Source organism: Colwellia sp. (assembly GCF_013214175.1).
Lineage (GTDB): Bacteria > Pseudomonadota > Gammaproteobacteria > Enterobacterales > Alteromonadaceae > Colwellia.
Map to the genome: position 1 here is coordinate 230,686 of NZ_JABSPA010000003.1, position 57,671 is coordinate 288,356.

Genomic DNA, 57,671 nt, shown 5'->3' on the forward strand with positions numbered 1-57,671 from the left:
TCGTAATACATCACGTTTCCTATTATCTAACTTAACCGGTTTTGAGCCAGCTAATCACATGGTAGCGGTTGAAGATATGGTTGCGCTTGATCGCTGGGTTATCGATAAAGCAGCACGCCTACAAGAAGAAATCATTACCGCTTACGATGAGTATGAATTTCATGTAGTGGTGCATAAGTTAATGAACTTCTGTACCAACGAGCTTGGTGGCTTCTACTTAGATATTATCAAAGACAGACAATATACCGCTAAAAGTGATTCGAATGCCCGTCGTTCATGTCAAACAGCGATGTACTTAATTGCTGAAGCAATGACTGCTTGGATGGCACCAATCTTGTCATTTACTGCACAAGAAATTTGGCAAGCATTACCATTACCAGCAAGCGGTGAACGTGATGAGTTTGTCTTTACCGGCGTTTGGTTCGATGGCCTAACTAAACAAGCAGATAAGCAAACTGAGAGCAATGACTCAGTAGATGAGCTAGGTAACGAATACTGGACTGAATTACTGACTGTTCGTGGTGAAGTTAACCGCGCGTTAGAGCAAGCAAGAAAAGATAAGTCTGTTGGTAAAGCACTAGAAGCACAGGTTACCTTGTTTGCTACTGCTGACTTAGCGGCTAAGTTAGAGAAATTGGGTGATGAATTACGTTTTGTATTAATTACTTCAAAAGCGACAATCGAAACAGTAACAGCGGCACCAGAAAACGCCCTTGAAACTGAGATTGAAGGCTTATGGTTATCAGTAGCACCTGCAGAAGGTATTAAGTGTGAGCGTTGTTGGCATGTCACTACCGATATCAGCGAAAGTGAAAAGCACCCGACAATCTGTGGTCGTTGTATCACTAATATTGATGGTGCCGGTGAAACAAGACAGTTCGCTTAATTTTATCAATCTGATTGAATTAAAGTTAACAATGCTAACTTAACGAGTAAAGGTTAACTTAAATAAACGGGCTATTACCTACTTCTTGTTATCTATTAATAGGGAAGGGTAGTAGCTTATTTAGTTCTGACACGTGATTTATTTACATAAAAAATACACTTAATTGTGCAATATGAGATTAACTCCATTGAAAAAATTATTTAATGACACCGGGTTACGTTGGTTATGGCTAACCTTGTTGTGCTTGATTATTGACCAAGTCAGTAAGCAGTGGGTTGCCGGTACGTTTGACTATCGAGAAACCTTGTCTGTGTTACCCTTTTTCAACCTAACTTATGTCCATAACCCAGGGGCGGCATTCAGCTTTTTAGCAGACCAAGGCGGTTGGCAGCGCTGGTTTTTCACCGCTATTGCTGCAATTGCCAGTATTGTATTTCTTGTTTGGATGGCAAAAACACCAAAACAACAACGATTATTAAGTATTGCATTTGCTTTAATTTTAAGTGGCGCGGTTGGTAACTTAATCGATAGAGTCTTATTCGGCTATGTAATCGATTTTCTCGACTTTCATTGGGCTGGCTTTCATTTTGCCGCTTTTAATATTGCTGACTCAGTTATCTTTATTGGTGCAGCATTAATGATTTTTGAGTCCTTCACTAATAAAGAAGATAATCAAGAAGCTAACAAAGACGCTAATCTTAAGGCTAATATAGAAAGTCAGAATGAAAGTGATGACGAAGAACAGAAGAATAAAACAAATAAGGTAAAGAGTTAATAATGACCGATACAACGCAAGCACAAATTCAAAGCGACTCAAGCATTCTTGTTCATATTACCATGAAGCTAAGTGATGGCTCTGCTGCTGATAGTACCAAAGTTAATAATAAACCCGCTAAAATAATTATGGGTGATAACAGCATTTCACCAGCCTTTGAAGCAGAACTTATTGGCATGGCTAAAGGTGACTCAAGAGAGTTTACTCTGGTAGCAAAAGACGCTTTTGGTGAGAGTAATCCAGATAATATCCATTATATGGATGTTGATAAGTTTACAGCTGACGCACCGGCAAAAGTGGGTAATATTATTACTTTTTCTCAACCCGGTGGTGAGTTACCTGGCATGATTAAAGAAGTTAATGGCAGCTCTGTGACTATTGATTTTAATCACCCACTAGCAGGACAAACGGTAACGTTTGTCATTGACCTTGTAGACATCCTTTAAAGTGTCAATATCCGTTTAAATGCTTCCTACTCTTTGTTGCGAAGCACTTCACATATAAAAACTATGTATCAGTCCTCGCGCCGCGAGTAAGAAAGCATTTAATTCGGATAAATTATAAATATGAATGTTCAACAGACCTTAACGAAAAGGTTATTAAAAGGTGACTATTGTGAATTATTTGGCTCTTGATGCTTCAACAGAAGCATGTTCAGTAGCGTTGCAAGTAAACGGTAAAACATTCTCTCGATATGAGCTTTGCCCGCAGTCGCACAGTTTACATTTACTGCCGATGATAGATGCAGTACTTAATGAGGCAAATATTAAGCTAGCAGAGTTAGATGGTCTTATTTTTGGCCAAGGTCCAGGCAGTTTTACTGGAGTACGTATTGGTGTTGGCGTTGCTCAAGGGTTAGCATTTTCTGCTAATTTACCTGTTGTTGGCGTTTCTAGCTTACAGGCTATGGCGCAATTGGCTTATATCGAGCACGGTGAAAAGCAAGTCATTGCGGCAATAGATGCTCGTATGTCTGAAGTCTACAATGGTTATTATACCTTGGATGAACATGATGTTATGCAAGCACATCAAGCAGAGGCGGTAACGCCTCCTGAGAAGTTAGCTGAGCACCTTTCATCGGTAGTTACTACACCTTTCTATGCTGTTGGCACAGGTTGGGATGCGTACTCTGAAAAGTTAGCTGAGCAATTATTAGCGTTAAAAACTAATGAAGGCAGTCCAGAGATATTATTCCCGACTGCTGAAGCAATGTTAGCGATAGGTAAAGTGAAATTAGCACAAGGGCAGGGCGTATCAGCAGAAGAAGCGCAGCCAGTCTATGTTCGAGATACAGTTTCTTGGAAAAAGCTTCCGGGTAAATAACACTGGTAATGATGACAACCCACTATGGCAGTAAAATATGAGCAGTAACTCGCAAAATACTTCATCAGGCTCTTTACAAGCCTCATCACAAGCTAAGTCAGCCAGTTTTTGGCAAAAATATCAGCTATATTTCTTGCTTGTGGCTGCCATCATTATTAGGCAAATCCCGATAGTTTCTATTCCGTTGAACTGGCTGGAAACTTACTTCCATGAAATAAGTCATGGTATTGCCGCGTTACTAACTGGTGGCGAAATTATTCGCATTCAATTATTTCCTAATGGATCAGGCCTTTGTACTAGTCGAGGGGGGATTAATTTTATTATTAGCTTTTTTGGCTATGGTGGAGCAACCCTTTGGGGCTGGTTAATATTTAAGTTAGCAAATAGCCATCAACGCACAGCACAGGTTTTTTCAGGCTTAATGATAGTATTATTGCTTGCATCAATTATTTTTTGGGCTCGAGATCTGCTTACTATGGTGATCCTTGCCAGTTTAGCCGTTATGTTTGTTATGACCATAAAAATGCGTCGATTATATTATTTGCAGCTATTGTTAAAATTCTTTGGTTTGAGTATTTTATTAAACAGCTTGTTTAGCCCAACCTATTTATTTGATGGTCGTGATTTAGGTGATGGTGCGGCTTTGGCCTCAATGACTATGGTGCCTGAGTTGGTTTGGGTTTTAATATGGTGCGTGTTAGCCATGGCTGCGCTTTACTCCTTAATTAAAACCAATCAAAAGTCTTATGCTTAAATCAAGGGCCTAACCCTTATGGCTAACTTGTATGGCAGGTATGATGAAAATTGAAACGCTGAGTTTTCAACTTGAGGACTTAACATTAGCAGCACTCGCTTGTGGCAATAAAGAGCAGCAACCAGTGCTATGCTTACATGGTTACTTGGATAATGCCGCAAGCTTTTTACCTTTTATGCAACAAGTAATGCAGCAAACAGTGCAACAAGGTGATTTACTCGTGGGTCGACGTATTATTGCCTTAGATTGGCCTGGACATGGTCATTCAGACCATCGTAGTGTTGGTGCTCATTACCATTTCTTTGATTATGTTAGTGATTTAGTGGCTTTGTTTAACCTTAATAATTGGCCAGCCATTGATATTGTTGCCCACTCAATGGGCGCTATGATTGCAAGTGCATTTGCAGCGGCTTTTCCAGAAAAGGTAAAGTCACTGACCTTGATTGACTCATTTGGCTTTATTTGTGCACCAATAGATCAAACAACTAGCCAGTTACGAAAAGGCGTGTTGAGCCGAGTAAAGCCAGTTAAGTCTAACCGGGCTTTTTCCGAAGAAACGGCTATTAAAGCACGCATGCATGTTTCTGACTTAAAAAGAGAACATGCAAAATTGATTGTACAAAGATCATTGCTAGAGGTTAAACCTCAGCAAAGTAATCGTATAGCGGGAGACAATGCTAGTACTTTATATCGTTGGCGCTCAGATCCACGTTTACGGACAATTTCACCTTACCGATTAAGCCTAGCGCAAGGGCAACAGCTTTTTAGCGATATTAAATGCCCGCTGCAATTAATTTATGGTGATAAAGGCATGGACATGGTTGCCACAGGGGTAGAGCAGTTTTCTGCCAGTGTGGATAACCTGACAACTATCCGCTTGTCAGGTGGTCACCATGTCCATATGGAGCAAACGAAAGAATTATCACCTTTACTTAGTGATTTTTTCAGCAAAATTAAAACAAGCGTTTAAATTTGTGGCGTATCGAGCAAAAATTTGCTAAAACAGTGGTATTAAAATAAGAGTTGCTGTAAATAAAATAATTGTTATCAAAATAACAACGTAATAACCTATTGAGGAAAGCCATTGTGGAAAAAATTTGGTTAGAAAAAAGTTACCCTAGTGAAGTGCCATTCGAAATAGATGCCGATAAGTACCCATCCATTGTCGCCATGTTCACTAAATACTCTACTCAATATAGTGATAAAACTGCATTTATTAATATGGGCGCTTCAATATCCTATGAAGAGCTTTTAGTGCAAGCAACGGCTTTTGCTGCTTATTTACAACAAGACTTAGGCTTAGAAAAAGGCGATAAATTCGCCATCATGGTTCCTAACTGTTTACAGTATCCTATCGCATTATTTGGCGCTTTGTTAGCGGGCCTTACGGTTGTTAACGTAAACCCTTTGTATACCGCCCGTGAGCTTCAGCATCAATTAAAAGACTCTGATACTAAAGCTATGTTAATTATCGAGAACTTTGCTCAGACTCTTGAGAAAGTGATTGATAAAACGCCAGTAAAAAATGTCATTTTGACATCACTGGGTGATCGCTTAGGCTTAGTTAAAGGCACTGTAGTAAATTGTGTAGTTAAGTATGTTAAAAAGATGGTACCTGCGTTTAACCTACCCGGTGCCGTGCGCTTTAATAAAGCTTTAGCACAAGGTATGAAGCTTAAATTGGCACCTGTAGCATTGTGCGGTGATGATCTTGCCTTCTTGCAATATACCGGTGGTACTACAGGTCTTTCTAAAGGTGCAATGTTAACGCATCGTAATATGGTGGCAAACTTACAGCAAGCTAAAGCAGCTATCAGCCCATTACTGGAAGAGGGTAATGAGTTAGTCGTAACTGCTTTACCGCTTTATCATATCTTTGCCCTAACGGCGAATTGCTTAACTTTCTTTACTTTAGGTGGCACCAACTTACTAATCACCAACCCTAGAGATATGCCTAACTTTGTTAAAGAGTTATCAAAATATCCATTCACTGCGATAACTGGCGTTAACACTCTATTTAATGGTTTGTTGAATACCCCTGGTTTTGGTGACATAAACTTCAGTACCCTGAAAATGTCACTAGGTGGCGGCATGGCCGTGCAACGACCAGTAGCTGAACGTTGGCAACAAGTAACAGGTTCTAGGTTGTTAGAAGGGTATGGATTAACCGAATGTGCACCTATGGTTTCTATAAGTCCTTACAATCAAGCTGCTTATGATGGCACTATTGGTATTCCTGCACCTTCAACCGATGTTAAAATTATGCGTGAAGATGGCAGTGAAGCTGACATTGGTGAGTCTGGAGAAATGTGGGTTAAAGGTCCTCAGGTGATGTTAGGTTATTACAAATGCGTGGAAGCTACAGCCGAAGTATTAAAAGATGGCTGGTTTGCCACGGGCGATATTGCCATGATGGATGATAGAGGTTTTTTTACTATAGTCGACCGTAAAAAAGACATGATTATCGTTTCTGGCTTTAATGTCTACCCGAATGAAATTGAAGAAGTATTGGCCATGCATGATGGTGTACTCGAGTCTGCAGCAATTGGTGTGCCGCATGAAGTTTCCGGTGAGATTGTGAAAATATTTGTAGTCAGTAAGTCCGATGATTTAACGGAAGAATCGCTGATTAAGCATTGTCGTGAAAACCTTACTAACTATAAAGTACCTAAACTGGTTGAATTTCGTAAAGAGCTACCAAAAACCAATGTCGGTAAAATCTTAAGAAGAGAGCTTCGCTAATACAATACAGCAGTACAATGTATTGATTAAGCAAACAGCTAATCAAAATGACTCATAAAAAAGGCAAGCTATCATAGCTTGCCTTTTTTATTGGTAATGTCCCGTCCTAAATATGGTTTATCTTAGTCGCTTCACCTTCTTGGGCTTTTAAAGTCTGGCCATTTACTTCAACACTGTCATCAGACATCAAATAAACATATAAAGGCATAATATCTTCTGGGCTAGCAATAGCTGTTTTATCTTCAGCAGGGAATGAACACGAGCGCATGTTGGTATCGGTAGCGCCAGGGTTTATTGCATTAGTACGTAAACTGCTAGTGTCATATTCATCAGCAATAACTTGCATCATGCCTTCAGTAGCAAATTTTGACATGCTGTATGGTCCCCAGTAAGCGCGCCCTTGATTGCCAACACTTGATGAGGTAAAAATCAAAGAGGATTTTGGTGCTAACAATAATGTTGGTATTAATGCTTGGGCTAATAGATATTGCGCGGTGACATTCACTTTCATTACATCATTAAATACTTGCTCATGAATTTGAGTAAATGGGGTAAGCTCACCTAAAATCGAGGCATTAAGTAATGCACCATCTAGTCGACCAAATTGGCTGACAATTGTTGAACACATATCAATATAGTTTTGCTTCGTGGCGCCCTTTAAATCTAGAGGGATAATAGCGGGTTCAGCTTGGCCAAGGGCTACAATTTCATCATAAACAGCTTCAAGCTTACTAACCGTTTTACCAAGAAGAATTACTGTCGCGCCAAGTTTGGCATAAGTTAATGCAGCAGTGCGGCCAATACCAGCACCAGCACCGGTAACTAGAATGATTTTGTTGTTTAAACAAGCATCTTTTATTGAATAATTAAACATCTTAGGATCTTTTCGCTGTGTGTAAGAAAAATACCTGTCTATTCTACTCGTTGACATTTTCATTGACGAGAAAAAAGTTTATTAACATGAAAAACAACACAAACTAAGACAAAATAATACAAAAAAGTAAAAAACTACTAGCACCTTGTGACATCTTGGGGTAACTTTAACTGGTCTAACTAGTTATTCAAACGGTAGTTTGAACTTTAAAAGTAAAATAACTTTAACAAATATACATAATAAAAATTAAGGCATTGGGGAATATAACATGAAAAAGCTAGCTCTCAGTCTTGCTATTATTAGCGCACTTGGTTTAAGTGCCTGTGATAGCGAAACAATCGAAGATGTACAAAAAGAAGTGGCAGGAAATGGCTCAGCGGTAATGCCGTTAGCACGTATTGTTTTTGACCCTTCTAATGGCGTTTTATCAGTCCCTAATGATTTATTATTCTCGGGTTCTCCTGATGGTACCTTACATATGCCTATTAAAAGGGATAAAGAAGGCAATATAATTTCAGGTGAAAAGGATGAAGAGGGAAATGAGATTGAATCGCCTAATTATGCTGAACCATCTACTGCAATGGGAGCTATAGATGGTTGGTCAACGACTAATCCATTTGTACTTGCTATTGATTTCCCTGCGGGCACATCACTTGATGGCAGCTCTGTGGTAAATCCGGCCTCAGTAAAAATATTTGAAACCTTAATGGGTGGTGATCCTGGTTGTGAAGAAGTGCCTCGTGGTGCAGCTTGTACGGTTGTTGGTGAATTAACCTTTGGTGTTGACTTTGCAGCTCAAGCATCAGGCAATAGTATTGCAATTATTCCCTTAAAACCTCTGAAAGCAAAAACAACTTATATTCTAGCTTTAACCAATAACTTAAAAGACAGTAATGGTACAGCTGTTGCAGCTTCATTAACTTATGAAGCTGTTCGTCAAGATATTACTAATCACCCATTAGTGACTGATGATCAAAAGAGTTTGCAAGGTGTGATAAATAGTTATGAAAATGCGATTGTTGATGCCGGCGCTGATAAAGATAGCCTGATTTATACTTTTGCCATGACTACGCAATCAACTACTGATGTACTTGCTACCACAAAAGCATTGATGGCTAATAATGTACCTGCCATGGTTGAGAATGCCATGAACGGTATTCCAACAATTGGTATTCAAGATACCGGCATGTCTGTTGCTAATATTTTAGCTCCTTATCCTGACGGGCATCCTGATTTTGACAAAAACAAAATCCCACAATCACTAGTACCGTTATACTCTACAGCTAACTTTATGCAAGGTAGTATTACATTACCCTATTATCTAGGTGTACCGACCGCTGAAAATGGTATGGCTCCTGTGAATGATTGGTGGAAGTCGTTATGTGATTCGGGTGCTATATTGGCTGGTGTGGCAGCAAAAATTGCTGCAGGAGAGCTTCCAGCTGGAACTATTCCAGCTGAACCAGTGAGTGTTGATGATGGCACTTGTATGGCGATTTCGGCGGCAAAAGGTTTACCTGCTCCAGGTCTTAGATCCCTCGGTTTTGATACGAAGCGCCATTTAACCAAATTTAGTCCTGTGCCTAAAGTTAATGCTAATATGCCTGTTGTTGTGCAAATGACTACGCCGGATGTAAATGTAGCGAATGCTGTTCGTCCAAATTTAGGTTTATCTGCTGATTTAGTTGAACCAGATAATGGCTGGCCTGTTGTTATATTGCAACACGGTATAACATCGAAAAAAGAAGATATGTTAGCCATCACAGGTATTCTTTCAGCGTATGGCTTTGCCACAGTCGCAATTAATCATCCGTTACATGGAGATCCTGATGCCCTTGGTGGTTTATTTCCAGGTGGTAGCCGTGGTTTTGATATAACTGGCCCTGATGATGTTCCTGATGGAGTTGATGATATTAATGCTTCAACAGTTTCAGCGACTCATTATATGAACCTAGCGAGCCTGCTAACTACACGTGATAATTTACGTCAGTCAGCATCAGACTTAGTTGGTTTACGCTTAGGTTTGAACTTCTTAGGGGGCCTTCATACAGAAGGTAATCAAATAAAAGTTGATGGCGCCAATGTACACTTCTTAGGGCATTCATTAGGTGCTATTACAGGCATCAACTTTGTTGCTTTAACAAATACAGCGCTTGATCCGCAAGTAGACCCATTATTTGCAGTGAATACTAATACTTTAGCAATGCCGGGTGTGATGATTGCTAACCTATTGATGGAGTCAGGCTCTTTTGGTAACTTGATAAAAGCTAACTTAACCTACAGTGCCTCGCCTGAGTTTAAAGCAATGCTCGATGCAATATATCCGCTAGATGACAATGGTAAGTCTACTGCAACTGAAAAAGAGATCGTTGTAGCGTATTTAGCTTTTTATGCAGCATTAACTGCTGAACAACAAGCTGGTTTAAATGCTACTTTCACTCAATTTGTCTTTGCCGCGCAAACGGTAACTGATGCTGGAGACCCTGCAAACTATGCTGGTATCATTCAAGCGAATGGAACACCGACCCATTTAATTGAAGTGGTTGGTAATGGTGTCGATGCTAATGGTGGTGAATGTAAAGATATCTTAGTAACGGATAACTGCTCAGACCAAGTTATACCAAATACGGTAACTACTACACCATTTGGTGGCACTGAAGGTGCAATTGCTTTACTTGGTTTGCCAAGTGTCAGCACGACCACCGATGGCTCTGGTGCGGTACGCTTTCTTTATGGTCATCATAGCTCTATCTTAAGCCCGGCACCTAACAGTGTAGCTCCTGATGCAGAAAAAACTGCAGCTGCAACTCAAGAAATGCAAGGTCAAGTTGTCGGCTTCTTTTTCTCTATGGGGCAAAAGATTACAGTAACTAATCCTGTCGTAGTTAAATAATTTTTCTCATAAATCTTTAGCTAAAAAGTCCTCTTTTGAGGGCTTTTTTTTGCCTAGTGTTTATGCCGTTTTATCAATTGTTTGCAAGTGAATAAAATAGTGTAGAATTAGCGCAATTAGTTTTATCCCTTTTTACACTTAAATCCTCAGGAGTCCTCTTGGAATTTTTATACGAATACGGAATGTTTTTAGCCAAAACTGTTACTTTCGTTTTGGCGGTCATTGCCATTATCATCGCCATTGCTGGTGCCGCAATGAAACAGCAGCACAAAAAAGGTGAGCTTGAAATTACTGACTTGTCTGAGCAATTTATCGAGACAGAAGAAGATATTATTCATGCCTTATTAACCAAGGAAGAATATAAAGAAAAAGAAAAAGCAGATAAAAAACAAGCAAAAGAAAAAGCTAAGGCCGATAAAGCAAAAGTTAAAGCTGGCGAAGACGCTGAGCCAAGTAAAGCCCATGTTTTTGTTGTTGATTTTAATGGCAGTATCGATGCTAAAGAAGTTAGTTCGTTACGTGAAGAAGTGACAGCGATACTTTCTGTGGCCAAGCCAGAAGATGAAGTATTTATTCGTTTAGAAAGTGGCGGCGGTATGGTGCATGGCTATGGTTTAGCCTCTTCACAACTTGACCGTATTCGTCTGCATAATATTCCACTGACAGTATCAGTAGACAAAGTAGCGGCTAGTGGCGGTTATATGATGGCTTGTGTAGCTAACAATATTATCTCAGCTCCGTTTGCCATTCTTGGTTCGATTGGTGTTATTGCACAGGTACCAAACTTTAACAAATTACTGAAAAAACATGATATTGAATTTGAGCAATTTACTGCCGGTGAATTTAAACGCACAGTGACTATGTTTGGTGAAAACACAGAGAAAGGTAAAGAGAAGTTTATTGAAGAGTTGGAAGAAACCCATGTGTTATTTAAAAACTTTGTAAGTGAGCGTAGACCTAGCTTAGATATTGCGAAAGTAGCAACCGGTGAGCACTGGTTTGGTACTACCGCCTTAGAGCTAGGTTTAGTTGATAGCATCCAAACTAGTGATGACTATTTACAAGGAAAAAGTAAAAGTCATAAAGTAGTTGCGATAAAGTTTGAAGTGAAGAAAGGTTTAGCTGAGAAGTTTTCAAAAGCAGCTTCATTATCTGCAGAAAGCTTTATTGGCAAGTTGTTACAACGCAATAATATTTTTCCTAGTTAGATATGAGCTAGGTTTGAATTAGATATGAGTTAGACATGAAGCAGGCACCAGTTAGTCATTGCCTCGCTAGGTTTACTTTTATAGTAACTAATTCATAACCTCGTTCTGATATCAACAAAAAAGCCTTGCTGAGTTTACTCAACAAGGCTTTTTTAATCACTAATAGCCAGTTATAAGGCTAGCCTTTAGTTTTATTTTAGTTATCTTTTAAGTGCTTGAAGTCAATCTCTTCAATGTTATGACCGGCTTTTGGGTCTAAATACATATCTTCATCAAACTGATCTTCACTCTTAGCTATCACTACACTTACCATACTGTCGCCGGTAACATTAACTGCAGTACGAGTCATATCAAGTATACGGTCAACACCTATAATTAACGCAATACCTTCCACAGGTAAACCTACTTGATCTAATACCATGGCTAACATGATCAAACCAACACCTGGAACACCGGCCGTGCCAATAGAGGCGAGAGTCGCGGTAAGTACAACGGTTAAGTAGTCAGCCAAAGTTAAGTCTTGAGTAAATACTTGTGCGATAAATACGGTGGCGACACCTTGCATAATTGCTGTGCCATCCATATTAATGGTGGCACCCAGTGGCACAGTAAATGAAGCAATGGAGTTTTTAACGCCCATTTTCTTAGTGGCAGTTTCTAAAGTAACCGGAATGGTAGCGTTAGAGCTGGCAGTCGAGAAGGCAAAAATTGCAGCGTCGCGCATTTTCTTTAAAAAGATTAGCGGGTTTAAACCGGTTAACATTTTTAAGATAATAGGGTAAGTCACTAAAGCATGAATAACTAAGACAAAGAATACGACAAAGAAGTATTTTATTAAGTTGCCAAAGGTGTCTAGTGACACAGTGGTAAATAAGGTTGCTAATAATGCAAAAACGCCATAAGGGGCGATATTCATTAAAATGGTTACCAGGCGCATGATTACTTCACTTAAATCTTCAAATAATGAAGCTATGCGTTCACCGGCTTTTCCTGAAAGTGCAATGGCAATACCAAAGAGTAGTGCAAAAACAATTATCTGTAACATGTTGCCTTGGGCAAATGAAGCAAAAGGGTTAGTAGGGAACATTTGAATTATAACTTGCGCTAAAGACGGCGCTTCTCTACTGGTAAAGCTGCTATTCGATACCATATTTACTCCTTCTCCCGGAGCAATAAGTAGGGCGACAAAAATAGCAAAACTGATAGCAATGGCAGTGGTGGCAAGATATAAGCCAATAGCTTTACCACCGATTCGGCCAAGTTTACTGGTATCTTTCAACGAGCAAACGCCACAAACTAGTGAGACAAAAACTAGTGGTACAACGAGCATACGCAAACTGGCCATAAATATCTGCCCGATAACCTCTAGCACACCATCAACCAGTAAACCTCTCAGAGATAAATCAAAGAAATAAAGGTTGATAAGCTTGTCAGAGCCATTTGGCATTAACCACTGTAAGAAGGTGCCTAATAAAATACCGCTAACCATACCGATAACAATACGGCTAGTTAAACTGGTTTTTTTGAGGGCGGGGGAAGTTGTTTGTTCAATTGTCATAGTGTCTATGTTACTTCAGCTAGGTTGTAAGTTAAGTTGTAATTATTATACATATATTACACTTCCAATTTTCAGCGCTAAGGTTAGCAATAATTACCTAGATTAAAAACTACTTTATTACAGCTATTGATAAAGCTGCAATAAGTTAAAAACTGGTTAACTTATTAACTGAAGGTGATTTTTTTTTAATAACCAGTACCTTTTTGTTATTTATAAGTTAATATGGTTAAAGTATGTAAAATTAAAAATAAATTTAGGGAAGCTTTATGCAGTTACTTCGACGTTTAAGTTTTACCATGTTACTCATGTCGATGATGACTTTAGTAGCCTGTGGTGATGGAGATGGTGATCTTACAGGTGGTGATGATGGTGGCGGTTCATCAGGTGGCGCTATAGTTACCATAACAAAGTCAGATGGTGATTTATCAGCAGATAATGATATTACTATCTTTACATCTATATTATTAGAAAGTGATAATTCGCCTGTAGTTAATAAACTTGTTACTTTTACCTTAAATGACCCAGCAATGGCAACTTTTGATCCTGTTATAGGTACTGCAGTTACCGATGCTGCAGGTGTCGCTCAAATTACCGTTAAAGTAACTGATGTTGCTGGTGGTGTTGAAGTTATAGCGAGCGTGACCTCAACCACAACTTCAGACTCAGCTACCGTTTCAATCGGTTTTACTAGTCTAGGTGATGGTCAGGGAACTCCTCCTATAGGTGAACCTGTAGCAGCTTCTATAAAATTATTTACCAGTACACAGCAATTGGCTTCTAGTGGCGCACAGTCCATTGAACTTACTGCTATTGCTAAAGATGCCAGTAACAATTTAGTCGAAGGAGTAACAATTAACTTTGCCAGTGATACCGGTTCGTTAGAGAAAATTTTAGATGAAATTGGTAACAGTACAAATGTTACTGGTCCAGATGGCAAAGTGAGTATGATGCTCTCTACTCAGGCCGAGCCAAGTAATCGAGTGATCACAGTTACAATTATTAGTGGTGATGTTACAGACTCATTAACTATAGATGTGGTTGGAACAGCGTTAACTTTAACAGGCTCTGCTTCTCTAGCGCTAAACGATGAGGCTAACTATATTGTTAATGTTTTAGACTCTGATGGCAATGGTGTCCCTAAAGCCGTAGTAGATATTTCTTTATCTGGTGCGTCAACAGAAAGCCCTGCAGGCGCTGTTGCAGTAATTACTTTACCAGCAACGGTTACTACAGACGCTGAAGGACAAGCCATAGTTAAAGCTACGGGTACCAGTGGTGGCACTAATACTATTATAATTTCAGCTCTTGGTGCGTCAGCGACTCAAAATGTATCAGTGCAAGCAGACTCATTCTTGTTTACTAATTTTAGTAATGGCACTACTACAGTAAACCCATCTGTTACTCCTATTGTTCCCGATGTATCTTTGACACAAATGGCTTCTGTGACGCTTACTTGGAAAAGGGAACTTACTCCTGTAGTTGGGAAGGTCGTTACGTTTACAACCACGCGAGGTCTTTTGTTAGCAAATGATGGTGTAACTCCCATATCAGAAGGGACGACTAATACAGACGGTCAAGTTACTGTTAATTTAACTTCTACTGATGCAGGTAAAGCGATAGTTACCCTTGTCGGTTTTGATAATGTTGATGGTAAAGATATTGAATTAACTAACCAACTCGAGTTTGAATTTTTTGCTGACACTGCCGCGAGCATTAAAGCACAAGCTTCACCTAATTCCATAGGTCCTAATGAGCAAACCTCTACCATCTCTGTAGTGGTAAAAGATGCTAATGGCAATTTGGTTAAAAATAAACGAATTAAATTTGTTTTAGAAGATGTTAGTGGCGGTTCTATTTTCCCTGCTACAGCCGTTACAGATAGTAGTGGTAGTGCTTCAACAGTTTATACTTCTAATAGTACTTCTGCAAAAGATGCTGTTGTGGTGACTGCTAGTGTTGAAGAAGAGCCATCAATAAATGATATTGTGAACTTAACTGTTTCAGAGCGAGGATTGTTTATATCCTTGGGTACAGGAAGAACATTACTTGCCCCTGAGGGTGAAACAACTCTTTACATCAAAGAGTACTCCATTCTTGTTTCCGATACACTGTCTAAAGCCGTGCCTGATGTTGTACTTACTGTTTCAGCAGTACCAGAAAGCTATTATAAAGGTTTCTGGATGAGAACTTATGATGGTGACGACTTTAAGGGGTGGGCTGATGCAGGCTTTGGATCAATAGAAAAACCTACCTCATACATTGCCACGACTAAGTGCGCCAATGAAGATATTAACTTTAATGGTATTTTAGATGCGGGAGAAGACTTTAATGGTGATGGTGAATTGACTCCTGGAAATATCGTTACGTTTAGTACTGGAGATACTACAACCGCTAATTTTGTTACGGATGCCAGCGGGCATGCTTTAATCAAGGTATATTATCAGCAAAGTTACGCTCGATGGCTTGACATAAGGCTCATAGTCTCAGGTAAAGTCATAGGTAGTGAAGGCTCGACTCAGACAATATTTACCTTGCCGGTACTTGCTGAACATGTAAATTCTGAAGACGCCTCCCCTCCTCATCAAGGTCTTAATCATAGAGGGCCGTTTGGTTTATCAAATGTATGTAGTGATAATATAAGTCAAGATCCACCTTAATTACGGTGTATCTTGCTCCTAATGAAAGGCTCCTAAGGGAGCCTTTTTTGATCTGGCAGCTTAAAATTAAAGTTACTTCGCCATTTCCTCAAGTAAAAATGCCGAAATCTCAGCGCCAACTTTCAATGTTTTATCTCTGCCAACTTCACCTTGGCCTGAGCTATCAGTGAAAGGGGCAATCTCCATCATATCAGCGCCGGTAATGGGGTATTTTGCCGCTAAGGCACGCAATATATCCATAGCATCACTTGGCATTAATCCATCAGGCTCTGGTGTTCCTGTTGCACTAGCAAAGCTTTCATCAATGGCATCTATATCAAAGCTTACATAAAGCTCGTCAATATTTTCATCTTTAAGTTGGTTAAGAATATTCTCTATAGTTTGTTGGATACCATGGGCTTTCATATCTTTTGCCCAATGTTGTCTAACACCAAAGGTATCTTCCCAGTGACTTTGTGGTCTACCGCTAGAGCGAATGCCTATTTGAATTAAATGATGTTTTTCATGCAAGTCATCTAAAATATGGGTACACCAAGAGCCGAAACATAAATCAATGCCTAAACGTTCTACCAATAAATCGGTGTGAGCATCAAAATGAATTATTGCGGCGCGTTTTCCTTGTTGCTTTTTAGCTTGTAAGTAGGCTTTGGTTAATGGGTAACTAACACTGTGGTCACCGCCAATACCAAAAATACCTTTTTCAGGGAATTCAGCATAGAAGTCATGCAAAACATCTTCAGTGATAGTTAATGGGCTAATAGCATAACTACTATTCTCATCTTGATAAAGTGCCTTTCTGCAGTTGGCTATTGTCGCTTCATTTAAATATTTGTCTGCAAGTAAATGAGGAATAACACGAACATCGCCCATGTCAAAAGCGGTCAGTTCGGGATAGTTCTCTAGCAAATTAGCGCGTAAGAATAACGGTCCCCAGTTAGCACCACGTAAAATTCCTCCACCACAATCTGATGCTATACCTAAAATAACTGCTTTAGACGCCTCTGGAAGCTTATTTAACGATGCTTTCCATAAATCATCAACATCCACAGCTTGTCCGAAAATAGTTTTATGTAATTGCTCTTTACGCTCTTTAGCGGTATTAACGGTAAATACGCCGTTGCCTGGTGGACACAAACAATTGCTGAGTTTGTTATAAAATTCTGATGTAATAGTTGTCATTTGAAGTCTCTGTTTGATTATTTACTTGGATCATCAGTTGCGCTGGCTGACCCTTATAGATTCATAATTTGAATTTTTTAACAATATGCTCTTATGTTTTATCGCAAAGTCTATTATGATTGCCGCTAAAAATAGGCAAAGTGTCACTTAGCGCACAGTGTTATCAATAAATGCCTATTATAGCTAAAACCCCTATGTGGGTGAATAGCATTCCCTGAGAAGTAAAATAATTACTTGTCAGTTTGCATATTTATAGATATACCTATAGATAGTTATGCAGAGATTAATTTTAAATAACATGTTTTTTTTATCGCTAGCATGGTCATAACAAGTACGCTCGCACTTTGTTGATTAGATTAGCGTTTGAATAAAAAGGCAAAAAATAATTTGCCTTTATCGAAGGATTATAAATTTTTATGGCAAAATCACTGGTTATTGTCGAGTCGCCAGCCAAAGCGAAAACAATTAATAAATATTTAGGCAAAGACTTTATTGTAAAGTCGAGTGTTGGTCATATACGTGATCTTCCGCACAGCAGTACGGGTAAAAAAGTTGCTGCTAAGTCTCCGGCTGAGGTGCGTAAAATGGCGCCTGCAGCAAAAGCCAAATATAAAGCAAAGCGTGACAAGCAAGCGCTTGTCAATCGTATGGGCATTGATCCAGAAAATAACTGGGCAGCCAATTATCAAATACTGCCAGGTAAAGAAAAAGTTGTTAGTGAACTGCAAAAGCTGGCAGAAAAAGCTGACATTATCTATCTCGCAACCGATTTGGATCGCGAGGGAGAGGCGATTGCTTGGCATTTAAAAGAGATTATTGGTGGTGACGATGAAAAATTCCGCCGTGTTGTTTTTAATGAAATAACCGAAAGCTCTATTCAACAAGCATTTGCTACCCCAGGTGAATTGAGTATGCCTGGTGTTAATGCTCAGCAAGCGAGACGTTTTCTCGATCGCGTGGTTGGCTTTATGGTCAGCCCACTATTGTGGAAAAAAGTTGCACGTGGTTTATCAGCAGGACGAGTTCAATCTGTTGCAGTAAAATTAGTGGTCGAAAAAGAACGTGAAATTAAAGCGTTTGATCCAAAAGAGTTTTGGGACATCGCTGTTGATACCCATGCAACGACAGGTGAAGTACTAACCCTTGATGTTACCCATGAAAATGGCAAAGCATTTAAACCAACTACTGAAAAAGAAACTAATGCCGCTTTAGCAATACTAAATCCGGCTGATTATGCTGTCAGTAAACGTGAAGATAGACCGTCAAAAAGTACACCGTCGGCACCTTTCATTACTTCGACATTACAGCAAGCAGCCAGTACTAAATTAGGTTATGGCGTAAAACGTACTATGGGCTTAGCCCAACGTTTGTATGAAGCGGGTCATATAACTTATATGCGTACCGATTCAACCAATTTAAGTAAAGATGCGGTAGAAATGTGCCGTAAGTACATTACTGATAGCTTTGGTGAAAATTACTTACCTGAAAAGCCGAAAACATATGGCTCTAAAGCGGGTGCACAAGAGGCACATGAAGCAATACGCCCATCTAATGTTAAGCTTGAAGCTGCATTTCTTGAAGGTATTGAGCCTGATGCGAAAAAGCTTTATGAGCTGATTTGGCGCCAGTTTGTTGCCTGTCAAATGACTGCTGCTCGCTATACCGTAAGTACCTTAACAATTAGCGCTGCTAACTTTGATTTAAAAGCTAAAGGCCGAGTGATGCAGTTTGATGGTTGGACTAAAGTTCATCCACAGCTAAGCAAAGGTGATGATACCCACTTACCTGATTTAAAGGTTGGTGAAAAATTAACTTTAGATAATATTGAACCAAGCCAGCATTTTACTAAACCACCAGCTCGTTTTGGTGAAGCATCATTAGTAAAAGAGTTAGAAAAACGTTCCATAGGCAGACCGTCAACCTATGCGTCAATTATTTCAACGATTCAAGATCGTGGTTATGTCCGACTAGACAAAAAACGTTTCTACGCTGAAAAAATGGGTGAAATTGTTACTAACAGTTTATCTGGCAGCTTCGAAAAGTTAATGAGCTACGAGTTCACTTCAAATATGGAACAAGAGCTTGATGAAATAGCAGCCGGTAAGGCTGATTGGAAAGCTGTTTTAGACGAGTTTTATAAAAACTTTACCAAGCAATTATCAAAAGCTGATCAACCATCTGAAGAGGGTGGTATGCAAAATAATGAGCCAGTCTTAACAGATATTGATTGCCCGACCTGTAATCGTAAAATGGGCATTCGAACTGCTCAAACTGGTGTGTTTTTAGGTTGCTCTGGCTACGCTTTACCACCAAAAGAACGCTGTACTAAAACCATGAACTTAACCGCTGGTGCAGAAGCTGAAAGTGTTTTAGCTGAAGATGCTGAAACCGAAGCGCTTATGGCAATGCGTCGTTGTGATAAATGTGGCACCGCGATGGACAGCTACCTTATCGACGAAACACGTAAGTTACATGTTTGTGGTAATAACCCGGTATGTGATGGCATTGAAGTCGAAAAGGGTGAATTTAAGATTAAAGGTTACGACGGACCAATTTTAGATTGTGACCGTTGTGAAGCACCAATGGAGTTGAAATCTGGCCGTTTTGGTAAGTATTTTGATTGTACTAATGAAGAATGTAAAAACACTCGTAAATTGCTTGCTAGTGGTGAAGCTGCGCCGCCTAAAGAAGACCCGGTACAATTACCTGAGCTTGAATGTGAAAAATCTGACGCTCACTTTGTTCTTCGTGATGGCGCTGCCGGAATTTTCTTAGCTGCGCATACTTTTCCTCGCTCAAGAGAAACTAGAGCACCGAAAGTCGCTGAGTTACAACGATTTAGAGACAGGATTTCCGAAAAATTCTATTACTTAGCTGATGCACCCGCAGAAGATAATGAAGGGAATTTAGCGGTAGTACGTTACAGTCGTAAAACCAAAGAGCAGTACGTAATGACTGAGATTGCTACTGACGAAGGTAAGCCGAAAGCAACTGGCTGGACAGCCAAGTATATTGACGGTAAGTGGGTAGAAGATATACCTAAGAAAAAAGTAGCGAAAAAGAAAGCCGCTAAAAAGCCGGCAGCGAAAAAAACTGCAAGTAAAGCTAAAGCCGCTAAGAAAGTAGATACAAAATCATCCTAGAGAATTTATTCTAGTTTGAATACAAAAATAGATACCTTTGGGTATCTATTTTTTTGTCTAATTTTCGTCTTTTCTATCTAGTATGATATCAACATACAGTCCTAACCTAAGCCCTAATCTAAGTCCTCTAATTCATCTAGAACCTTTCTAGCTTGTGCTAAAGTACAATCAGTTAGTGCCATTAAGGCGGTGACGGTAAGATTATCAAGGCGAATAGCCAGTGCTAACAGGTTATCATGGTTTAAATGTTGATATTCTCTTTTAAGTAATTTGCCAAGCCATAGCCAACTTTCTTCTTGCTCTTGCTCGATAAGTTTAACTAGGGCTTGTATTTGACTAAAGTTAGCTTTGAGTTGCCAATTCCTAGAGCGGCCAATACGGTTTAAGTCACAGCCTAATTGCCTTATATGGGCTTTTAAAGCGTATGCCTTAATCGTTCGACGAACAAAGGCAGGCAAGTTGATGGTAAGGATTACTTCCACGGGGAACGGGTCTTAAATTGTTAAAATAAAGCCAGCAGTAAGCTGGCTTAGAGAAAAACTTACCACTTTTTCTTCGGTTGGAATAATAAGTCTAATTCATTTTCTTCACTTTTTGCTTTTTTCGCGGCATCTTTAGCATTCGTATGTTTCAATGCATCAGTAATATCTTCTAATTGTTGCGTTACCTCAGCATGCTTTGCCGCCACATAGTCAGTTTTAACGGTACTGTTTGCTAAACTTTGTAGAGCCTTCTCAAAGTATTGCCTGGCTGAACCAAGCATCTCTTTACTAAAGGCTTGAGTCCCGCGTTTAACTAAACTTTCAATATTGATTTTTAACTGCATGGTCGCTAATTTTTGATCTTCTGCGGTAAAGGTTTGCGCATCTAATGCACCTTTGCTTTGTTCTGATTTAAGTACGGCGCGTAATTTTTTAATACATTGTAAAATAGCAACAAGTTGTTGTTCGTTATCAGGCAGGACAAAATTATCGTCGACACCGGCTTGATTTTCAGCAAGATCTTCTGAGGCTTTTAAGCGAGACTTTAATTCTTGAGCTCTTTTTTTGATACCTTTAACTTCTGGCATAAGTTCTTGCATGTTTTTTGCTGCATTTAAGCTGCGGCGGTTTAATATTTTCACAATATTAGGATTACTTGGTAAATTTGCTAAATTAAAAATAAGCTCTTCACTTTCATCTATAATCGCTTTTTGCTTAGCTACCTTAACGCGCTTTTCAGCTTCTAACTTTTCTTTATGTTGTTGAATAGAGGTCACCACAACAACAATAACGATTAAGGCAATGATTAACCCAACAATAATAGCGATCATCTAAGATTCTCTTGAATAAATAAACTACTAGGCAGTCTACAAAAAATGCTTTGCTTAGCATAGGACTAGTTGCACATTTAATGCAAAAAATGGCTGAACAAAGGTATTTATAAATACAGTATAACGAAGGAAAAAAAACTTTATCGAATTTAGCTGAAGTGGTAAAGATTATTTACAAAAAGTAAAAAATTATTATGGTATAAATGTTCGATTAAGTATATTATTTTGGTATAAGAACGTTAAAAACCTCGTATTTATTAATGCCACTTGAGTATTCATATGAAATTACAGCAGCTGCGTTACATCGTTGAAGTATTAAATAATAATCTAAATGTTTCTGCCACGGCAGATAGTTTGTTTACCTCTCAGCCAGGTATCTCTAAACAAGTGAGAATGCTTGAAGATGAGCTAGGTATTCAAATATTCGGTCGAAGTGGCAAGCATCTAACGCATGTCACAGAAGCTGGTCAAGATGTCATTGATATTGCAACGAAAATCTTATCAAAAGTTGAAGCTATTAAAGCGGTTGCCCGTGAACATACTCAGCCTGATGAAGGTAAATTACGTATTGCTACCACACATACTCAAGCTCGTTACGCCTTACCCGATGTTATTAAGGGGTTTATTAAAAGGTATAGCAAAGTTTCGTTGCATATGTCTCAAGGCACACCGGCACAAATAAGTGACGCTGCCGCTAAAGGTGATGCTGATTTTGCTATCGCTACAGAGTCGCTACACTTGTACAACGATTTGGTCATGCTACCTTGCTACCATTGGAATCGAAGTATCATTGTTCGACCTGATCATGCTTTAGCCAAAAAACAAAATATCACCATAGCGGATATTGCGCAATATTCACTGGTGACTTATGTTTTTGGTTTTACTGGACGTTCTGAGCTCGATGCTGCTTTTGATGCCGCAGGTGAAAAACCGAAAATTGCTTTCACCGCGACAGATGCCGACGTAATTAAAACCTATGTACGTTTAGGCGTCGGTGTTGGCGTGATTGCTTCCATGGCAATTGACCAACGTATTGATAGTGATCTTGTAGTCATTGATGCCAGTCATTTATTTAAAGCAAGTACCACTAAAATTGGTTTTAGACGAGGTAGCTTCTTACGTGCGTACATGTACGACTTTATTGAGCGATTTGCTCCTCATTTAACAAAAGATATTGTCACCCGTGCTATGTTATTGAAAAATAATAATGAGGTTGATGAGTTTTTAAAAGATATAAAATTACCCACTCGCTAAAAATGATTTATCACTAGAGCAATAATTACTTATTGCTCTAGTTAGGCGTATTTTGAAAGCTAACTAGCCATATAATCTAAGAAACTTCGCCTGTAAATCATCTTTATTTTCGATATGTTCAGCATCTGGTTTTACACAATCGATGGGACAGACACTTACGCAAGTCGGCTTTTCATAGTGGCCGACACATTCAGTACATTTATCTGCATCTATTTCATAAACTTCAGCGCCAAGGGAAATCGCATCGTTCGGGCATTCCGGATCGCACATATCACAATTGATACATGAATCTAAAATTTTTAATGCCATATTGCTAATCCTATCCAGTTAATGCCCGGCTATTTATAGCCAGAATAGTCGCCATTATTATGTTCAAACCTTTATTTTAGCTACTAAGCTTGTTGGTTTTGTGCAAAAGGATGGCGCGTAGTGCCAACTTCTTCTAAATAGCGCATGATAATACCAAAAGATAGTTCTAGCTCTGTATCAAGTTCAATGGCTACTTTATGGCCAGAGCCTTTTGCATCACTAATACTTTCACCGTTTTTGCTATTAATCATCTTATGTAGGGTAAATGTTTGATTGCCATTAGGGGTCATCAACTCAAGCCTGTCTCCTGTTAGGAATTTATTTTTCACATCAATTTCAACAAGGCCTGTTTGTTCATTTCGTCCGAGTACCTCACCAACAAATTGCTGAGAATCACTTTTTGAATAGCCGTAATCATAGTTTTGTGTATCACCATGGCGGTGACGTTGTAAAAAACCTTCGGTATAGCCACGGTGTGCCAGGTGTTCTAACTCAGTATTAAGACTTGGATTAAATGGTTTTTCTGCTACGGCATCATTGATCGCTTTGCCATATACTTGCGCCGTTCTTGCGCAGTAATAATAAGATTTCGTTCGGCCTTCAATTTTCAATGAGTGCACACCAATCTTTACCAAGCGCTCAACGTGTTCGACCGCACGTAAATCTTTAGAGTTCATGATGTAGGTACCATGTTCATCTTCAAATGCTGGCATATATTCACCAGGGCGACCTTGCTCTTGTAGTAAAATGACATCATCAATAGGCTTTTGTGGGGCAGTGATAATATCTTGCTCGGGTAGATAAATATCAACAGATTTAGGTTTGACAGCAATAATGTCACCCGTTTCAGTCTCTTTCGCTTCATGAGTGTCATACTTCCAGCGACAAGAGTTAGTACAAGTTCCTTGGTTGGGATCGCGTTTATTAATATAGCCGGAAAGTAAGCAGCGACCAGAATACGCCATGCACAAAGCGCCATGGACAAAAACTTCTAATTCCATATCAGGGCAATGAAAGCGAATATCTTCAATTTCATCAAGGGATAGCTCTCTTGATAGTATTACTCGTTCTATACCTTGTTGTTGCCAGAACTTAACCGTGGCCCAATTGACTGCGTTTGCTTGTACTGATAAGTGAATCGGCATGTCCGGGAAGTTTTCTCTAACCAGCATAATAAGACCAGGATCTGACATGATTAATGCGTCTGGTTGCATGGCAATAATAGGAGTAATATCTTTAAGAAAAGTTTTTAGCTTACCGTTATGTGGAGCAATATTATTAACTAGGTAGAATTTTTTACCGAGTTGATGGGCTTCATTAATACCTATTTGAATATTCTCTAAAGTAAACTCATTATTCCTGACTCGTAAGGAGTAACGTGGTTGACCGGCATAAACGGCATCAGCACCGTAGGCAAAAGCATAGCGCATGTTTTTTAAGCTACCAGCGGGAGAAAGAAGTTCAGGTTTTATCATAGGGTACTCAAATAGTATTAAATAATAATGACGCAATAAAAATAGGCGGCAAATTATACTCAATAGAGATTACCGCTACCATTTGCAATTAAGCTAAGCATGATCTGGATCAACGTTAACCTTGCTTTAAGCAGAGTCGCGTGGGTAACTCGCTTTTTTGTGCTAACAACTGCCTTTGCTATTCACTTGAAAATCATTAAGAAAAAATATTACTTTTAGAAAAATGTGCTACTTTTAATGTTAAGCACAATAAAAATAAAGGTGGATTTATGGCAACTGAAAATGCCCTGTATACGATTTTGACTGAGAAGATAAAACAAGACACCCTTGTACTGCCTACATTACCTGAGATAGCATTAAAAGTAAGAAGCGCTGCCGATGACCCTGAGATTAACTTAAATGATATGAGCGATATTATTGCTCAGGATCCTGCTCTATCTTTAGGTATGCTTAAAGTGGCTAATAACGCGATTTTAGGACGTAGCGTTAAAGTTGAAACGGTTCCACAAGCAGTGACTCGTATAGGTTTAAGACAAATTAAAAGTATTGCCACGGCAATGGCAATAGAGCAGGTCTTTGTATCACATAACGATGTGGTAACTATGTATATGAACAAAGCTTGGTTAAAAACTATAGATATTGCTTCGGTGGCAGTAAGCCTTATGGCTCTGTATTTAAAGGAGCACAAACACACTTCGCTCTCCTTAGATACGATAACTTTGGCGGCACTCATTCATAATATCGGTGTGTTACCAATTTTAACTGAGGCTGAAAATCACCCCGATGTTTTTGCTAATCCGACTTTTTTACAGCAAGCTATTATTAAGTTATCAGGACGAGTAGGGGGAGCAATCACGCGCAGTTGGGGATTTTCTGAAGAGTTTACCTTATTAGCAGAGAGTTGGAGTGACTTAACTATTTTGCCTACTGAGGTGCACTATTTAGATTTCATACGTGCCGGGGCTATTTATCATAATGTCTTCAAAAATGAGTCAACTAAAGAGGCGCTTTTAACGAGTTATACCAAGAAAGGAATATTACCTGAAGTAGACTATATGGACAGTGATGAATTTAAAGAAAAATGTGATGCAGTTAGGGCAATGTTTATCTAGCTAACGTATATTGGCTATAAAAATTAGCATCATTGTGTATAAGAAAGAGGGCGATATATTATCGCCCTCTTATCTTGTCAAAAAAGTTTAAATAAACTAGGTTAATCTTTTTCTAAAGGATCTGTCGTTTTCATAGAAAACTCAGCTAACAGTTCACTAATAAATCTATTCAATTCACCAGCCATCAAAGCAAAATCAGCATCAAGTTTAGCAACAATGTCATCGCTATCAATATCGTCATTTTGTTCTTGGATAACATCAAAGAACTTAAGGCGCTTAATCGCTAAGTCCTCACATAAAATAAATGACAGAGATTCATCCCATTCAAGAGCTATCTTAACAACATATTTATCTGCATCTAAATGGGTTTGAATCTCTTCGCTAATTAAGTCTTGGTTCTTAACTCTAACAACCGCGCCATCATCACCTAAGGCGTTAAATTCTGCTTCCATTCCTAGAGTGAACTTACCACCTAGGCTTTTTTTATTTAGCCAATCGGTCATGGTTTCATCGACACAAATATCAGGGTCAAAGCTAGTAACAGGAAGAGTGCCAAGTACTTTGCGTAATAATGCTAATAAGTCTTCTGCTTTACCACGTGAACTGGAATTGATAACGATAATATTATTTACTGGGCTAATATAGGCATGGGTGTCGGTTATACGAGAAAAGGCACGCGGTAGTAATTCAAAAGTTATATCTTCTTTGAATTGTTCGCGCTCTTTTTTAGTGGCTCCACGGCCTTGCTCTTGCTCAAGTAGATTAACTTTCTTCTCGACCATATCTTTAATAACGGAAGCAGGAAGCATTTTTTCTTCTTTGCGAGCGCAAATTAAAAAATTACCGTTGGAGCTATGAACACTAGTATCGCCATGCTTGCCTAAAGCATTAATCCAACCAAAGTGTGCTACTTCAGTCGAGCCCAATGGAGTAAAAAGATGTTCCGATAAGTGTTTTTCTAAGTCTTCCTCTGACCATTCAAATGGACGAGTAAAGGCAAAAAAGTATAAGTTTTTAAACCACATAAGTAATTCCTAGGCTGATAAGGGAGTATTTTGGCGATTATCATACCTGAATTATGCTCTTTAGACAGCAAGCTTTTAACTATACCTCATATCTGGAAAGCTCATGTGATAGCTTAAGCCTTCACTCTCTTTTGAATATGCCTCGATAGAGCCATTAAGAGTGTCTTCTATAAGGTTCTTGATAATATGTGTGCCTAAACCAGTTCCACCTTTGCTTGCTTTTGTGGTGTAAAAAGGATCAAATAACTTCTCAAGCTGCTCCTCATTAACTCCGACACCATTATCACGATAAAGTATCACTAGCCTTTGCTGATCTAGAGCAATATCAATGGTCATTTCGCCTCGGTTTATATTTGCGAAAGCATGAGCAATGGAATTGATGATTAAATTTATAATAATTTGCGCGATAGCTCCGGGATGAGTATAAATTTCAATGTGTGGATCGCAATTGATTTTTACACTATGGTCAGTTTTCTTTAATTTCGGGTGAATTGAACGGATAATTTCATCAAGATATTTAGCGACATTGATTAACCTTATCTTGTCATTGGTTTGATCGACAGCGACCTGCTTAAAGCTGGCGATTAGTTCCGCAGCTCTTTGTAAATTACTTAATAAAAGCTCAACACTGTGCTGAGCATTATCAATGAAACTGTCGATAGTGCGCTTAGACAGTTGTTGTGCATTGATGTCTTGCTGTAATTTATGGATGATATCTGAGAGATAGCTGGTCGAGGTAATACTAATACCAATAGGAGTATTAATTTCATGAGAAATTTCGGCACTCAGTGCGCCAAGTGACGACATCTTTTCGGCTTCCAATAGTCTATCTTGAGCTTTACTCAATTCAATTATCGAGCTTTTTAAATCTTTATTGGTGGTGATCAACGTACTTTCGGTTTTACGGCGACGATTATTTTCTGCTTCTAACTGATGTTGCTGAGCCAACATGTCTTTTTGTTGTACTTCCATTCGTAATAAGGTACTGCTTAACGTGGAGGTTTTTCTAGCAACCTCTTGTTCAAGTAATAAGTTTTGTTCATCTAATTTATCGTTGGCTAAGCTTGTTTCTCGTTGGGATAAGGCCAGCTTGTCTTTGAATTCAATTAACTCATCTATAAGGTTGTTATAAGCATCTTCGAGCACATTAAGCTCATTTCTTTCATTATTCATATTATGAAATTTAGATGCTTCAGGATCATGTAGATCGAGTTGCTTCATTTGGTCAGTGAGTTCTTGTAATGGCTCGGTTAATAGCTTGGTAAAAGCCAATGAGAATAGGAAAATTAGAAAGGCGGTTTTTACAATGGCGTTACCGATGAGAAAGTATATTCCTACCTCAATCCGAGCAAATATAACATCATTGCTCGATAACAAAGTAACGGTGCCAACGGTTGTTGTTCTACCTGAAAACTCAAATATTAATGGGAAAGAGTGTCCAAATAACCCCTCACTGAGTGAACTTATACTTTGATGCTCGTTATACATTTCTTCAGAGGCTTGAGAAGGAAAGGTAAGTACTTCGCCAAGTTGAGTGATAACATTGTTAGCTTCATCAGTTACGGTAATTCCCTTGATCATAGGAATGGCGATTAAGCCTTCTGATATATCAACAGCTTGTTGAGTATTAAGCTCCCAAACTGCCCGGGTTAAACTGCCACTAATGGTTTTTTGTAATGTCAGTAGCTCACTATTGATATGACTTTTGGTGTTAAAATATTCAGCAATAATTTGAATGCCAGTAACACTAAAGGTCAAAATAAAATAAACAGAGAGTACTTTAGATAGCAGTTTTCTAGATATGCTGGTTATTTTCATATCAGTTATCTTTTAGGTGATTTTAGGCGCTTATTGTTAATTCTAGTTAATCCATTTTAAAAGTGCGCGAAATTAAAATACATAGTCTAAAATTATGTTAATTAATTCAATTGAAACATTATTTTATCTAAATAGATACTAAGACATATATGGATATTATTTATGAATATAATTTTATGACCGTAACAAAAGCGTAATAAAGATCTTGTAGAGTGTTCAACTATAAATTAGTCAACTTACTTACAGTTTATTATTTAGGGATGTTTATGAAACATATTATCGTTTTTTACCGAAAGTTAAATATTTCATTACAACAAACTGAAGATAAAACCGCCAAATTATAATAATTGAACAATCATTAATTACTCAAGGTTTAACAAAATGAAATTTACGAAAAAAGCACTACTAATCGCAATGTTTTATACTGCCACAGTACCTGCCATGGCTGCATCTGTAGATGTTTATGGTAGAGCAGATATTTCAGTTCAGTCATCAGATGAAGGCGACGGTAAATTTACTGAAATTAAAAGCAACGCTTCACGAATTGGTTTTAAAGGCACTCATGAATTAAGTCAAGACCTAGAAGTTGTCTATAAAGCTGAATTTGAAGTAGATATGGACGGTGATAGCAGTGATGTCTTCAAAGGGCGTAACCAATATATCGGTTTACGTGGCTTGTTTGGCGAAGTTCTACTTGGCAAAAATGATACCATGTTAAAACAGTCTCAAGGTAAAGTGGATATCTTTAGTGATCACAATGGTGATATCAAACACCTTTGGGTTGGTGAAAATCGCTTAAGTGATACCCTAAGTTATAAATCACCTAAATTTAAAGGTTTACAGTTAGGCTTGACCTATATGGCTGAAGACGAGTTAGATGGAGAAGATGCTTACTCTATGGCTGTTTTTTACGGTGATAAGAGCTTAAAGAAATCAAAAATCTATGCTGCAGTTGCATTTGATTCTGATGTGAAAGGAAAGTCCAAAGATGGCGCAGTTTCAGGGCACTTTGATACAATGCGCGCTACTGTATCGGGTAAAATTGCAGGCATCACTTTAGGTTTGATGTTACAAAGTCAAGAAGAGATTGAAACAGGTGCTGAAATGGACGGTGTGATGGTTTCAGCCAAGTATTCTTTTGATAACCTTACCTTAAAAGGACAGTTTCAAGGTGCAGATCATAAAGATGGTGACAACCGTAGTGGCTTAACTGCGGGTATAGATTACAAACTTGCGAAAAGTACTAAGCTCTATGTTTTTTATACTAACTTTGATTTAGATAGCGATAACGACCAAGATTATTTAGCTGCGGGTATTCAGTATAAGTTCTAAATTTTAATAGCATTAGTAGTGCTTAGTAAATAATTATCAATAAAAAGTCGCATCAGCGACTTTTTTCTTGCTTACGTTTAAAGTCTAGTCAATACCAATCCGTATAATAAAATGATCATTTAGCGAGAGTTTAAAGGCTAATAGGCAAGGCATTGATTGCAGGTAAGGGGTTATTCAGGAGGAATAGGCTCCTGCATTCTCTATTAAGCTGCATCTATGCAGCGTCCTTATCATAATAAATAACGCAGTATATCATCCTTTAAAACTCGCTCTTTGGAAACACCATGATAATTTCACAAAATATGCTTGATGTAGAATAACTATAACTACGCATATTTTGATTGTTCTAATGTCACCCATGCAGTTCTAAGTGATCACTTCTTTATGCGAAATGGTATATATATCAACAAATTTCTCTTATTGTCATAAAAGTGTCATTTAACTTATGCACAATAACCTATCGAGTGTGATCTTTTGTTAATATTCATTTATTAACATTAGGCCTATCAGTAAGTCATATTATTAGGGTGTATACATGAGTCGGAATATTTTAGTCGTTGAGGATGAGACCCCAATTAGGGAAATGATTAGCTTTGTATTAGATCAAAATGGTTTTAATGCGATTGAAGCGTGTGATATCGAGCAAGCCTTGGAAAAAATTCGTGAACCCTACCCAGATTTAATCTTACTCGACTGGATGTTACCTGGTGGCACAGGGGTTTCTTTGGCAAAGAAACTAAAGCAAAATGAATACACCCGTAACATCCCTATCATTATGTTAACAGCCCGAAGTGATGAAGATGATAAGGTAAAAGGCTTTGAAGCAGGAGTCGATGACTATGTGACTAAACCTTTTTCCCCAAAAGAGCTTATAGCCCGTATTAAGGCGGTTATTCGTCGTGTTTCACCTACGTCTCTGGAAGAAGAAGTGGACTTTCATGGTCTAAAACTCGATCCCGTCTCCCATCGTGTGGCTATTAACGGCAATAGTTTAGCGCTAGGGCCTACCGAGTTTAGATTATTACACTTCTTTATGACTCACCCTGAAAGGGTATATTCCCGTGAACAGTTGCTTGATAATGTTTGGGGTACCAATATTTATGTTGAAGACCGAACGGTTGATGTGCACATAAGACGTTTGCGAAAAGCCATTTCAGGTGAAGGTCATGAGGAATTTGTACAAACGGTACGTGGTGCAGGCTACCGATTTTCTGGTAAATTAAAGAAGTAAACTTCCGGTCATTATGTTGATATTGCAAAATAATTAGGCAATCATGTATTTTCGTTTATCTTTTAAAAATATAGTTTCTCGTTTATTGGCCATACTGATTGCAAGCGCTTTCGTTGGATGGTTATTCGATTACGTACTGTTAGTTATGCTGGCAAGCAGCATATTCTTATTAATATGGCATTATCATCACCTATTTAAGTTAATTAAATGGTTATGGCAATCAAAGGCACTGTCTCCTCCGCAAGCAAGTGGTGTTTGGGGATACTTATATGATGGTCTATACCGGCAAATTAAGCTGCAGCGAAATAAACAAAAGCAGTTGAATGAAAAAATTCGCCGTTTTCGTGATGGTGCTGAAGCGCTTCCTGATGCGGCATTGATGTTATCAGAAGAATTAACCATCGAATGGGGCAATAAAAAAGCACAGCGACTTTTGGGTGTTAGATGGCCCGATGACTTTGGTGTACGAATCGATAACTTGTTGCGTGCGCCAGAATTTTCTGATTATTTAGCGTTAGAGAATTTTGAATCACCTTGTCTGTTAATTTCACCTGTACATCCAGCGGTGCAATTAGAGATACGTATTATGGCGTATGGTAGCGAGCATGTTCTCCTCTTGGCTAGGGATATTTCTAATCTCCAGCGTTTAGAGGATATGCGCCGTGACTTTGTTGCCAATGTCTCACATGAATTAAAAACACCTTTAACCGTTGTTCGCGGTTATGTTGAAATGATTCAAGCCTCAAAAGAAGAATTTGATCCTCATTGGCAAAAAGCATTTCAGACTATTGAAGGTCAAGTCTCTCGCATGGACCGTCTCGTTGAGCAATTACTTAATCTGGCGAAAGTAGAAAACAATAGTAATGATGAAAAACAATGGGTTGATATGGGCCAATTAATTACTAGCTTGGTTGATGAGGTCGCTTGGCTTAATCAGGAAAAGCAGCACCAAATTTCCCTAGATATTAGCACCAACGTTTACGTTTTTGGTTGTGAAACTGAGCTTAAAAGTGCTTGTGCTAACCTTTTATCTAATGCTATTGCCTATACTCCGGCAAATGGTTGTATCGATGTGAGTTGGCAGCTACAGGGCGATAAAGCTGTTTTTTCTGTCAAAGATAACGGAGATGGCATTAAACCTGAAGATGTTAATCGTTTAACTGAGCGTTTTTATCGTATTGATAGGTCGAGATCTAGAGATACTGGTGGCTCTGGTCTAGGGCTAGCAATAGTAAAGCACGTTTTGCATCACCATCAAGCTGAATTGGTTATTAATAGCCATTGGGGCCAAGGTAGTGAATTTTCAATTTATTTTGATAAAAGTATCTTATCTGAGTCTACGGCTAGCTAATATTGAAGTTAAATATTGTTTTATAGTTGTCCGTCATAATCCTGTCATAAAACATCCATATAATTGTCATATTCACTTCGTATAGTGTGCATAACCAAACAGTTCAAACTCTTATTGGAGACACCATGAGTTTAAAAAAAGTATTAAGTATTATTAGTTTATCAAGTTTAGTTAGTTTTTCTGCACTGGCGCTTGATGCAAATCTACCGGAATATAAAAAAGTTAGTGGTATATCTGGCAATGTATCTTCAGTTGGCTCTGATACCTTGGCAAATATGATGACTTTTTGGGCCGAAGATTTTAAGCGCACTTACCCAAATGTAAATATACAAATTCAAGCCGCTGGGTCATCAACTGCTCCACCGGCTTTAACTGAAGCCACTTCCAACCTTGGCCCTATGAGTCGTAAAATGAAAATGCGCGAGATTGAAGCTTTTCAAAAACGTTATGGCTATAAACCAACTCGAGTTAGAGTGGCTATCGATGCCTTAGCCGTATTTGTTCATAAAGATAACCCGATAAAAGGGTTAACAATTGCTCAAGTCGACGCTATATTCTCTAATAATCGTAAGTGTGGAGCTGATAAGGATATTGACCGTTGGGGAGATCTTGGTTTATCAGGCGCTTGGACAGGTAAAGATGTGCAGTTGTATGGCCGAAACTCTGTTTCTGGTACCTATGGCTACTTTAAAAAGAAAGCTTTATGTAAGGGCGACTTTAAAAATAGTGTCAATGAGCAACCAGGCTCAGCATCTGTAGTTCAGTCAGTATCCGCTTCACTGAACGGTATCGGTTACTCAGGTATTGGTTACCGTACATCTGGAGTACGTGCTTTGCCTTTAGCTAAAAAAGGCCACGATTATATTGAAGCTAATATGGAAAATGCTATTTCAGGGAAATATCCATTATCAAGATATTTATATGTTTACGTAAATAAACACCCTAATAAGTCACTGCCACCTATGGAAGCTGAATTCTTGAAAATGATACTGTCTAAATCGGGTCAAGCCATTGTTGAAAAAGATGGTTATATCCCTTTACCTAGCAAGGTAGTGGCTAAAGAGTATAAGAAGTTAGGACTGCTTTAAAGTTTTATTATTTATTAGGCTGCACTACTCAGCTGAAGCAAATAAAGCGAACTTGAATTAAAGTTCGCTTTATTTTATCCCCTTGTTTACTGCATTAATCCCCCCTCAAATTGATAATCAATTTTCTAAGTCATACAACTAACGCTAAAAGATAGATAATTACTTTGTTTCATTGATATAATATAAACAGCTTTTGTTGTTGCTTATTTTGAAGGAAAGGTATGGAAATTATTTTAGCAAACCCTCGTGGTTTTTGTGCGGGTGTTGATAGAGCAATCAGCATTGTTGAACGCGCTTTAGATTTATTTGGCGCGCCTATCTATGTTCGCCATGAAGTAGTACACAACAAGTTTGTTGTTGATGGCTTAAAAAAACGTGGCGCTATCTTTGTTGATGAACTTGATGAAATACCTGACGATAACACCGTGATTTTCAGTGCTCATGGCGTCTCTAAAGTGGTAAGGGATGAAGCTAAAGCTCGAGCATTAAAAGTATTTGATGCGACATGCCCCTTAGTAACCAAAGTTCATATGGAAGTATCTCGTGTCAGCCGTAAAGATATCGAATGTATTCTTATCGGCCATGCAGGACACCCCGAAGTAGAAGGCACCATGGGACAATATAGTAGTGACTCTGCGGGTATTTACTTGGTTGAGTCAGCTGAAGATGTGGCTAACCTAGTGGTTAAAAATCCAGAAAAACTATACTTTTGCAGCCAAACCACCTTATCAGTAGATGACACTATGGATGTTATCACTGCACTTCAAGAAAAGTTCCCACTTATTGAAGGGCCGCGTAAAGACGATATTTGTTATGCAACTCAAAATCGTCAAGATGCTGTACGTGAAATAGCTGATAAAGTTGATCTTATGTTGGTTGTTGGTGCAAAAAACAGCTCTAATTCTAATCGCCTGAAAGAATTGGCCAGTAAAATGGGAGTGACTTCTTATTTAATTGATACCGCAGAAAATATTGAAATTGACTGGTTAACCGGAGTAGATAAAGTGGGAGTGACCGCAGGTGCATCGGCTCCAGCAGTACTCATTAAACAAGTTGTTGAGACTTTAAAAAGCTATGGTGGTCATGAGGTTATTGAGCATCCTGGTAAAGAAGAAAGCATAGTATTTGCAGTCCCAGCTGAATTGCGCTAGTCTTAATTTACTAGTTGAACGTAAAATAACTTGTTATGTTAGCGCTATGTTGTTAATTTAATTCACATAGTGCTAATGTACAGTTGTCGGTTAATTTGGATCAAAGAAATCTATTTCTAATCATTAATGAAGCAGTATTAGTGTTTTGGTTCTGATTAAGTTGGGCTGAAACCGTGAGTAGTAGCTGTACACATTAAAAATAATGATGAAGTGTTAGAAAAACTACTCTTAGTGAGTTGTGCTGTTTGTATGTATCCCAAGTGAACTCTGTGTTCTTGTACGTATACAGTATAGCTAAATATTAGCCATGGAAATGGTAGGGTAGTTAATTATGCAGTTAAAACCTAAAAACCTTCGAATGCTTTCTAGCAGAGGCTCTTATCGCCTTCACCTTTTACTCTTTTATAATATACTCAGTACATTGAGTTCTTCGCTTTATTTAGCTACTAGCAAGATTTTATTGCCTTGTTCTCGCCCCTCAATTAATACTACTTTAATCAAACAGGCTACTTATGAATAACCATTTTATAGCTCCAAAATGCAAAAATACCCAGCTAGGTATGACATTTATTGAAGTTTTAATTGCTGTAGTTATCATTGTAACTGGAATTTTAGGTTCAGTTGCAATGCAAGCCACAGCCAAACAAGGGAGTTTTGATGCAATGCAACGCTCCCTTGCATCTAGCTTAGCACAAGATATCATTGCTCGAATAAGAGCAAACAGTGTAGATAATTTAGCTGGATATGCGACAAGTGACTATGGCGAAAATCTAGATGCAGTGCCAGCGGTAAGGTGTAATCGAGAAAATGCACAGTGTACTCCAACCCAAATGGTAACGAATGACAGATATGAATGGGAGTTGGCATTAGTTGGTGGTGATGTAACTTCTGGCGGTAAAAATGCAGGTGGTCTAATTGGTGGTCGTGGTTGTATTTCTCAATCTGGCAATGCTTTAACTATAGTTGTTAGTTGGCAAGGTAGAACTGAGATTTCGGATAGCAAGAAAAGCGAAAGTTGTGGCGCCGCGGGGAAAAAAAGACGTCAAGTTATTGTTCAAGCATTTATTATTTAACAAATTATGGTATTGGATTCAGTATGGGAAAATTGATAACCTCTAAAGTACACCCAAAAATACAAGGCTTCACTTTAGTTGAGCTAATGATCTCACTATCTGTTGGATTAGTACTTTTCGCTGGTGTAATGAGTATATTTGTTGGCATGCGCACCACGACAGCAGAAACTTCCAGTTATGGTGAGTTACAAGAAAATGGTCGTTTTGCCATCAGTGTATTGACCGATGACTTACTTAGACAGAATTTTTGGGGAGATCTTTCCGGAACATTTAGTCAGTCTAGTTTAATTGCTATTCCAGGCGCCCCCGGTACTGACTGTGTTGGCGCGGGAGTTAATAATGGCACATTCCCTCAAAACATTGGACCTTTCAGGACTTTGTGGGGGCAAACTCATACTGGTATAGCTGATAACCCACTAAGTTGCTTTTCTATGCCTGAAGGGACTCGAACTATGACGGGATCTGATGTTATTCAGCTAAAAAGAGTTATTGCTAACCCTATAGTTGCACCAGCGGTAACAATTGCTGGGAATTATTATTTGAGCTCAAATTTAACTACCGGGGCCGTTTTTGCGCATGGTTCACCTGTGCCTTCAGTTGATAATTCAAGGCTATGGCAATATCAACATCATGTTTACTATGTTAGAGAAGAGCCTGTTGGTGACAACTTTGTTCCTGTGTTAATGCAAGGTCGCTTGGCTAATTTTAATATGAGTTTCTCTCCAGTAATTGATGGAATTGAAAAAATACGTTTTATGTACGGTGTTGATACCACTACAGATCCTTCGCTACCAGGCTATGGCGTGGTAGATGCCTTCATTTCTGCGAATAATATGACGCAAGCGTTCTGGGATAATGCCGGTGGTAGCAGAATATTAGCGGTTAAAATATTTGTTCTAGCCCGCGGTATTCGTCAGGATAACAAATATACAAATACGAATACTTACCAGCTAGGGGATTTGCCTTTTGCTGTAAATGATAACTATCGCCGTTTACTTTTTAGTTCAACTGTAACTTTGTATAATTCGAGCGTGGATGCTTGGCAATGATTAATAAAGCTTTTATAAGAGAGAATGATATGAATAAATCACCTAGTAAGGCGAAGCAGGGCGGTATAGTGCTTATCGTTTCACTTGTGTTTTTAGTTGCCCTAACTGCTGTGGCTGCAGCATTAATGCAAAATAGCACCACAGATATGAAAATGTCAGGGGCAAGTGAAGAGAAAGTTGTTGCATTGCAAGAAGTTGTTAGCGCCGTTGATGAAGTTGTGTTTAATCAAGTAGGCCCAGGTAAAGACAATAGCTTTAGTAGACCCGTAGTAGGTAACTTTCCAATTACAGATCAAGCCATTTTACTACCAGGAACGGTAACACAAGCGGATGCTAGAGTTGATGTGGCAAACAATACCTATAACTTAGATATTGCTTGCCCACACTTGAAGATGGCATCTTCAACAGAAGTCTTTAGTTGTAATATGTTAACAGTGAGAGCTAACCGAACCTATGGTCGAACAGGAAAAAGTACTATTTCGGCAGACTCCGGTATCGCACAACAGCTATTAAAGTAAAAGAGTACTTTAAAGCACTATTCTTTTTAGTTTTAGGTAACCCCACGGGACACTCGTTGTTTGTTTGGAGAATTAACATGAATTTGTCAAAGGAAATAAGTAGCATGGCTAAAGCCGTTAGTAATATAGTTTTTAGTGGTTTTGCCGTCTTTTTATTACTGGCATCAACGGCTGGTTTGGCGGAGGATATTGAATTATATGTCAGTGAAACGGCCCTAGAGGCAGAAAGGCGACCAAAAGTTCTCATAATATTTGATACCTCAGGTAGTATGAGGACGGAAGATGATGTTTTTAGAGCGCCCTATGATCCTAGTGGGAGTTATGGTACTCCGGACTCAGAAGATTATATTTACTATACGACTTCTTCTAATATACCGGAGCTTGATTCAGGAAGACGGTTTATTACCGCTATTAATGGCTGTGCTGAATCGCGTGATGCACTTACAACACTTGGTGTTTTTACCGGGAAAATAAAACGCTATAAGAAAAATAGAAAAGAATGGCGGAACCTTCCTAGTAACGGTAATAATATCAAGGTTTTGGATTGTAAAGAGGATCTTGTTGCAGTTAACTCTAATAATGGACAGCACCAAGATGGAACTGTGCTGCCTGCGGGTTACCCGGTTGATTATCAAAGTTCAAATGGTTCACCTATCTATTATACTACTTCAGCAGCAAATTCGGATGCTAGCAGTTGGAGCCAAATAGTTACTCTATATAGCGCTCATTACCTTCGTTGGTATTATTACGGTGTTGTCCCTGAGCCTAGAACGCGCATGGAAGTGGCGAAAGAAAGTGTTACTAACTTAATTAATTCATCTCCAGGTGTTGATTTTGGTTTACAAATTTTTAATCGTAATGGTAATGGCGGTCGTATTATACATGGTCTTAAGGAGACCACAGCTAGTGCTAAAACTGACTTGTTAAACTTTGTCGAAGACAATAATCATGCTAACAATCTAGTGGCAAGCGGTAGTACCCCTTTATGTGAGTCATTATTTGAAAGTTATCAATATCTTAGTGGTAAGACTGTTTGGTATGGTGACGATTATATATACGATAGTTATGATTATAATCCAGCAAGAGATACAACGATTGAAAGTGGAAGTAACTATTCAAAGCCTTTTACTGCATGTAATGAAACCATTTATATAGTGATGATTTCTGATGGCGAACCAACCAGTGATACTCAAGCAAATGGGCTTATTGAAGCGATAGGTGCATCAGGGCAAGTTAAAATCACCTCGACTGATAAGTTCTATTGGACAGTTGGGTCTAGTACATATAACAGTTATTTACCAGCCCTTGCGGGTTGGATGTACAATAACGATATACATTCGACAATAGCCGGTCGGCAAAACGCTGAAGTTTATACCATAGGTTTTGGTGCAAATATAACTGATGCCGCACCGGTGCTTGCTGAAACAGCAATACGGGGGGGCGGGGAATACTTTCCTGCAACCGATAGTGCATCGTTAACCGCGGCATTAACTGCTGTCTTAGCCAATATAGAGCCTAGTAATGATAGTTTAACTTCTGCTTCAGTTGCTTCAAATAATTTTGATAGGACAGAAACACTGGACTCTGTTTATTACTCAATGTTTGAACCGTCCAGACGTCCTAGGTGGCAAGGTAACCTAAAAAAATATAAAGTTACTAATGGTGTTCAAATAGGAGCTAATGGTGTCGCTGCCATTAATGAAACAAACGGTCACTTCTCTGAAGACGTACAAAGTTACTGGTCAAGCAGTGTTGATGGCGACTTAGTAGGTGAAGGTGGTGTTGCTGAAATGCTGCGTAATAAAACTGGCCGAGTCATTTTAAGTGATTTAGGCGATAATTACGCTTTAGTAGGCTTAACTTACACAGATGCAACGAGTAGCACAGCATATCCAACGCCAGCTGAGTTAGCGGTAGTTTTAGGTGTTACTAATGATGAAACCAGTATCCAAGCTAGCCTAGATTGGATAAATGGCATTGATGTTGATGATGACGATGAAGACGGTCTTAGTGATGACATTCGAGCTGATGTATTTGGCGATCCGCTACACTCTAAACCGGTCGTTATCAATTTTGGTAATAATGATATTTATATTGTTGTCGGCACCAATCAAGGTGTGCTGCATATGTTTAAAGATAATGATACGCTTAATACCATAGAAGAAAAATGGGCATTTATGCCGAAAGAGTTTTTAGCTAATACACCTATTTTACGAGATAACTTAAGTACCGCTGAAAAAGTGTATGGTATTGATGGTCTTATTACAGCCCATATCGTTGATAAAAATGGTGATGGTATTGTTAATAGCGCTGATGGTGATAAAGCTTGGCTTTTCTTCGGTTTTAGACGTGGTGGTAACTCCTACTACGCCATGGATGTTACAAACCCAGCTGCACCTGAGGTAATGTGGAAAATCAAAGGCGGTATAGAAGATGACCCTTTTGAAGAGTTAGGCCAATCTTGGTCTCAACCAAAAATTACCTATTCTAAGTTTAATGCCTCAACAACTGTAGCTAAGCCAGTATTAGTGTTTGGTGGTGGTTATGATCCAGAAAAAGACTCTCATGCTGTTGGTGGAATCAATGGAGCTGATAGTGTCGGCAAAGCGATTTATATGGTTGATGCTGAACAGGGTACCTTGATTTGGAGTTTAGCGCCAAAGGGAAACACCGTTTTTGCTGGCACAGATAGCATCCCATCGAGTATTGCAGTAATTGATAGTGATGGCGATGGCCTAACTGATCGCCTTTATGCGGGTGATACTGGCGGTAATGTCTGGCGTATAGATATGCCAAGTAACCTTAAAAGTGAAATATCGGTATTTAAATTAGCTAGTTTTGGTGGTGATACCTTAGCTGATGATAGGAGGTTCTTTAATGAACCGAGTATGGTTCGTGCTTTCATTTCCGAAACTATTGATTCAGGTCAAAAGGACTCTAGTGGTAAGGCTATAATTGTTCAGCAAGATATCCCCTACGATGCTGTGTTAATTGGCAGTGGCGATAGATCTAATCCGCTCGGAACGGATACTAATGATACATTCTTTATGATCAAAGACCATAATATTACCACTCAACAATTTACAGCTAGTAGTACACCAGCCATGCCAAGTCCACCAATAGTGATAGGTGACCTAGCTGATTACACTGATAATCCTTTTGATGAGACCTTAACTTCTCAACAGAAAGAGACGCTATCTCTGCAAGTAAGTTTGAAGTCGGGCTGGTTTATGGACTTAGGATTACCCGGCGAAAAAAACACATCTTCTGCTTTGGTTATAAATAATGTGGTTTATTTCACCACTTATACTCCACCTTTATCGAGCGTTAGCTCAACAAGTTGTGATATTCCTAATGGCCAAGGCTGGTTATATGCGGTTGATTTGTCTTTAGGAATTAGTAGATTTGAATCGCCAACTGAAGACCCTGATAATCCAGATGATAGAAAAATCTTTATCAGCGAACAATTTTTAGGGGCACCTACTTTAATTGTCACACCAAAATTGGACCCTGATACCGGAATTTCAGAGCCTGATGGCAATATCATCGTAGGTCGGGAAATAATACCAGTAGGTTTTAAACTGCAAACGCTACGAACTTATTTATATGTAACAGAGAATTAACACTTATGATAAAAAATGATGCAATTAAAGATAATGGGATAGCCAATAGTGCGTACGGCTTTACCTTAATTGAGCTAATGATCGCTGTAGCTATTGTAGGCATACTCGCAACAGTTGCCTATCCATCATATGTTGATTATGTGGTGCGTTCGAATAGATCTGAAGCTCCTAGAGAGTTAGTTCGCTTAGCAAACTTGCAAGAGCAGCTATTTGTTGATAGTCGAGCATATACCGCTGATATGAGTGATTTAGTTGGTACCTCAACTGTATACGAAACACCAAATAAACATTATAAAATTTCGGCAACAGTGGTAGGTAGTACTTTTACTTTAACGGCAACAGCGCAAGGTACACAAGCCACTAATGATACAGACTGTATTAAAATCGAAATAACTGACACAGGTAGTAAAACACCTGCGGTCTGTTGGGAAGGATAATATGAAAAACTTTATTATATCAACTTGTTGTGTGCTTATACTCTCAATTTTTTCTGCTCAAGCTGCGATGCTAAGTGAGGGCAGCAATAATAAAAATATTGAAAAGAATAAAAAAGTAAACGCTAAATGCCACGTTGTTTTAGTAGATGGTAGCGAAGCTATTATCTTTTATCGTATTAAAGCTGAAAAATTCAGTAAACTGACCAATAAAATAGTAGGAAAAAGAGTATTAACTCAAAAGTCGACTAAAAAAATAAAAGTATATCGAGCTTATGAATGTGTATTGGATAAGGAAGACTTTACTAGCCAAAAATCACAGTCATTGGATAAGAAAACTGAGCGTTAGAGAATTTATAGTGTTATGTTAAAAAGCGATAATTCCTAGCGAGCATCGCTTTTTTAATATTAAAATAAGAGTTAATTAATAACTAGCAAATAACTAATTACAGACTATTTTATTCTTACTTCTGTCTTCATCAATACCGTCACCATCACTATCGGAGCTTAGGTAAGTCCTACCTGAAAGTGATACATCGACACCTCGCGAGAAGTCATTTAATCCATTAGGACAATAGCTGAACACATCAACATTGTTAGTATCTAGTTGTCCGCTTGCATTATAAGTTACGGTAGAAAAAGCAAAATCTAACTTATCACCTGCTTTAATTGCAGCCTTTTCTTTTATTAAGCCATCAACTGAAATCACCCCAATTCTACCAGTCCAAACTAGAGTGTTTTGACAAGTATCATTTTCGTTTAATGGGCATAAAGTAGCATTTAATCCGGAGTTTATTGCGGCATTTCGGGTGGTCATTAAAAGGCGTTGAATTTCCGCTACTTCATTATCAACTCGCATTTGTACGGTAAAGCTATTCATACTAGGTAGGGCTATGGCCAGAGCAATACCAGCAATTGCAATAGTTACCATTAACTCAACTAAAGAAAATCCTTTGTAATTCGCTGTGATTTTTTTGGGGCTTTTAGCTGGTGCTATATTGTCTATTGAAGAGGAAACAGCACTAAGGTTAATTAAATCATGGCTTTTAGGTAAGGGGGCGATAGAACTTTGTTTCTCTAAACTTGAATGTAGGTACTGCATAATATTTAACCAAATAATACAACTTAGATAATATTTATAACACTTTCCCATAAAACTCGCTAGTGCTATATATCGTCGAGGTTAACGATATATAGCCGTATTAATGTGGTTACACTTTATAGCTCGCTACTGGGTACACTTGTTGGGCTGATATGTTCTATAGGGTAGCAGCCTAGCACTTTAATGAAATTCGTATGCGGAGTAATATCGTTAATGGCCTCTTGTAGAGCAAAACTATTTAAATTGGCTTCGACATCGATATAAAACATCTCTTCCCATGGGCGTCCTTGAATAGGGCGAGACTCAAGTTTGCACATATTAATACCTTTATCTTTCAGCACTAATAAACACTCGACTAAGGCACCGGCTTTTTGACCTGTTGAGAGTATAATCGCGGTTTTCGCAGGTATTTGTTCTGCCACATCAACGGCTTTTCGAGCAACTAAAATAAAGCGGGAATGGTTTTCAGTTTGATTAGCTATAGACTGCTCTAACGCGTGTAATTGATATAGATGACCACCTTCTTCGCTACCTATAACTGCAGTGGTCTCATCTTGTAAATCAGCAACTCTTGCCATGGCATCAGCTGTACTATCACAATACTCAATGCGAATGTCCGTTTGCTTATCTAGGAAGTTACTACATTGCGCAAAGGGCTGTCCGTGTGCGTATATGGTTTTTATTTTAGCTAAGCTTGTATTTACCGACGTTAGCAAACAATGCTCTATTGGCTGTGTTATTTCACCAACAATGAAGAGGTTGGTATGCTGTAGTAAATCATAAACTTCGTTAATACTACCAGAGCTAGTGTTTTCTATCGGCAGCATGCCGTAATCTACTTGTCCTGATTCTACTTGATTTAATATGTCAGAAAAATTTTGGCAACCTGATTCAATGATTTTCTCAGCTCGACGTGAAAAATAGCGATGACTAGCAAGGTAGCTATATGAACCTTTATCACCTAAGAAGGCTACGCTTACTGTTGGCACTTGAATGTCAGGATTGGCTAACGTTTGTAAGTAAGCTTGTTGATTTAATACCGAGTCTTCAATAATCGTTTGAAATACACTGGTAACATAGTGAGCATCTAAACCTAAGGTTTTACCATGCTTAATTAAGCGTATTAACAGTTCTTGTTCGCGTTGTTGATCTCTAATAGGGCGTATTTGTTGAACCTTACTCTTGGCAACATTAAGTGTTAACGCTCGACGTTTGGCAAACAAAGCTAATAAATCTTGATCTAAAAGCGTTATCTCTTGTCGTATCTCATTTAAATCTAACTTCTCGCTCACTTGTTTACCTTTTTATTGTTGATTGACCGTTTGGTTTGAGTAGTTACTCTAGCTAGCTTAGCTAAATAGTGTCAACTGTTTCTTTAGACGTTTTTTGTTAATCAGTGCTATTTAGGGAATGCATTGAAATACAATAGCAAAGCTACATAGGGTGGCTATAGCCCATACTATTGATCTTAACAGGCTAATATTTAACAAATAGAAAATGTTATAAAGCACTCTTGCAATAACATGAACGACGGCCAAGACTACTATAGTTTGCTGCATGTTGTTTGTTGCCAGCGCTAAAATGACAGCAGGGGCGAAAAGAATAACTGACTCAAAAGCATTTTGATGGGCTGCTAGGGCTCGCGCACCAAACCCTGTTAATTTACTTTGCTGCTCCCTTGGGTGATTGTTATTGTAGCCACCAAGTTTAGCCATAGCAAAAGCCACCGGGCCTTTTGCCAGCAGTGGTAAAAGTAGTGCTATAAATAAGCAAATAATTAAAATAGTCATGTTTATCTCGTTATTGAATTTTATTCGTCATTGAATGTTATCTTGGTGTCAATTTAGTTAACGCTACCGAAGAAAAATTAATAGCTAACTAAGGTCAACTTGTACTGTGTCTTTCCCGGTAAAAATGGCGAAGCAATACCTTGTTCCCAGTCACTGTGCCCAACGCCATAATAAGGACTCCATGGGTGACCCGATTGGCTAGTCGGCATATGAAATATGCCGTCACTTTCATAACCTGGCGATACCACCATACGTTCTGAGGCGCCAAAGGCTTTGCCTTGTACTCTCGGCATATAACTATCACCCGCTAACGCTTTGCCTGGCATATCAAGCCAATAATTTAATAAAGGCAGGGCACTACTCAGCGGGTGCTTAATCGCCGAGCTATTTTGTTGACCCCAGGTCGCAGCACTTAGTGGTTGGTCTTTCGACATATCGGAAATGGTTAACGCGAGTGCCTGAGTAAATACCTCTTGCCAACTATGTTCTCCTAACATCATAAAGTTCTGAGGTTGTTCATTAATTAGTTGCCATAGCGGTGTTTCTATTTGGTGGCGAATGCTCTTGAAATTAAAAGCTTGATCAATATTTTTTAAACTAGTGTTTAATTCGAAGAAAACACTGTCTCTGAGGTTAATTCTAAAATTACGTACTAAGCGATAGCTAACCGAGTCAATGCTAGCTCGTAAAGCCTCAGGGCTTACTAACAAGCTCTTTACTTGCGCAAAGTTGCTATGTTGGGCAAGAACTTGTTCGGTTAATACCGTTTCTAGAATAAACTGCTGCCAGCGTTGCAAAAAAATGGCTTCATCATCTAAGCCGATGTTAAGTAGGGCTTGTTCGTCAAATTGTTCTTGGGATAGTAAATTATCTCTAATTTGCTTTGAACGAGCACCCAGCGCATAGCCACCATTGCCAAGTTTTGCATACATTTCACCGCCAACAACTCTGGAATTAGCGGTCCATAACCTTTGATTTTCTGGGTTTGAAATCTGAGGATATTGTGCCGGGGTTAAGTAACCTTGCCAACTATTATCTCCGGAACTCCAAGATTGAGGTGTTTCACCAATTGTGCCTTTCTTGTTGGGGATTGGCCCCATAATAGTCCAACCAATCGCGCCGTTTTTATCCGCTACCAGTATATTTTGAGAAGGAATACCTGAGCGAGCAGCAATATTTAAAGCCTGCGCTACCGTTTGCGCCTGCTCTAATTGAGTAGCAGTTAAGTTGACCGCTTCTTTATCATGAGCAACCCAGCGATAAGCAAGTGAATTTCCTTGATGGTCTTTACCAATAACGGGCCCCCAGATTGTTTCCTTTATCGTGATCTCTTGGCCTTTTTGACCTTTAATGGCGATTACTTGTTTATGAAAAGTAAAGTCTTGGTAGCCTGTAGGTGTTAAATATTGGGTGTCATCAGCATTACTGGTTAGCACAATTACATCACTATAGTCGCCATAGCTGTTGGTAAAGCCCCAAGCAATATTACCATTGCTACCAATAACCATATTTGGCGTGCCTGGCAGGGTAGCGCCAGTAACTTTAATTTGCTCAGTAACGGATTTTAAACCTTCAATTCTAATATGTGGATATTCAAAAGAAGCACGAAACCAAGTATTAGGTACACGAATACCAAGGTGCATGTCATTGGCTAATATGGCACTTCCTGTCGCGCTTAACGCCCCTGAAATAGCCCAGCTGTTAGACCCAGGCAGGTGGTCGCCTTGGTACCTATTTTCAATATTGTTAGCTAACTCTGCATTGCTTATTAATGTTGTGCTATTGCTGATATTGCTGCTATCGATGTTAACGCTTGATGCTGAAGGCCAAGCCCCTTTTGGCATAGGTGATGGAGGTAATTGACTACCATCAATTGCGGCATCCCATATACTGCCTTTGGGATCTAAAAATGCGTAAACATCACCGGATAAAACTGCCTTCATCAAACCGAGTGTACGTTCACGTCTACCGTCGTGGTATTGAAGATCTATATACATACTAAAAATAGTTAGGATTGAGTCTTCTTCACTCCATTGAACCGGCTCTTGTTGAAGAAGTAGGTATTCAAAAGGCGAAGAGTATAAATACTTCAATCCTTGGTTGACGCCTCGAGTATAGGCTTTAATTAAATCAAATTGCTCTTGCGGCAACTGAGCTACAATTGCTCTGGCGCGATCACGAAAGCGATGTTTACGGATTGATTTATCATAATCCAGTGCTACAGGGCCGAATAGGCTTGCCAATTCACCGGCTGAGTTTCGCCTTAACAGATCCATCTGAAAGAATCGTTCTTGTGCATGAACAAATCCTAGCGCCACAGAAATATCGGCTCTGTTTTGAGCTTTTATCGTGGCAATACCTTGTTTGTCTCGCTCAATTACTGCCGTCTTAGTTAAACCAAAAACGGTTTTTTTCCCGTCTAGCAGTGGTAAAGCGCTATCAACTTTACTGTAAAGCCAAGTTAATGCCGTAGCTAACACTAATAAACTGATAAGTAAGAATCCGGTGAGTATTTTTTTTATTTTGGTCATGGATAAGGCAAGCTATAAAAGTTGATATAGCAGAGTAACTTAAAATGTCGCTTGGGAGTATTCTTAGTTACTTTTATTTAAGCAGAGGCAGTGGCAAGATAAATAACGAGAATAAGGAATTGGGATAGCATATTGTGCATGCAATTTAGGGCTATAAACTATAGCTTTTCTGGCTCTTACACTTTGCCTTTATCACTTTGCTTGTCGATGGTGACGCTAGCTGCTCTGCTGTATTTCCTTTAACAGGCGCGGTGAAATATGAAATAAATTGGTTTAGTTTGTCACTAAAGACCATAGCGCTATTAAAAAACTCATTAGATTTACTGACAACATCCATGGTTAACTGTGAGTTTTCTTCGGTTAATATCGCAGGGTTTGACAGAATTAAACCAGTAGAAAAACTATTACGGTATTGACTAGTTATTTTGCTAGGTTTTCTTTCTACTAGATTGATAATTTTATAATTATTGTACGGGTGGCTCAAAATATGGTTAACTTTTAAAGACTGTACTTCAACTGAAGGCGTGGCGAGTGCAGGCGTAATATTGATTAAGATTACGAATGTGATCGTAAAGCTAACTAATAGTAATTTAATTGATTTCATTGCCTATATCCTTTAGTTTTGTCGATATATTGGTTAAGTATTGTGCTGATTACGTCCTGGTCGCACCCTACCTCTGAGCTTTATCTATTATTTAAGATTACTCAATTGTTACAAATGTTACTTTACTGGTTGTTTGATTATTAAGCTAGCAAGTTGAGATAAGTTGCTTCTTTCACACGGTAGATAGCAAAAGCCGCTAAAAGAATCATTGCATCGCAATGCCGGCAGTTATTTTACCCATATACTCTTTTTAATAGAACTGTTTCAGTTGATAAATATTTCAAATTATTTGAAATAGTAACAATAAAATTTATAAGGCTAGTTTATTACCGTTACCGAAGGGCGGCTAAATAAAAACAACACTGGCGTTAAGGTTGATGTAACCATAACGCCAGTGTTGTTAGTTTTTAAGTTTATAAGCTGATGCTAACTTCATCTCTATCCTAGCTAGAACTTAGCTATGCCCTAACTATAATTAAGGTTAAGACTCAGAGCTACTTAGTTGACGTTTTTTTTCCAAACGATATTGATGCAGTAAAGGCTCGGTATAACCATTAGGCTGCTTAGCTCCTTTGAATATCAAAGCGGAAGCGGCTTTAAAAGCAATACTATGGCTAAAGTCATCGCTCATCGCTTGATAGCTAGTATCACTTGCATTTTGCTTATCAACAATACGGGCCATTTTCTCTAAACTTGCTTGTACCTGTTCAGTAGTACAAATGTTATGTGTCAGCCAATTAGCAATATGTTGACTGGAAATTCTTAAGGTTGCTCTATCTTCCATCAAGCCGACATCATTTATATCGGGTACCTTAGAGCATCCGACACCGTCATCTATCCAGCGTACTACATAACCTAAAATCCCTTGGCAATTATTGTCTAGCTCTGCAGTAATCTCAGCTGTACTCCAGTTAGTATTTTCTGCAAGTGGAATGGTTAAAATATCGTCGATATTGGCAACTTTACGCTGACTCAGCTGTTTTTGTAAAGCAAATACATTTACTTTGTGATAATGCAGAGCATGTAGGGTTGCTGCAGTAGGTGAGGGTACCCAAGCGGTATTCGCACCGGCCTCGACATGATTTATTTTAGTAGCCAACATGTTCGACATTTGATCGGGAATTGGCCACATACCTTTACCAATTTGCGCCTTTTGGCTAAAGCCGCAAGCAAGTCCGACATCAACATTGTTATCTTCATAGGCGCCAATCCACGGCGTTAGTTTTATATCCGCTTTCCTTGCCATAGCACCGGCCATCATTGAGGTATGAATTTCATCGCCGGTTCTGTCTAAAAAGCCTGTATTGATAAATACCACGCGATCTTTAGCGGCATAAATACAGTTCTTTAAATTGACACTGGTACGTCTTTCTTCATCCATAATGCCCATTTTTATGGTATTGCTTGGTAATGACAAAGCCTTTTCCACTCGAGAGAATAAGGTATCAGCAAAAGCCACTTCCTCAGGACCGTGCATTTTTGGCTTAACAATGTAAATTGAACCCTCACTACTGTTACAGTATTCGCCATTACCTTTTAAGTCATGCAAGGCCACCAAAGAGGTGATCATTGCATCGAGTATGCCTTCGGGTATTTCATTACCCTGGCTATCGATAATGGCATTATTTGTCATCAAATGGCCAACATTACGAACGAACATTAAACTGCGACCTTTCAGGGTCACGGTATCGCCGTTTAGTGTTTGCACGCTAAAATCATCGTTCATGGTACGAGTGATGGTTTGACCATTTTTGTTTAGCTTGGCAGTTAACTTACCTGTCATTAAACCTAACCAATTACGATAAGCTAATACTTTATCTTCACCATCTACCGCAGCGACTGAATCTTCGCAATCCATAATAGTTGTTAAAGCCGACTCAAGCACTATGTCACTTAAGCCCGTAGCATCTTGTTGACCAATAACACTCTTGTCATTAAACAATAAACTAAGATGTAAGCCGTTATGAATAAACATCAATGACTCTGGCTTATTAATACTGCCAGTAAAGCCAATAAAAGCTGACGGTGTTTTTAAGGCGGTTTGTTGACCGTCAGTTAAAGTAACCATCAATTGTTGCTCGGTTAAATGGTAACTAACTGCTTGAGTATGGCTGCCAGAAACAAGTGGCAGCGCTTGATCTAAATGGGCTTTGGCAAAAGCGACCACCTTTTTACCACGTATTGGATTATAGGCTTTAGTTGCCTCGGCGCCATCCTCATAACTGATGGCATCACTGCCATAAAGTGCATCATATAGACTGCCCCAACGTGCGTTTACTGCGTTTAAAGCAAAGCGAGCATTCATTATTGGCACAACAAGTTGCGGCCCTGCCATCAAAGCTAGCTCATTATCAACATTAGAGGTGTTGATACTAAAGTCATCTACAGGGGGAACAAGATAATTGATATCCGCTAAAAATTGCTTATAGTGTAAAAAGTTAAGCGGCTTATTGTCTTGGTGGTAATTATCTATGCTCGCTTGTAAAACATCACGCTTTACTAATAGTTGTTGATTTTCGGGACTTAGGTCATTAATTATTTTTGAAAACTGCTGCCAAAAGTGACTTGAACTAATGGCGGTGCCAGGCAATGCTTCATATTCAATAAAATCAAAAAGACATTGGCTTACGGTTAAGTTTTCTATGGTTACTGTCGATGGCATTATTACTTGGCCTTATTTCAAAAACTTGCTGTTAAAAGGATTAAGAATATTGGTATGAAAGTTTCTATTTCAAAAGGTCATTTTAGGATGATTACCTTGAAACAGAGCGGTAAATAAATCTTAATGATAATCCTATGGCTTATTATCACTGCTGGCAATAGTACTTCTAGGCTCTAAAGCGGTATCTATTAAGGCTACTTCGATTTCGATATTTACTAAGTTATTGTTAAATAGACTTAATGTTGTTTTATTGACCTAGCTTAACTACCTTGGATGATATTATTGTACTTTATGATAAACACCATTCATCTTATGAATGATGATGGTATTTGTCACTTACTAGTGACTAATATCAAAAACGTTTAGGTAAACAATTGCAGTAATAGCGGTATTAACCAAGGGCTGATGAGTGCAGTGAGTAATGCGGATAAAATCAGTGCAACTGAGCTATATGCACCATGTTCAGCACTCACTCTCACCAATACCGCCGTGCCAATAACATGGCTAGCACTACCTATTGCCAAGCCTTGCGCTTTTGCTGAGTTTACCCCGATAGTTCTCAGCCAAGCAGGCCCTAGTAAAGCGCCAAATAGGCCAGCAATTAAAATGGCAAAAGTAGTGATTGAGCTATCTCCGGATAATTGCTCTGTTAAAGTAATACCAATAGGAGTAGTCACAGATTTAAGCGATAAAGCTATGGCTATCTCAGGGGCTTTAATAAAGGTCATTGCCATAATAAAACTGACTATTATCACCACAATAATACCTAAAACTAAAATAGACATAATCTCTCGCCAATGAACTTTTATCTGTCTGAGCTGTTGATATAGCGGAAAGCCTAGGGCAACAATTGCTGGCTCTAACATTAGGTTAAGCACGTATGTCGCTTGGCTATATTCTTGATAGTTAATATCAACAAAAAGCAACAGCGGCACTAGTACCGTGATGGTTATCAACATCGGGTTTAACCAAATGGTTTGCCATTTTTGTTGCTGATTTACTGCTAATTGATAGCATGCCACCGTTATTAAAGTGATAGCTATACTTGCCAAAACAGGGAAGTCTATAACTAAGCTAGTAAGCATTATGTTTTACCCTCAGATGAATTTTCATCATTAGGTACTGGTTTAGTTAGTAAGCGTTCACTGAGGTAACCAATCACAGTCAATAAGATAAATGTTGAACTGAAAATAATAGCAATCAATGCGACACCGTGTTCTTGTATTAATTGAAAGTGATTAATTACCCCAACGCCTGCGGGAACAAAACAAACCCCCATATGCCTAACTAACCACTGATTGGTCGCGGTAACTTTTTTAGCACTAAACCAGTTTAGCTGTAAAAATATGGCATAAATAACCATGCCGTATAAGCTTGCCGGTAAGCCTGCCAATAAATGGTGAGCTAGCTTTCCTAGCAATAAACTAATACTGATGGCAAAAAGGGTATAAAGGGTGTTTTTCATGGAATGTTATTGATTCTCTTGGCATTCTTGTGCGGCAGCAATAACCAATTGTCTAAACCAAATATGGCTGGCGTCGTGATGCAATAATGGACTCCAGATCATTTTTAACTCTATTTCCGGGATATCAAAGGGCGGTTTTATAATAGTATAGTTACTGTCATTTTTATGTAACATCGCCGCTTTTGTTGGTAAAGTGGCAATTAAGTTATCTTCGTAAGCTAATTGCATGGCAACATGGTAATTACGGGTAAACACCTTAATGTCACGCTTCTTACCTAAGCGGGCAAGTGCTTCATCAACCCACCCGAGCTTTTGTACATCTTTAGGGTCCATACCCACGCCGACACCAAAACCTGTTTTTGACACCCAAACGTGTTTAGCACCCAGGTAAGCATTTAAATTAAATTTACTGACTAATGGGCTGTCAGCATTTAATAAACAAGAAAAAGAGTCACGCCAAATCGCTTTTTGGTGGAAAGATTGCGGCAACTCATCAAAACGATTAATCGCCATATCAATTTTACCTGCCTCTACATCATGAAAGGTGACATCACTTGGCGTCATAATGTCTAAGGTGATATTAGGTGCTACTTCATTTAAAGCCCTTAGTAGTTTAGGGATCAGCGTTGAAGCGGCATAATCACTGGCCATTATCCTAAAAACTCGCTGACTTTTTAATTCGTTAAATTCTTCCTCACCTTGCAAGGCCTCTTCTAACTCAAGCAATATTTTACGAATGCTTGGTCCTAAAGCGCGAGCACGCTCTGTCGGTACCATGCCATCAGAAGTACGCACTAAAATAGGGTCGTTAAATAAAGTTCTTAATCGTTTTAAGCCATTACTCATTGCAGGTTGAGTAATGTTAAGTTGGCTTGCGGCCCGAGTAACATTCTTCTCTCGCAATAATACGTCTAAATAAATAAGTAAATTCAAATCAATTTTAGAAATATTCATGTCGTTGATGGCTCTCTCAATAAATATAAGTCAGGTAGATATAAGCTATAAACAGGGCTAATTCAATGAGTTTTTGTGATTTTAGTGATAAAAACTGGTCGATAAGTGCCATAAATACGGCGGAGTATTCATATTGTGAATACCGGTCATTGTAATTATATATTTCAAAAATACCCTAGCCATGAGTTATTGTTTTTGTAGTCCGGTATGAAAGCTTACTTTTTGACATTCATTCTAGGTATTGAACCTAAGTAATGAAACATTAGGGTGAGACGTTAACAACCAATGCTAATAATTATTTATAACGATAACTTTATCTACAACAAGACTCTTGGAGAATGATATGTCTAACTATCAAAGTGCAATAGAAGCGGTTAAAGCAATTAAAGAACAAGCAGGTAGCTCTTGGGATGCTATTAACCCTGAGTCTATTGCTCGTATGCGAGCACAAAATAAATTTAAAACAGGTTTAGATATCGCTCAGTACACAGCAGACATTATGCGTAGAGATATGGATGCTTATGATGCTGATAGCTCTAAGTACACCCAATCTCTTGGTTGTTGGCATGGTTTTGTTGGTCAACAAAAAATGATCTCTATCAAGAAGCATTTTGATGGTAAAACAGATCGTCGTTATTTATACCTTTCGGGTTGGATGGTTGCAGCACTGCGCAGCGAATTTGGTCCTCTTCCTGATCAATCAATGCATGAAAAAACATCTGTCGCGTCTTTAGTTGCAGAGCTTTATACCTTCTTGCGTCAAGCTGATGCACGTGAATTAGGCGGTTTGTTCCGAGAATTAGATAAAGCAAACGATGGTGATAAAGCAGCTATCCAAGATAAAATAGATAATCACGTTACTCACGTTGTGCCAATTATTGCTGATATTGATGCCGGCTTTGGTAACGCTGAAGCGACTTACCTAATGGCTAAGCAAATGATTGAAGCGGGTGCTTGTGCGCTGCAAATTGAAAACCAAGTTGCTGATGAAAAGCAATGTGGTCATCAAGACGGTAAAGTAACTGTACCTCACGCAGATTTTCATTCTAAGATTCGTGCATTACGCCATGCATTCTTAGAGCTAGGTATCGACAACGGTATTATCGTTTCACGTACAGATTCTGAAGGTGCAGGCCTTACTAAAGAAATTGCAGTGGTTAAAGAGCCAGGCGATCAAGGCGACATTTATAACTCTTTCCTAGACGTTGAAGAGATTGATGTAGCTGATATGGCTGAAGGCGATGTATGTTTTAATCGTGACGGTAAGTTAGTTCGTCCTAAGCGTTTACCTTCTGGTTTATACCAATTCCGCCAAGGCACCGGTGAAGAGCGTTGTGTATTTGACAGTATCGAAGCTATTAAAGCTGGCGCAGATTTACTTTGGATTGAAACGGCAACACCAAACGTTGCTGATATCACAGCTATGATGAACGAAGTACGTAAAGAAATTCCTAATGCTAAGCTGGTTTACAACAACAGCCCATCATTTAACTGGACGCTAAACTTCCGTCAACAGGCATTTGACGCCATGGAACAAGCGGGTGAAGATACTTCTGCTTATGTTCGCGCAGATTTAATGAATGTTGATTATGATGATACTGAATTAGCGACCGCTGCAGATGATAAAATTCGTAGCTTCCAAGCGGATACTGCACGTGAAGCAGGTATTTTCCATCACTTAATCACATTGCCTACGTACCACACCACTGCATTGTCTGTTGATAACTTGGCAAAAGAGTACTTTGGTGATGCGGCTATGCTGGGTTATGTTGAAGGTGTACAACGTAAAGAAATTCGTCAAGGCATCGCCTGTGTTAAACATCAAAACATGTCAGGCTCTGACATGGGTGATGATCACAAAGAATACTTTGCTGGTGAAAATGCCCTTAAAGCCGGTGGCGAGAAAAATACCTCTAACCAGTTTTAATACCAATTAGGTAAGTAATTTATCGCTAGTTAGTTAGCTAGTGAACGAATAAAAAAAACCAGCCTTTATGGCTGGTTTTTTGTTTTCAGTCTCTGCAAAATGAAGTTTATAGAGGCACAAAAAAGGCTGCCTATTAAAGTTAAGAGACAGCCTTTGCTAATATTTTGTAATACTTTGTCGTGCTTTCTCATGCTTTCTCATGCTTTCTGAGATTCAGCGCGTAAAAAGCAGTTATCGCTAACTTAGTTATTTATCGGTTTTAGCTTAGAAGCTATAAACTAAAGTTACTGAAGTCTCAGTATTCATTTTTTCAAAGCCTTCTTCTACTTGAGTATCGTAATCAACACGAAAAGCGAATTTAAACTGTAATGAATCAATTAACTTAGTTGTTAGTGATGTTTCTGATTTATAAACACTGTTTTTATCAGATTCAAAGGCTTGCTTAGCAACAAAGTATTGTTTGAACTCAACAAATTCATTGATTTGCTTAGTATATAAAGCTTGTGCTTGTACTATTGCTGCTGTTTCACCATTTTCAATAATGGCAGCATCAGTTTCCGTTGCCGGCATAGCGCGAATTACGTCGTACTTTACACCAGGACCAATATCAGCGAAAAATGAACTAGTTTCAGTTTCCCACCAGTGACGACCCCAACCAAACGAAGCGGAAGTTTGGTAAGCGAAGCTGCTGAACTTATCTTGTTGATAATAAGCGCTACCGTAAAGATAGTTTTTACCACCTTCTTCTAACGAGTAGTTAGTCTGACCTAGGATATCCCATTTATTATCTGTGCTTTCAAATTCATCTTTGCCGGTATCTTCATCTTCGGTTTCAAGCTTTTTAGCCAGGGCATTAAAAGTTAATAAGTTTAACCAGCGTCCTTCTTCATGCTTAATATTTATGCCGGCTTTGATATCACCGCTTTTAGTGTTACCCGTTTTAAATAAAAAGCCTAACTCGGCCGAAATAGTTAACGTTGATTTTTCTTCATCAACAGCTTCTTCTGCCAAGGCATATTGGCCGGTAAAAGGTAATAAAAGCAGTGCGGCAGCAGCCATTTTAGTTTTCATGTTCATCCTTAAAAAATGATAATTGGTCGATTAAAATGTAGAGGGTATTAAAATTGCCGCGATCCTATCAAATTTTTACAAAACAGCCAACTTGTAAGCTTATGTAAATGAAAAAATCTTAATAAATTAGGCTTATTTTTATAAACTGGTAAATTAAACAATAAATATCATTATGTTAATTTATTTACAGCATGCTCTTTAGATGCCTTGAACAGGCTAACTAGGATTAATAGCGAGACTAATCCCGACAAAACTTCTCATGTAGTACCACTAACAAGTCGGCAATTTTCGGGTTGGCAATACGATATAAAATAGTTTGCGACTCACGCCTAGTGGTCACTATGTTACTTTCCCTTAGTTTGGCAAGGTGTTGAGACAGAGCTGACTGTGAAAGGTCGATACGCTGGTTTAAATCACCGACAGTAAGTTCACTTTCGCTTAAACAGCAAAGGATCATTAACCGGTAAGGATTGGATAGTTGTTTCAAAATACCAGCAACTTCTTGGGCATTTTCAAGTAGCTTTTCTTGTTCAGTGTTCATTAGGTTTCCATGGTTATTGGCTCTGTAGCAATAGTTTTACTTTATACTTGCTTTCTATATTAGTAAAGGCTAATGTATTGTTTTTAATATTAGCAAATGCTAATATTTGTATTGGTATTAAGCATTAAGCATTAAGCATTTAGCATTAAGCTTAAAGCATTAAGCTTAAAGCTTAATTCTTAAGTTAAGGTTCAAGCCAATTTAATTTATTAAAGGCTAACCGCAACTTATACCCGTTCCACCTGAAAATGCAGGATTCAGTTGGAATTTGAAACGAGCATCTTCAAGTGGAACGGGTATTACATCTATAAATTAACAGGAAGCACTATGACCATAAACGAAGCTCTAAGATTAACTGCTGGTATATTTGTCTTGCTATCACTTTATTTAGCGGTAAATTATAGCCAAGACTGGCTTTGGTTTACTGCTTTTGTCGCGACTAATTTAATACTGTCATCTTTCACTAAGCTCTGCTTTATGATGTCTGTATTTAGAAAGCTTGGCTTCAAAGATGACTAATCCGTTTGGTATATATTAGCTTTAATCAGTTTTACCAAACTCTCAAAGGGGAATTAAAATGTTAAAAACAATACCGGAAGTAATCGCAGAAGCACGGGCATCATTAACGGTTATTAGTGCAGAGCAAGCGGTAGTGCTGGTTAAGAAAGAGCAGGGTGTGATAATTGATGTCCGTGAGCCCAGTGAATATGCTGAAAAATCAGCTCAAGGCAGTATCAATATTCCTCGAGGCTTAGTTGAAATGAAAATGTTACAACTTTACCCCAATGAAACACAGCCAATATTTTTACATTGTGCCACAGGTGCTAGGGCTATTCTTTCTGCCGAGCAATTAAAGCGGGTAGGCTATGTCAATGTCTCTGTAATTAGCTCAAGTCTCGATGATATCTGTCGTGCATTTACTTAACTAACAAATGTTGGATACTTGCTCTTAGCTCGTTGGAATTATAACTTTATAAAGTAGGAGTAAAGCATGGCAACCACAGTTGTTATCGATTATTACAGTGATGTTTTATGTGTCTGGGCATGGATTGCCCAGCGTAGAATAGATGAATTGAATGAAAAGCTAACCAATAAAATCGAAATACGTTACCACTACCTTGATGTTTTTGGTGATGCAGCTAATAAAATACCCAAGCAATGGGCTGATCGTGGTGGCTATGCCGGTTTTGCTAAGCATGTTGTTGACTCCGCTGCGCCTTATCCTGATGCACAGATAAATCCAAATATCTGGCATAAAGTTCGTCCGACTACCTCGGCTAATGCGCATCTAGTGCTTAAAGCCATTGAGCTGAGTTATGGCAAAGAGAAAAGTATTGAATTGGCGTTATTCATCCGCCAAGCCTTTTATGTTGATGGGCAAGATATTTCGCAATTACCCCTGCTGTTTTTATTACTGGAGAGAGCGAATATTGCGCTTGAGTCTGTCAATAAAGCACTAAATGACGGTAGCGCCATGGCTTTATTAATGGCCGACTACCAACAAGCCAGGGCTATATCATTAAAAGGTAGTCCATCTTATATTATCGATAACGGTAGGCAGGTACTTTATGGCAATGTTGGTTATCGGGTGCTGTTGACAAATATTGAAGAACATTTAAAACAGCCTACGGCTGAAGCAAGCTGGTGTTAAGTGTTAAGTGTTAGGTATTAGTATTTGGTAAACTGAAGTGAGTTAGGTTAAAGCTCTGAATGTATAAAGATATAAAGCTTAAACAGTTGTAGTAAAAACGGTTTGAGCTAATTTAGCAGCCAATGCGCTGATTGACTGCTAAGTGATAGCTCTAATTAATAGTTCTAAGTTCTAACTATTAGTAATTGTTCATTGCGGTAAATATTACAGCCAGCTTGGGGTAATA

At 38.7% G+C, this 57,671-nt stretch carries 49 protein-coding genes (2 of these 49 only partly in view); 28 read left to right on the forward strand and 21 right to left on the reverse strand.

The genetic code is table 11. The annotated features are described in order from the left end of the window. The 7 genes from ileS to fadD all read left to right on the forward strand — a co-directional run. A protein-coding gene (ileS, locus tag HRT55_RS09510; protein WP_291620783.1) for an isoleucine--tRNA ligase crosses the window boundary here: on the forward strand, positions 1-886 show its final stretch. It extends 1,976 nt beyond the left edge of the window; the window shows 886 of its 2,862 coding nt (coding positions 1,977-2,862); its start codon lies off the left edge, out of view; the stop codon is at positions 884-886. A 187-nt stretch (positions 887-1,073) separates the two neighbouring features. Beyond that, positions 1,074-1,661, forward strand: a complete 588-nt coding sequence (lspA, locus tag HRT55_RS09515) for a signal peptidase II (protein ID WP_367241208.1) — start codon at positions 1,074-1,076, stop codon at positions 1,659-1,661. Between the two features lie 2 nt (positions 1,662-1,663). Continuing rightward, a complete protein-coding gene (fkpB, locus tag HRT55_RS09520) occupies positions 1,664-2,107 on the forward strand; it encodes an FKBP-type peptidyl-prolyl cis-trans isomerase (RefSeq protein ID WP_291620786.1) in 444 nt (147 codons plus the stop codon). 169 nt (positions 2,108-2,276) lie between these two features. Further along, positions 2,277-2,984, forward strand: coding sequence for a tRNA (adenosine(37)-N6)-threonylcarbamoyltransferase complex dimerization subunit type 1 TsaB (gene tsaB, locus HRT55_RS09525; protein WP_291620788.1), 708 nt, complete (start codon positions 2,277-2,279; stop codon positions 2,982-2,984). Positions 2,985-3,021: 37 nt separating this feature from the next. Further along, entirely contained in the window at positions 3,022-3,738 is a 717-nt protein-coding gene (locus tag HRT55_RS09530; protein WP_291620790.1) for a M50 family metallopeptidase, read from the forward strand. A gap of 40 nt (positions 3,739-3,778) precedes the next feature. After that, complete coding sequence (locus HRT55_RS09535) at positions 3,779-4,708, forward strand: alpha/beta hydrolase (protein WP_291620791.1); 930 nt, start codon at positions 3,779-3,781, stop codon at positions 4,706-4,708. Positions 4,709-4,824: 116 nt separating this feature from the next. Then, positions 4,825-6,480 carry a long-chain-fatty-acid--CoA ligase FadD gene (gene fadD, locus HRT55_RS09540; RefSeq protein ID WP_291620792.1) on the forward strand — a complete coding sequence of 552 codons (1,656 nt, stop codon included), beginning with the start codon at positions 4,825-4,827 and terminating at the stop codon, positions 6,478-6,480. 106 nt (positions 6,481-6,586) lie between these two features. Here the strand turns inward: fadD and HRT55_RS09545 are convergent, their stop codons facing one another. Continuing rightward, on the reverse strand, positions 6,587-7,354 hold the full coding sequence (locus HRT55_RS09545) for a YciK family oxidoreductase (protein WP_291620794.1): 768 nt from the start codon (positions 7,352-7,354) through the stop codon (positions 6,587-6,589). Between the two features lie 268 nt (positions 7,355-7,622). Here HRT55_RS09545 and HRT55_RS09550 point away from each other — a divergent pair, with 268 nt between their 5' ends. Further along, on the forward strand, positions 7,623-10,247 hold the full coding sequence (locus tag HRT55_RS09550; protein WP_291620795.1) for a VolA/Pla-1 family phospholipase: 2,625 nt from the start codon (positions 7,623-7,625) through the stop codon (positions 10,245-10,247). A 158-nt stretch (positions 10,248-10,405) separates the two neighbouring features. Next, positions 10,406-11,455 (forward strand): protease SohB, encoded by a 1,050-nt coding sequence (gene sohB / locus HRT55_RS09555; RefSeq protein WP_287206980.1) that lies wholly within the window; start codon positions 10,406-10,408, stop codon positions 11,453-11,455. Positions 11,456-11,651: 196 nt separating this feature from the next. Here the strand turns inward: sohB and HRT55_RS09560 are convergent, their stop codons facing one another. Continuing rightward, positions 11,652-13,013 (reverse strand): dicarboxylate/amino acid:cation symporter, encoded by a 1,362-nt coding sequence (locus tag HRT55_RS09560; protein WP_291620796.1) that lies wholly within the window; start codon positions 13,011-13,013, stop codon positions 11,652-11,654. Positions 13,014-13,279: 266 nt separating this feature from the next. Between HRT55_RS09560 and HRT55_RS09565 the strand changes: the two genes are divergently transcribed. Continuing rightward, the gene (locus tag HRT55_RS09565) at positions 13,280-15,670 is read left to right on the forward strand and encodes an Ig-like domain-containing protein (RefSeq protein WP_291620797.1); all 2,391 of its coding nucleotides are present in this window, start codon (positions 13,280-13,282) and stop codon (positions 15,668-15,670) included. Positions 15,671-15,742: 72 nt separating this feature from the next. On the opposite strand, the gene HRT55_RS09570 is transcribed toward HRT55_RS09565, so the two are convergent. Continuing rightward, complete coding sequence (locus tag HRT55_RS09570) at positions 15,743-16,849, reverse strand: arginase family protein (RefSeq protein ID WP_291620798.1); 1,107 nt, start codon at positions 16,847-16,849, stop codon at positions 15,743-15,745. 416 nt (positions 16,850-17,265) lie between these two features. On the opposite strand from HRT55_RS09570, the gene topA reads away from it, so the two are divergent. Continuing rightward, entirely contained in the window at positions 17,266-19,992 is a 2,727-nt protein-coding gene (topA, locus tag HRT55_RS09575; protein ID WP_291620799.1) for a type I DNA topoisomerase, read from the forward strand. Positions 19,993-20,105: 113 nt separating this feature from the next. On the opposite strand, the gene HRT55_RS09580 is transcribed toward topA, so the two are convergent. After that, entirely contained in the window at positions 20,106-20,474 is a 369-nt protein-coding gene (locus HRT55_RS09580; RefSeq protein ID WP_291620800.1) for a ribosome recycling factor family protein, read from the reverse strand. Between the two features lie 59 nt (positions 20,475-20,533). Beyond that, the gene (locus HRT55_RS09585; RefSeq protein ID WP_291620802.1) at positions 20,534-21,304 is read right to left on the reverse strand and encodes a hypothetical protein; all 771 of its coding nucleotides are present in this window, start codon (positions 21,302-21,304) and stop codon (positions 20,534-20,536) included. Between the two features lie 279 nt (positions 21,305-21,583). On the opposite strand from HRT55_RS09585, the gene cysB reads away from it, so the two are divergent. Continuing rightward, positions 21,584-22,558, forward strand: a complete 975-nt coding sequence (cysB, locus tag HRT55_RS09590) for an HTH-type transcriptional regulator CysB (RefSeq protein WP_291620803.1) — start codon at positions 21,584-21,586, stop codon at positions 22,556-22,558. Positions 22,559-22,621: 63 nt separating this feature from the next. Here the strand turns inward: cysB and HRT55_RS09595 are convergent, their stop codons facing one another. Both HRT55_RS09595 and yegQ read right to left on the reverse strand, forming a co-directional pair. After that, positions 22,622-22,867 (reverse strand): YfhL family 4Fe-4S dicluster ferredoxin, encoded by a 246-nt coding sequence (locus tag HRT55_RS09595; protein WP_291620805.1) that lies wholly within the window; start codon positions 22,865-22,867, stop codon positions 22,622-22,624. Positions 22,868-22,950: 83 nt separating this feature from the next. Continuing rightward, positions 22,951-24,342 carry a tRNA 5-hydroxyuridine modification protein YegQ gene (yegQ, locus tag HRT55_RS09600; RefSeq protein WP_291620807.1) on the reverse strand — a complete coding sequence of 464 codons (1,392 nt, stop codon included), beginning with the start codon at positions 24,340-24,342 and terminating at the stop codon, positions 22,951-22,953. Between the two features lie 269 nt (positions 24,343-24,611). On the opposite strand from yegQ, the gene HRT55_RS09605 reads away from it, so the two are divergent. Beyond that, positions 24,612-25,454 (forward strand): HDOD domain-containing protein, encoded by an 843-nt coding sequence (locus HRT55_RS09605; protein ID WP_291620808.1) that lies wholly within the window; start codon positions 24,612-24,614, stop codon positions 25,452-25,454. A gap of 101 nt (positions 25,455-25,555) precedes the next feature. On the opposite strand, the gene rdgC is transcribed toward HRT55_RS09605, so the two are convergent. Both rdgC and HRT55_RS09615 read right to left on the reverse strand, forming a co-directional pair. Beyond that, the gene (gene rdgC / locus HRT55_RS09610; protein WP_291613459.1) at positions 25,556-26,479 is read right to left on the reverse strand and encodes a recombination-associated protein RdgC; all 924 of its coding nucleotides are present in this window, start codon (positions 26,477-26,479) and stop codon (positions 25,556-25,558) included. 75 nt (positions 26,480-26,554) lie between these two features. Further along, positions 26,555-28,297, reverse strand: a complete 1,743-nt coding sequence (locus HRT55_RS09615) for a sensor histidine kinase (protein WP_291620809.1) — start codon at positions 28,295-28,297, stop codon at positions 26,555-26,557. A gap of 381 nt (positions 28,298-28,678) precedes the next feature. Here HRT55_RS09615 and HRT55_RS09620 point away from each other — a divergent pair, with 381 nt between their 5' ends. From HRT55_RS09620 to HRT55_RS09670, 11 genes are all read left to right on the forward strand, one after another. Continuing rightward, the gene (locus HRT55_RS09620; RefSeq protein ID WP_291620810.1) at positions 28,679-29,629 is read left to right on the forward strand and encodes a porin; all 951 of its coding nucleotides are present in this window, start codon (positions 28,679-28,681) and stop codon (positions 29,627-29,629) included. Positions 29,630-30,164: 535 nt separating this feature from the next. Further along, on the forward strand, positions 30,165-30,860 hold the full coding sequence (phoB, locus tag HRT55_RS09625) for a phosphate regulon transcriptional regulator PhoB (protein ID WP_291620811.1): 696 nt from the start codon (positions 30,165-30,167) through the stop codon (positions 30,858-30,860). A gap of 43 nt (positions 30,861-30,903) precedes the next feature. Next, the gene (phoR, locus tag HRT55_RS09630) at positions 30,904-32,211 is read left to right on the forward strand and encodes a phosphate regulon sensor histidine kinase PhoR (RefSeq protein ID WP_291620812.1); all 1,308 of its coding nucleotides are present in this window, start codon (positions 30,904-30,906) and stop codon (positions 32,209-32,211) included. A 125-nt stretch (positions 32,212-32,336) separates the two neighbouring features. Continuing rightward, the gene (locus HRT55_RS09635; protein ID WP_291620813.1) at positions 32,337-33,299 is read left to right on the forward strand and encodes a PstS family phosphate ABC transporter substrate-binding protein; all 963 of its coding nucleotides are present in this window, start codon (positions 32,337-32,339) and stop codon (positions 33,297-33,299) included. A gap of 221 nt (positions 33,300-33,520) precedes the next feature. Beyond that, a complete protein-coding gene (ispH, locus tag HRT55_RS09640) occupies positions 33,521-34,450 on the forward strand; it encodes a 4-hydroxy-3-methylbut-2-enyl diphosphate reductase (protein ID WP_291620815.1) in 930 nt (309 codons plus the stop codon). A 512-nt stretch (positions 34,451-34,962) separates the two neighbouring features. Beyond that, complete coding sequence (gene pilV, locus HRT55_RS09645) at positions 34,963-35,523, forward strand: type IV pilus modification protein PilV (RefSeq protein WP_291620816.1); 561 nt, start codon at positions 34,963-34,965, stop codon at positions 35,521-35,523. Between the two features lie 23 nt (positions 35,524-35,546). Then, positions 35,547-36,572 (forward strand): PilW family protein, encoded by a 1,026-nt coding sequence (locus HRT55_RS09650; RefSeq protein WP_291620818.1) that lies wholly within the window; start codon positions 35,547-35,549, stop codon positions 36,570-36,572. Positions 36,573-36,601: 29 nt separating this feature from the next. Beyond that, positions 36,602-37,090, forward strand: coding sequence for a PilX N-terminal domain-containing pilus assembly protein (locus HRT55_RS09655; RefSeq protein ID WP_291620820.1), 489 nt, complete (start codon positions 36,602-36,604; stop codon positions 37,088-37,090). 104 nt (positions 37,091-37,194) lie between these two features. Continuing rightward, positions 37,195-40,713, forward strand: coding sequence for a PilC/PilY family type IV pilus protein (locus HRT55_RS09660; protein WP_291620821.1), 3,519 nt, complete (start codon positions 37,195-37,197; stop codon positions 40,711-40,713). A gap of 5 nt (positions 40,714-40,718) precedes the next feature. Then, positions 40,719-41,150 carry a type IV pilin protein gene (locus tag HRT55_RS09665; protein WP_291620823.1) on the forward strand — a complete coding sequence of 144 codons (432 nt, stop codon included), beginning with the start codon at positions 40,719-40,721 and terminating at the stop codon, positions 41,148-41,150. A gap of 1 nt (position 41,151) precedes the next feature. Then, positions 41,152-41,496 (forward strand): TapY2 family type IVa secretion system protein, encoded by a 345-nt coding sequence (locus HRT55_RS09670; protein WP_291620825.1) that lies wholly within the window; start codon positions 41,152-41,154, stop codon positions 41,494-41,496. Between the two features lie 93 nt (positions 41,497-41,589). Here the strand turns inward: HRT55_RS09670 and HRT55_RS09675 are convergent, their stop codons facing one another. The 9 genes from HRT55_RS09675 to HRT55_RS09715 form a co-directional block, all read right to left on the reverse strand. Then, a complete protein-coding gene (locus HRT55_RS09675) occupies positions 41,590-42,249 on the reverse strand; it encodes a GspH/FimT family pseudopilin (RefSeq protein WP_291620827.1) in 660 nt (219 codons plus the stop codon). A gap of 116 nt (positions 42,250-42,365) precedes the next feature. After that, positions 42,366-43,541: a chorismate mutase gene (locus tag HRT55_RS09680; RefSeq protein WP_291620828.1), complete on the reverse strand. Its 1,176-nt coding sequence runs from the start codon at positions 43,539-43,541 to the stop codon at positions 42,366-42,368. A gap of 111 nt (positions 43,542-43,652) precedes the next feature. Continuing rightward, positions 43,653-44,039, reverse strand: coding sequence for an MAPEG family protein (locus tag HRT55_RS09685; protein ID WP_291610442.1), 387 nt, complete (start codon positions 44,037-44,039; stop codon positions 43,653-43,655). Positions 44,040-44,116: 77 nt separating this feature from the next. Next, complete coding sequence (locus HRT55_RS09690) at positions 44,117-46,570, reverse strand: penicillin acylase family protein (RefSeq protein ID WP_291620830.1); 2,454 nt, start codon at positions 46,568-46,570, stop codon at positions 44,117-44,119. Between the two features lie 151 nt (positions 46,571-46,721). Continuing rightward, on the reverse strand, positions 46,722-47,174 hold the full coding sequence (locus HRT55_RS09695) for a hypothetical protein (protein WP_291620831.1): 453 nt from the start codon (positions 47,172-47,174) through the stop codon (positions 46,722-46,724). 481 nt (positions 47,175-47,655) lie between these two features. Beyond that, on the reverse strand, positions 47,656-49,836 hold the full coding sequence (locus HRT55_RS09700; protein ID WP_291620833.1) for a malate synthase G: 2,181 nt from the start codon (positions 49,834-49,836) through the stop codon (positions 47,656-47,658). Between the two features lie 362 nt (positions 49,837-50,198). Next, positions 50,199-50,921, reverse strand: a complete 723-nt coding sequence (locus tag HRT55_RS09705) for an LrgB family protein (protein ID WP_291620835.1) — start codon at positions 50,919-50,921, stop codon at positions 50,199-50,201. Beyond that, positions 50,921-51,301 carry a CidA/LrgA family protein gene (locus HRT55_RS09710; RefSeq protein WP_291620837.1) on the reverse strand — a complete coding sequence of 127 codons (381 nt, stop codon included), beginning with the start codon at positions 51,299-51,301 and terminating at the stop codon, positions 50,921-50,923. The genes HRT55_RS09705 and HRT55_RS09710 overlap by 1 nt, the downstream gene beginning before the upstream one ends. 6 nt (positions 51,302-51,307) lie before the next feature. Then, positions 51,308-52,255 carry a LysR family transcriptional regulator gene (locus HRT55_RS09715; RefSeq protein WP_291620839.1) on the reverse strand — a complete coding sequence of 316 codons (948 nt, stop codon included), beginning with the start codon at positions 52,253-52,255 and terminating at the stop codon, positions 51,308-51,310. A 343-nt stretch (positions 52,256-52,598) separates the two neighbouring features. On the opposite strand from HRT55_RS09715, the gene HRT55_RS09720 reads away from it, so the two are divergent. Beyond that, positions 52,599-54,182 carry an isocitrate lyase gene (locus HRT55_RS09720; protein WP_291620842.1) on the forward strand — a complete coding sequence of 528 codons (1,584 nt, stop codon included), beginning with the start codon at positions 52,599-52,601 and terminating at the stop codon, positions 54,180-54,182. A gap of 264 nt (positions 54,183-54,446) precedes the next feature. On the opposite strand, the gene HRT55_RS09725 is transcribed toward HRT55_RS09720, so the two are convergent. Both HRT55_RS09725 and HRT55_RS09730 read right to left on the reverse strand, forming a co-directional pair. Beyond that, on the reverse strand, positions 54,447-55,253 hold the full coding sequence (locus HRT55_RS09725) for a YdiY family protein (RefSeq protein WP_291620844.1): 807 nt from the start codon (positions 55,251-55,253) through the stop codon (positions 54,447-54,449). A gap of 238 nt (positions 55,254-55,491) precedes the next feature. Next, the gene (locus HRT55_RS09730; protein WP_291620845.1) at positions 55,492-55,794 is read right to left on the reverse strand and encodes a metalloregulator ArsR/SmtB family transcription factor; all 303 of its coding nucleotides are present in this window, start codon (positions 55,792-55,794) and stop codon (positions 55,492-55,494) included. A 327-nt stretch (positions 55,795-56,121) separates the two neighbouring features. Between HRT55_RS09730 and HRT55_RS09735 the strand changes: the two genes are divergently transcribed. The 3 genes from HRT55_RS09735 to HRT55_RS09745 all read left to right on the forward strand — a co-directional run bounded on the left by HRT55_RS09735 (position 56,122) and on the right by HRT55_RS09745 (position 57,445). Beyond that, a complete protein-coding gene (locus tag HRT55_RS09735) occupies positions 56,122-56,313 on the forward strand; it encodes a DUF2892 domain-containing protein (RefSeq protein WP_291620847.1) in 192 nt (63 codons plus the stop codon). Positions 56,314-56,371: 58 nt separating this feature from the next. Next, the gene (locus HRT55_RS09740; protein ID WP_291620849.1) at positions 56,372-56,719 is read left to right on the forward strand and encodes a rhodanese-like domain-containing protein; all 348 of its coding nucleotides are present in this window, start codon (positions 56,372-56,374) and stop codon (positions 56,717-56,719) included. Between the two features lie 66 nt (positions 56,720-56,785). Further along, positions 56,786-57,445, forward strand: coding sequence for a DsbA family protein (locus HRT55_RS09745; RefSeq protein ID WP_291620851.1), 660 nt, complete (start codon positions 56,786-56,788; stop codon positions 57,443-57,445). Between the two features lie 204 nt (positions 57,446-57,649). Here the strand turns inward: HRT55_RS09745 and lysA are convergent, their stop codons facing one another. Then, positions 57,650-57,671, reverse strand: the final stretch of a protein-coding gene (gene lysA, locus HRT55_RS09750; protein ID WP_291620853.1) for a diaminopimelate decarboxylase. It continues 1,241 nt past the right edge of the window; 22 of the gene's 1,263 nt are visible here — the last part of the coding sequence; its start codon lies beyond the right edge, outside the window; it ends in the stop codon at positions 57,650-57,652.

Coding starts and splice junctions, on each gene's coding strand:
- HRT55_RS09675 (WP_291620827.1), bottom strand. CDS start 42,249: ATGCAGTACCTACATTCAAGTTTAGAGAAACAAAGTTCTATCGCCCCC.
- HRT55_RS09695 (WP_291620831.1), bottom strand. CDS start 47,174: ATGAAATCAATTAAATTACTATTAGTTAGCTTTACGATCACATTCGTA.
- ispH (WP_291620815.1), top strand. CDS start 33,521: ATGGAAATTATTTTAGCAAACCCTCGTGGTTTTTGTGCGGGTGTTGAT.
- HRT55_RS09530 (WP_291620790.1), top strand. CDS start 3,022: ATGAGCAGTAACTCGCAAAATACTTCATCAGGCTCTTTACAAGCCTCA.
- HRT55_RS09670 (WP_291620825.1), top strand. CDS start 41,152: ATGAAAAACTTTATTATATCAACTTGTTGTGTGCTTATACTCTCAATT.
- HRT55_RS09655 (WP_291620820.1), top strand. CDS start 36,602: ATGAATAAATCACCTAGTAAGGCGAAGCAGGGCGGTATAGTGCTTATC.
- HRT55_RS09650 (WP_291620818.1), top strand. CDS start 35,547: ATGGGAAAATTGATAACCTCTAAAGTACACCCAAAAATACAAGGCTTC.
- HRT55_RS09740 (WP_291620849.1), top strand. CDS start 56,372: ATGTTAAAAACAATACCGGAAGTAATCGCAGAAGCACGGGCATCATTA.
- HRT55_RS09685 (WP_291610442.1), bottom strand. CDS start 44,039: ATGACTATTTTAATTATTTGCTTATTTATAGCACTACTTTTACCACTG.
- phoB (WP_291620811.1), top strand. CDS start 30,165: ATGAGTCGGAATATTTTAGTCGTTGAGGATGAGACCCCAATTAGGGAA.
- HRT55_RS09735 (WP_291620847.1), top strand. CDS start 56,122: ATGACCATAAACGAAGCTCTAAGATTAACTGCTGGTATATTTGTCTTG.
- HRT55_RS09535 (WP_291620791.1), top strand. CDS start 3,779: ATGATGAAAATTGAAACGCTGAGTTTTCAACTTGAGGACTTAACATTA.
- HRT55_RS09570 (WP_291620798.1), bottom strand. CDS start 16,849: ATGACAACTATTACATCAGAATTTTATAACAAACTCAGCAATTGTTTG.
- yegQ (WP_291620807.1), bottom strand. CDS start 24,342: ATGATAAAACCTGAACTTCTTTCTCCCGCTGGTAGCTTAAAAAACATG.
- HRT55_RS09585 (WP_291620802.1), bottom strand. CDS start 21,304: ATGATCGCTATTATTGTTGGGTTAATCATTGCCTTAATCGTTATTGTT.
- HRT55_RS09710 (WP_291620837.1), bottom strand. CDS start 51,301: ATGAAAAACACCCTTTATACCCTTTTTGCCATCAGTATTAGTTTATTG.
- HRT55_RS09595 (WP_291620805.1), bottom strand. CDS start 22,867: ATGGCATTAAAAATTTTAGATTCATGTATCAATTGTGATATGTGCGAT.
- HRT55_RS09665 (WP_291620823.1), top strand. CDS start 40,719: ATGATAAAAAATGATGCAATTAAAGATAATGGGATAGCCAATAGTGCG.
- HRT55_RS09560 (WP_291620796.1), bottom strand. CDS start 13,013: ATGACAATTGAACAAACAACTTCCCCCGCCCTCAAAAAAACCAGTTTA.
- HRT55_RS09565 (WP_291620797.1), top strand. CDS start 13,280: ATGCAGTTACTTCGACGTTTAAGTTTTACCATGTTACTCATGTCGATG.
- HRT55_RS09745 (WP_291620851.1), top strand. CDS start 56,786: ATGGCAACCACAGTTGTTATCGATTATTACAGTGATGTTTTATGTGTC.
- HRT55_RS09545 (WP_291620794.1), bottom strand. CDS start 7,354: ATGTTTAATTATTCAATAAAAGATGCTTGTTTAAACAACAAAATCATT.
- HRT55_RS09730 (WP_291620845.1), bottom strand. CDS start 55,794: ATGAACACTGAACAAGAAAAGCTACTTGAAAATGCCCAAGAAGTTGCT.
- HRT55_RS09660 (WP_291620821.1), top strand. CDS start 37,195: ATGGCTAAAGCCGTTAGTAATATAGTTTTTAGTGGTTTTGCCGTCTTT.
- HRT55_RS09715 (WP_291620839.1), bottom strand. CDS start 52,255: ATGAATATTTCTAAAATTGATTTGAATTTACTTATTTATTTAGACGTA.
- HRT55_RS09690 (WP_291620830.1), bottom strand. CDS start 46,570: ATGACCAAAATAAAAAAAATACTCACCGGATTCTTACTTATCAGTTTA.
- topA (WP_291620799.1), top strand. CDS start 17,266: ATGGCAAAATCACTGGTTATTGTCGAGTCGCCAGCCAAAGCGAAAACA.
- fkpB (WP_291620786.1), top strand. CDS start 1,664: ATGACCGATACAACGCAAGCACAAATTCAAAGCGACTCAAGCATTCTT.
- pilV (WP_291620816.1), top strand. CDS start 34,963: ATGAATAACCATTTTATAGCTCCAAAATGCAAAAATACCCAGCTAGGT.
- HRT55_RS09720 (WP_291620842.1), top strand. CDS start 52,599: ATGTCTAACTATCAAAGTGCAATAGAAGCGGTTAAAGCAATTAAAGAA.
- HRT55_RS09725 (WP_291620844.1), bottom strand. CDS start 55,253: ATGAAAACTAAAATGGCTGCTGCCGCACTGCTTTTATTACCTTTTACC.
- HRT55_RS09620 (WP_291620810.1), top strand. CDS start 28,679: ATGAAATTTACGAAAAAAGCACTACTAATCGCAATGTTTTATACTGCC.
- phoR (WP_291620812.1), top strand. CDS start 30,904: ATGTATTTTCGTTTATCTTTTAAAAATATAGTTTCTCGTTTATTGGCC.
- cysB (WP_291620803.1), top strand. CDS start 21,584: ATGAAATTACAGCAGCTGCGTTACATCGTTGAAGTATTAAATAATAAT.
- HRT55_RS09700 (WP_291620833.1), bottom strand. CDS start 49,836: ATGCCATCGACAGTAACCATAGAAAACTTAACCGTAAGCCAATGTCTT.
- HRT55_RS09550 (WP_291620795.1), top strand. CDS start 7,623: ATGAAAAAGCTAGCTCTCAGTCTTGCTATTATTAGCGCACTTGGTTTA.
- rdgC (WP_291613459.1), bottom strand. CDS start 26,479: ATGTGGTTTAAAAACTTATACTTTTTTGCCTTTACTCGTCCATTTGAA.
- HRT55_RS09605 (WP_291620808.1), top strand. CDS start 24,612: ATGGCAACTGAAAATGCCCTGTATACGATTTTGACTGAGAAGATAAAA.
- HRT55_RS09705 (WP_291620835.1), bottom strand. CDS start 50,921: ATGCTTACTAGCTTAGTTATAGACTTCCCTGTTTTGGCAAGTATAGCT.
- HRT55_RS09615 (WP_291620809.1), bottom strand. CDS start 28,297: ATGAAAATAACCAGCATATCTAGAAAACTGCTATCTAAAGTACTCTCT.
- HRT55_RS09635 (WP_291620813.1), top strand. CDS start 32,337: ATGAGTTTAAAAAAAGTATTAAGTATTATTAGTTTATCAAGTTTAGTT.